Consider the following 55,101-nt stretch of genomic DNA (forward strand, 5'->3'; position numbering starts at 1 on the left):
CAGGCGACGTAGCCGTTCATCGCGAGCACGGAGAGGAACTCGAGGGCGAGATCGCTCCCGACGACGAGGGCGACGACGGCCGCGGCGATCGCGAGGTTCGCGGCCTGCGAGTAGCGACGGGTCGCGGCCGTCCCGAACCGGTTGGGTACGGTCGCGATCCCCTCCTGACGGTCGCCCTCGATGTCCTTGACGTCGAAGATGGCGGCCGCGACGGTGATCATCGCGGTCAGATACACCGCGAACGCGAGGATCTCGAGCGTCCAGAGCCGGCCGTAGTAGTAGCCGACGCCGAGCGGAATGACGCCCCAGGCGAACCCGACGAACAGGTTCTTCACGAGGAAGATCTGCTTGATCCCCCCGACCGAGTAGAGGAGGACGGCGACCAGCGGGAGGAGGAGATAGGCCGCGCCGGGAAGCCCGAGGACGACGGCGACGCCGATGGCGGCGACGTACAGTCCGACGCCCGCGGCGAGCAGCAGTCGGCCGTACCGCTTCGTGAACGAGGCCCGCTCCGGCACGTTCTCCTCGTCCTCCTCGAGGTCGGTGAATCGGTTGACGGTGTAGACGAACAGCGTGGCCGCGAAGACGATGAAGAGGGGGAGCGGCTCGAGCGGGAGGCCCGCGAGGACGAGCGTCGTGACGACGACGCTGGTCGTCGACAGCGAGATGAAGAGATTGCTGTGGACGAAGAGGCGGAGGGCCGACTGGAGCGACGACATCCAGCGTCGGGCCCGGTGCGATGCGATCGAGTTACTCACGGATTCGGCCACGACCGTGGGAAAACGTGGGGTGGTAGACGTTTGAATGCTGTGTTGACCCGGACCGCACGTCTCTCGAGGAGGAGCACTCGTCGCGTCTCGAGGGGACGAACTGCTCTGTGCCGTCCCGGTACCGAACAACCGTACGGATAAGTAGCGGCGCTGACTACTCCCGGTATGGCAGAGATTACGTTGACGACGGCGCAACGGCGGGCGGTGACTGCGCTGGTCAACGAGTATCAGTCGAGCGATGCTCCCGTGCAGGCGAAGACCATCGCGGCGGAGCTCGGCCTCGAGACCGAGAGCGTCCGCCGACAGATGGGACACCTGCGAGAGCTGGATCTGGTCGAGGGGGTCCAGGGACCGAAGGGCGGCTACCGGCCGACCGACGCCGCGTATTCGGCACTCGACCGGCAACCCGACGACGATCCCGAACCGAGCGTCCTGGCCCGCGACTTCGAGCGCACCGACGCGATCGTCGACGAGGTCCGCTTTACGAACGTCCACCATCCGGAGCGCTGTCGCGCACAGCTCCGCTTCCAGCAGTCCGTTCAGACGTTCGACGCGGGAGATGCGATCGCGGTCGGGATCGGCTCCGGAACGGACCTGCTGCTGGCGGGCGTGATCGACGCCGTCCAGCCGACCGACAACGTGCTGATCGTCGACATCGCGCGGCTCGAGACGCCGGCGTCGTAGTCCGACCGAGGCGTCCGGAACCGACGCGCTCCGCCGCTCCGCGACTCCGCGTCCGCCGGTGATTGATCGAATTACAAAATCGGGTACTCGAGGCAGGAATGTGCCGGTGAGTTCGGACGAGTGGAAAGCAGTTTACGCAGGCCAGTTGAATATCTCCAGAAAGGAGTCGTCTGGAAAGACGTTCGACCCGGACGGACGCGCTGGAGTTTCCGGTCATCGATCGATTTTCCGTCGCGAGTGGAAACTAACAGGATTTAAGCAAGGTCGGAACGCCCGTTCGAATGGCTATGAAACTGCACGAGTATCAGGCGAAGCAAGTCTTCGCCGACGCCGGCATCCCGACGCCGGCATCAGAACTCGCCTCCGACGTCGACGGCGCCGTCGCCGCGGCCGAGGAGATCGGGTATCCAGTCGCGATCAAAGCGCAGGTACAGGTCGGCGGCCGCGGCAAGGCCGGCGGGATCAAACTCGTCGAGGACGCGGACGAAGCGCGCGAGGCGGCCGACGAGATTCTGGGGATGGATCTCAAGGGTTACCACGTCGATCGCGTCCTCGTCGAGGAAGCGGTCGATTTCGTCAACGAACTCTACGTGGGGATCACGATGGACCGCGGCGAGGGCAAACCCGTCGCGATGGTCTCGACGAAGGGCGGCGTCAACATCGAGGAGGTCGCCGAGGAGGACCCCGACGCCATCGCGCGCGAACACATCGACCCCTCCTTCGGGATGCACGCCTACCAGGCCCGCAAGGCCGTCTACGACGCGGGGGTCGACCAGAGCGTCGCTCGCGACGTCTCGAACGTTCTCATGACCCTCTACGAACTCTGGGACGCTCGCGACGGCTCCGACGCCGAGATCAACCCGCTGATGGTCACCAGCGACGACGAGGTCATCGCGGCCGACGCCGTGATGAACATCGACGAGGACGCGCTGTTCCGCCAGCCCGAACTCGCCGAGATGGAAGAGGAGGCCGCGGGCGGCGACGAACTCGAGCAGAAGGCCGACGAGTACGACTTCGACTACGTCCGTCTGGACGGTAACGTCGGCATCATCGGCAACGGCGCCGGCCTCGTGATGACGACGCTCGACCTCGTCGACCACTACGGCGGCGAGCCCGCCAACTTCCTGGACGTCGGTGGCGGCGCGAAGGCCGAGCGCATCGCGAACGCGCTCGACATGGTGTTCTCGGACGACAACGTCGACAGCGTCGTCTTCAACATCTTCGGCGGGATCACGCGCGGCGACGAGGTCGCCCGCGGGATCAACGAGGCGCTCGAGCAGTTCGACGAGATCCCCAAGCCGGTCGTCGTGCGACTGGCCGGTACCAACTGGGAGGAAGGCATGGAAATTCTCAACGAGGACCTCGTGACGGTCGAGCAGACCCTCGAGGACGCGGTACAGCGTGCCGTCGAGTACGCTGGGGAGGTGAACGAATAATGAGCGTTCTAGTCGACGACGATACGCGCGTCGTGGTACAGGGCATCACCGGCGGGGAAGGCAAGTTCCACGCCCAGCAGATGATGGAGTACGGCACCAACGTCGTGGCCGGCGCGGTCCCCGGCAAGGGCGGTCAGGAGGTCGAGGGCGTCCCGGTCTACGACACGGTCCACGAGGCCGTCGAGGAGGAGAACGCCGACACCTCGGTTATCTTCGTCCCGCCGGCGTTCGCCGGCGACGCCGTCTTCGAGTCGCTCGACGCCGATCTCGACCTCGCGGTCGCGATCACGGAGGGCATTCCGACCCAGGACATGGCCCGCGTCAACAAGCGACTCTCCGAGACCGACACGCGACTCATCGGCCCGAACTGTCCGGGGCTCATCACCCCCGGCGAGGCCAAACTCGGCATTCTCCCCGGCAACATCTTCGCCGAGGGGAACGTCGGTCTGGTCTCCCGCTCGGGGACACTGACCTACCAGGTCGTCGACAGCCTGACCAACCGCGGTATCGGGCAGACGACCGCCATCGGTATCGGCGGCGACCCGATCATCGGCACCGACTTCGTCGACGCCCTCGAGCTGTTCGAGGACGACCCCGATACCGACGCCATCGTCATGTGCGGTGAGATCGGCGGCGAGGACGAGGAGGAGGCCGCCGCGTTCATCGACGACTACGTCGACACGCCGGTCGCCGGCTTCATCGCCGGCCGCACGGCACCGCCGGGCAAGCGGATGGGCCACGCCGGCGCCATCGTCTCCGGTTCCGGGACCGGTACCGCCGAGAGCAAGATCAGCGCCCTCAACGACGCGGGCGTCCCCGTCGGCGACACGCCCGAGGAAGTCGCCGACCACATCGAAGAGTTCCTCGCGTAACGTCGCGACCGGTTCGGTCTCGGCGCTCGGCCTCGAGTCGCGACTCGAGGACCGTCGGCGTTCGAGTTCCGATCGCCGTTTTTTCGAGCGCTCACGTCGAGTGTCGACCGAGCCGTCACTCCCCCGCTGAGCGACCGCTCGCTCGTCGGGACGCGCAGATCCCGGCAGCACGTCCTTGGGGGAGCCGACCGTCCGTTCGCGCATGCCAGTCCGAATCGTGTGTGACGAGTGCGGAACCGCGCATACGATCCCCGAGCGACCGGACACGGACCGCGGGGGAACGGGCTGTCCCGAGTGTGGGGCCCGCCCGTACACGGTCCGCCGGGAGAATCTCGCGTGGCATCCGGACTGCTAGCGACGGCGCGGTTACGGGCGACGACGATCGAACGAGCGCTCGATGGCCCGGGAGCGATCGACTCGAGAGCGACTCGTACTGAGAACGAAGCGACCAGCGAACGGAGCAACGAGAACGGAACGGACGGTGCCGTCGCGGATCCGACGCGACGCCGTTTCGGGGGCGAGGGAGCCGTGTTACCGGCCGATCGACTCGACCGAACCGGCTAGAACAGGCCGCCGAGCTTCGAGCGAAGCCAGCCGAGCAAACCGCCAGAGCCGTCGTCGTCCGTCGTCGCGGGAACGTCCGCGTTGTCGTCGACCGCGGGCGAGGTCTCCCCGGCGTCCGATTCAGTGGCGTTTGCTTCGTCGTCGGCGTCGGGTCCGGTGGACTCCGTCGGCGTCTCGGCGTCCGCCGATGCCGCGACGTCGTCGGTCGGCGTGGCGTCGCCGTCGTCAGCATCGTCGCCGTCGTCGGCCGAACCAGATGAGCTGGTTTCGTCGCCGAAGAACTCGTCGACGTCCGTCGGCGCGTCCGTCGATTCGGACTCGGAGTCGGCGTCGGAATCGATCGTCGGTTCGGACTCCTCGGACTCCGGTAGCGACGACTCCGAGTCGAGATCGCCCGCCGCGGTATCGGTCTCGGTGGGACCGTCCGCATCGGCCGCCGCAGCCGATTCCTCGTCGGTTTCGTCGTCGTCGCTCGCCGCGTCGTCGGTCTCGATCCAGAGGAACTCCTCGTCTTTCGTCCGATCGGTCAACAGGAGGTCCTCGAGCGCGTCTTCGTCGACGAGCAGCTCGTCGTCGATCGATTCGGCGTCCGGCCCCGGTTCGTCCGCGCTCGCGATGATGTCGTCCGGACTCTCGTCCTCGAGCACGTCGGTGACGTCGTCGGTGTCGGACACGGTTTCCTGCAGCTGGCCGAAGACCGCAGCGGCCGTCTGATCCTCGACGGTCTCGGCCCCGTCCGTGTCGTTCGACGACTCCCCAGCCGTCTCGCCGGTCGCCGCCTCGTCGGCGGCCTCCTCCCCGGGCGATTCCTCCTCGAGGTCACCGAACAGATCATCCGCCCCCCCGACGTCGAGCGCGCCCTCACCCGAATTTGCGTTCATCGTACTATCAGTCATGAACTTCTTCTTCGGGTATACATAATCGCATGACTTTAACTTTCGGAATTTTTTCGCTCCCGTGGAGGGACGCCGAAAGCGTATTAGCGTGACGGCCGTTTCCGGTCAGTTCACGACGGGAAGTTGGCAAATATACAGTTTTATCGGCTCACAACGGACAGTTCAGAAAATCAGACGTCTCGACAGATCACGGAACCAGCACGAAGGCTATCGGTCGCCGTCTCGGGAGTGGACTGTTACCGCGGCTAAAATCGTGCACGACGACGAACTTCACCTCGCGTCCGACTCCGCAGACGCGGCTCTCGCCTCCGAGTCTCGGATCGAACCGGCCCGGCCCTCGAGCGGTGAGGCACGGAGATGCCGCGATCGCTCGGCCGGCCGCGCCGCTCGAGAACGGGGAGTCAATCGTCTTCAGTCAGTCGCTCGTAGGCCTCACGGACCAGTTTGAACGCCGATTTGCTGCCGCTCTCCCGGTCGGGATGGGCGCGTTTGACCTGTCGGTGGAACGCCGTCTTGAGCTCGTCGTCGGTCGCGTCCGCCTCGACGCCGAGCACTTCCCGGGCTTTCGTCTTCCGCATGTCGACGTCCTTGACGATGCCGTTCGCCTCGGCGCGCTCCTTGCAGGTCGGACAGAATCGCTCGGTCCGATCGTCGATGGTCGTCACGCGGAACAGTTCGGCGGCGACCCACTCGTTGCACTGCATACAGAGGGACTCGTCGCCGTCCGTCTCCGCCCCGTCGGGATCGGTGGCCGCGCTCCCCTCGTCGCCCGCGGTCGCCGTGTCGTCGTCGCCGTCCGGCGCCTCCGTCGCACACGACGGACAGCACGCGAGGACGGTTCCGTCCGCCAAGACGACGTCCTCGAGTTCGGTCTCGAGATAGGTTCCGGTACAGCCGTCGCAGGCGGCCCGCCGCTGGTCGAGCGACGAGCACTTCCGTGCGGCCTCGCGTGCGTGTGGCTCACAGCGGGGACAGCACGCGACCCGCTCGCCGTCGGGCATCGTCACCGTCGTCAGGTCCTCGAGCGGCACCGTTCGGCCACACCCCTCGCAGCCGGCCTGACGGTCGTCGGCCACAGCCATTACCGACGCCTTCGTAGTCCTCCTTAATTAGTTTTCTTTTGATATCTTTCCGACAGCTCGGCGCCGAGGTCCGGCGGCAGACCGGGAGAGCAATAGGGACACGGCCTCGAGACACGGGTATGGACACCGCAGTCCGAACGGACGACCGGGCCGAGACGGTCGATCGAGAGACGCTGCTCCTCGGCGCCGGCGACGTGATCGCGGTCGCCGCGCTGCTCGTCTACGGCCAGCTCAGTCACGGCGTGAGCCCGATCGAACAGCCCCTCGAGACCCTCGAGACGATCGCCCCGTTCGCGATCGGCTGGCTCGTCGTCGCGGCGCTGGCCGGCCTCTACAGGCGCTCGGTCTCGGTCTCGATCCCCCGAACCGTGCGCCTGACGACGGTCGTGTGGCTCGGCGCGGCCAACGTCGGCCTGATCCTCCGACAGGGCGCCTTCGGCGACACGGCCGCGTGGCCGTTCCCGCTGGTCATCACGGGCTTCGGACTCCTCCTGCTGGTCGGCTGGCGCGTCGGATACGCGGCGTTCGTCGGCCGAAACGCGTAGTCGACCCGTCGGCGGTCGCTCTCCGTCCTGACATCGGGGCCGCCGCGACCGGGGCGCGCGACGTGCCGGCTTCAATAGCTACTTGAGTCGACCACGCGACCGTCGGGTATGGGCGGACGTGGGCCGAAACGCGAACTCGCGGAGAAGATCGCCGGGGAAATCACGCTGAGCGACGACCCCGGCGCCACGCTGCGGAAGTGGCGCACCGACTTCGATATCTCGCAGACGGATCTCGCCGCCGAGTTGGACGTCTCGTCGTCGGTCATCTCCGACTACGAGAGCGGCCGCCGGGAGAGCCCCGGCATCGGCGTCGTCCGCCGGCTCGTCGACGGGCTGCTCTCGATCGACGAACGGCGGGGCGGCGACCGCATCCGGCAGTACGGGCGGGTCCTCTCGGCGGGCTTCGACAGCGACGTCGTCCACGACCTGCGAGAGTACGCGACCTCGATCCCACTGGCGAAGCTGTACGACGACATCGACGCGACCCGGATCACCACCGGGAGCACCGACCGCATCAGCGGTCACACGGTCATCGACAGCATCCAGGCGATCACGCGCCTCTCGAGCGAGGAGTTCTTCCGGCTCTACGGGCAGAGCACGAACCGCGTGCTGGTGTTCACGGGCGTCTCCCGCGGCGAGTCGCCGCTGGTCGCCCTGCGAGTCGTCAATCCGACGCCCAACGCGGTCGTTCTACACGGGATCGAGGAGGAGGAACTCTGGGATCACGCCGCCGATCTGGCCCGTATCGACGGCTACTCGCTGGCCGTGACGAACGCCGATCTGGACGGGATGCTCGAGTACCTCGTCGGCCTCGAGTGATCGCGTCGGTTCGACGCGCTACGAAGAGAAGGGAGACCGCGGCGGAGACGGGAGACGGCGCTTCTCAGGCGATCTGATCCTCGTACTCGTCGGCGGAGAGCAGTTCGTCGAGTTCGCTCGCGTCGTCGGCGTCGATCTCGAGCATCCAGCCGTCGCCGAAGGGGTCGTCGTTGACCAGTTCCGGCGCGTCGAACAGGTCCTCGTTGACGGCCGTGACCTCGCCGCTGACCGGCGCGTAGAGGTCGGAGACGGCCTTGATGGACTCGACGACGCCGAACTCTTCTTCCTGCGTGAGGGCGTCACCCTCGTCGGGGAGTTCGACGAAGACGACGTCGCCGAGTTCGTCCTGTGCGAAGTCGGTGATACCGACGCGGACGGTGCCGTCGTCCTCGAGTGCCCACTCGTGCGATTCTAAATAGCGTCTGTCGTCGGGAACGTCGAAGCTCATGGTTATACGGTGTCGATGAACGGTGTCGTTTCAACTCTTGCCTTTTTGGACTGGCCGCGGACGACGACCTGCAGGGTCGTCCCCGGTTCCGCGTACTCGACGGGCACGTAGCCCAGTCCGATGGGTTGCTCGAGCGAGGGACTCATCGTGCCGCTGGTGACGGTGCCGATCACGCGGCTGTCGGTGTTCGTGATGTCGTAGCCGTGTCGCGGGACGCCGCGGTCGATCAGCTGGAAGCCGACCAGTTCCTCCTCGACGCCCTCCCGCTCGATCTCGGCGAGGGCGTCCCGACCGACGAACTCGGTCTCGAGGGCGACCGTGAAGCCGATGCCGGCCTCGTAGGGCGTCCGCGGATCGGACTCGCGGTCGAAGTCCTGCCCGGCCAGCAGGAGGCCGGCCTCGATCCGGAGCGTGTCCCGGGCGCCCAGCCCGCAGGGCTGGCAGTCGAACAGCGACCAGACGTGCTCGGCCTCCGACCACGGGACGATCAGTTCGAAGCCGTCCTCGCCGGTGTACCCCGTCCGGGCGATCCAGCAGTCGACGCCGTCGACCGTCGCGTACTGGGCCTCGAACCGATCCAGTTTCGTGATCGACTCCGCGGTCACGTCGTCGACCAGGTCGGCGGCGTCGGGCCCCTGAACGGCGAACATGGCGTACTCGTCGGTCCGGTTGTCGACGGTCGCCTCGAGGTCCCACTCGTTGCGGTAGGTGATCCAGCGCTCGTGGGTCGACTCGTCGGTGCCGGCGTTGGGGACGAAGAGGTAGGTCGGCTCGCCGTCCTCGTCCGCTCGAGCCCCGTCGTCGGTCTCGTTGGGCAGCCGGTAGACGACGGTGTCGTCGATGATGACGCCGTCCTCGTCGGTGATCGTGGCGTACTGCGAGTCGCCGACGTGGAGTCGGGTGACGTCGTTGGTCGTGAGCCGTTGCATCAGTTCGGTCGCGTCCGGTCCGGTGACGTGGATCTGTCCCATGTGGGAGACGTCGAAGATCCCGACGGCCTCGCGGACGGCCGCGTGTTCCGACCGGATCGAATCGAACTCGACCGGCATGTCCCAGCCGCCAAACTCCGTGAACTTCGCGCCACGCTCGTCGTGGAGCCCACGCAACGGCGGCGTCTGAAGCGGCATGCTCGAGTGATTCGCCGGCGGAGTAGTAATGTCTTTTCGTCGCTCGGAGCGGGAGCGGCCACGCTACGCATCCGTTCGGGAGGGACGTTTCCCTCTCGAAAGCGACCCCTCCGGGCAAATTTTAACGACGATCGGTCCCGATTCACACACCGCAATGCTCGAATTGTACCAAGCGGAGGGCTGTCCCTACTGTGCGAACGTTCGAGAGAAGCTGACCGAGCTCGGCGTCTCGTACGTGGTGCACAATCCCCGGTTGCCGGGCGACGAAGGCGGCGACGTGCTCAACGAACGAACCCATCGAGAGCTGACCGAGTTAGGTGGTGAGGATCAGATCCCGTACCTCGTCGATACGGAGCGGGAGGAGGCGCTCTACGAGAGCGACGATATCGTCGAGTATCTGGAAGAACACTACGCCTGAGCGCCGTCACGAGGGGAGTTCGAGCGATCGGCCCTCGCACCGGGTCCGTTCGACGGGCGCCCCGCCGCGAGGCGCCCGGTCGTCTCGAGTCCGAACCGCTCGGCTACCTACCGACCGCGTTCCTCGATCCGCATCGCGTACGAACCGCTGCCGGCGTTCGCGTGGATCTGGATGCGCAGATCCTCGTCGCCCGAGAGTTCGAGGTCGATCGCCTCGCCGGCGCCGTCGCCCGCGGACGACTCGTCGTGGTTCCACCGCGTCGGCGACTCGCCGTCGACGTTCACGTAGAGGTCGAAATCGGCGCCGGCGGGCCCCTCGAGCGAAACCGTCGCCGAACACGGATCGCTCGTGCGGGGCGCGTACACGTACCGATCGCTCTCGCCCCACCAGCCGCCGGAGAGGGAGCCGTCGGCGCTCGCGACGACGGTCTCGTCGCCGCACTGACCGGCGTCGTCCTCGTCGGTTCCGTCGGCGTTCTCGTTCGCGTTCGAATCCGCCTCGACGGCTGCAGCCGCGTCGACCCGGCCCGCACCCTGTGCGGTCGCCTCGAGGCCGAGGTCGGTCGCCGTCGCCAGGAGGTGATCGCGGAGTTCCAGCGGCGAGAGATCTGGATGGGCCGAGAGCGCGAGGCCCGCGACGCCGGCGACGACGGGCGTCGCCATCGACGTCCCCGACATCCGGCCGTAGTCGTCCCAGGGGACGGGAGCGACGAGGCCCGCGCCCGGCGCGGCGAGGTCGATCTCCGGCCCCGCGTTGGAAAACGACGCCAGCGACTCGCCCTCGAGGGCCGAGACGGCGAGGACGTCCTCGTACGCGGCGGGGTAGGCGACGCCGTCGTCGCCCGCGTTACCGGCGGCCCCGACGATCAGGACTCCCCGCTCGAGGGCGTACTCGCAGGCCGCGGCCAGCGTTCGGTAGTCGTTCGAGGCGCCCAGCGAGAGGTTGATCACGTCGGCGCCGGCGTCGACGGCCCACTGAATGCCGTCGGCGATGTCCGAGAGCGATCCCTGCCCGTTCGCGTCGAGAGCGCGGACGGCCAGCAGCGAACAGTCGCTGATCCCGGCCGTGCCGCGGCCGTTGTCGGTCGCGGCGACGGCGATGCCGGCGACGTGCGTCCCGTGCTGTTCGTCGCCGCTGGACGGGTACGGATCGCTGCCGCGTTCGGCGACGTCTTCGCCCACTCGGTCGCCGACGGCGGACTCGAGGTCGGGATGGTCGTACTGAACGCCCTGATCGATAGTTGCGATGCGAACGTCCTCGCTCCCGAGCGTGGTCTCCCAGGCCGTCTCGCAGTTGACCTGCTGGGGGGCGCTCTGGTAGCCGTAGTAGGTGTCGTCGGGCTCGCCGAACGACCGGACGGTCGCGTTCGGTTCGGCGTACTCGACGTGCTCGGCCCGCTCGATCGCCTCGATGAACTGCTCGCGGGCGCGGGCCGGCGCCTCGGAGGGGAAGGAGACGGTCGCGTACCTGATCGTCTCGTTCGCGTGGACGACGTCGGCGGCGCCGGGCACGGCCGCACGCGCCTCGCGGGCGACGTCCGGTGCCGACGCCGAGATACCGACGACGAGTTCGTCCTTCTTTGGCCCCGGTTCGCGTTCCGAGGTCGCGCTGGCCACCCCGCTCGAGCCGAGCAACCCGCCCGCGGCGAGCGTGCCGGCACCGGTCAGGACCGTCCGTCTGTCGTAGCCGTCGTCCGCGTTCTCGTCTGGGCGACCGTTCTGTGGCATGAAGTGACAATCATCAGTTCCTGAAAGTAGTAAACTCTTATCGAACTGTGGAATATTTATTCGAAATCTCATTCGGGGAAGGGTGTCAGAAGAAAATATCGTCGACTAATAAGGGGATAACATGTACAGGCAGCCGATTAGGGGCCCCCGTTCGGCAGCGAACAACTGATCGACCGTTGGCGGCGGGCGGCAACGGGTTCCGCGTGAACGAGACGAGGAGCGGCGACGCGGTCGAGTTCGCTCCCTCACTCACCGGACACGTCAGCGACGGTCGCGCGAGACGGGGTATCGTCGGTCCCACCGGTCGCGTCGCCAGTGGCGGTCTCACTGGCCACGTCGTCTGCGCTGGTCTCACCGGTCACGCCCGCCTCGGCCGCACGGCCGGCGGACGGCATCGTCTCGACGGCCGCCGCGGCGTCGACGCGGCCGGCACCCTGTGCGGTCGCCTCGAGGCCGAGATCGGTGGCCGTCTCCCGGAGGTGATCGCGCAGATCCGCCGGCGAGAGATCGGGATAGGTCGAGAGCGCGAGGCCGGCGACGCCGGCGACGACGGGGGCCGCCATCGACGTCCCCGAGATCCGGTCGTAGCCGTCCCACGGGACCGCCGAGAGGATATCCGTTCCCGGCGCGGCGAGGTCGATCTCCGACCCCGTGTTGGAGAAGTCGGCCAGCGACTCGCCCTCGAGGGCCGAGACGGCGAGGACGTCCTCGTACGCGGCGGGGTAGTCGACGCTATCGGCGCCCGCGTTGCCGGCGGCGGCGATCAGGAGCGCTCCCTGCTCGAGGGCGTACTCGCAGGCCGCCGCCAGCGTCCGGTAGTCGTTCGAGGCGCCGAACGAGACGTTGATGACGTCGGCGCCGGCGTCGGCGGCCCACTGGATCCCGTCGGCGACGTCCGAGAGCGACCCCTCGCCGTTCGCGCCGAGGGCGCGGGCGGCCAGCAGCGAACAGTTACTGATTCCCGCCGTGCCGACCCCGTTGTCCGTCGCGCCGGCGGCGATGCCGGCGACGTGGGTGCCGTGGTGCTCGTCGGCGCTGGCCGGATAGGGGTCGGCGCCGCTCCCGAGGAAGTTCGCGCTCGTCTCGCCCGCCGCGCCCTCGAGGTCGGGGTGATCGTACTGGACGCCCTGATCGACGACGGCGATGGACACGTCCTCGCTCCCGACGGTCGTCTCCCAGGCGGCCTCGCAGCCGACCTGCTGGGGCGCACTCTGTTGGCCGTACTCGCGATCGTTCGGAACGACCGAGGCGTGGAGGGACGCGTTCGGTTCGACGTACGCGACGACGTCCGACGCCGCGATCGCCTCGAGGAACCCGTCCCGGGCCCGCTCCGACACTGACGGGAGCGACACGGTCGCGTACCCGATCGTCTCGTTCGAGTGGCGAACGTCGACGGCGTCGGGAACCGCGGTGTGCGCCGCCGCTGCGACGTCCGACACCGTCGACGAGAGGCCGACGACGAACTCGTCGGTCTCCGACCACGGGCCGCGATCCGACAGCGCGCGGAGGCCATTCGAGCCCAGCAGCCCGCCCAGTGCGAGCGAGCCGCCGGCCAGGAACGTTCGTCGATCGCAGGCGATACCGCTCTCGTCGTCGTCACGGGGACCAATCCGTTTCATCGGACGGAAAGCACAACTAACGGACCGTAGTAAACGCTTCTCGAACGAGCGAGGATTTATTCAGTATCGTATCCGGCTGAGTGTATCAGACATAAATGCGGTATCCAATTAAGTGATGAACCTGTGAAGGTGGCCACTTAGAGCCAGGTCGAGATCCCGGAACAACTCGGTCGACGTTGGATCAATCGACCGACGCGTTTTCCCGCCACTTCCCTCGGTTCCGCCCTCGAGTCGATCCGTCACATCTATCTCGGGCCCGCTGAAACGCCCCGTATATGTTCGACCGCGTTCGCGCCCGTCTCGCCCGCCGCGCAGGCCTGCCACCGGAGACCGAGCCGACGGTGGGGCTGCTGGTCGACGGGCCGAACGTCTTCCGCGACGAGTTCGACGTCGACCTGAACGATCTCCGGGACGCCGCTCGAGACCTCGGTCGCGTCGGCGTCATCCGCCTCTACCTCGACGAACACGCGACGCCGGGGCTCATTCAGGCCGCCGAGGCCCGCGGCTTCGAAGTGATCGTCACCAGCGGCGACGTCGACGTCAAGCTCGCCGTCGACGCGACCGCCCTCTGTAGCGACGGCACGGTCGACCGGCTGGCGATCGCCTCCCGCGATACCGACTTCAAGCCCGTCCTCGAGTACGCGGGCACCGTCGGCGTCGAGACGGTCGCCATCGCGCCGGGCACGTACGGGCGCTCGGACGCCCTGCGGAACGCGGCCGACGAGGCGATCACGCTCGGCGACTGAGGCGATAGACGACCGGCTCAGCGGCTGATACGTTCCGCGAAGGGTTCATACTCGACCCGATTTTAAGAGGACAGCATGTGTTCCTCCGGCCACGACCAACAGACCGCAGTCGACGTCCAGAGCGGTGATCAGAACGCACCGCTCGGACTGGAGAGCGGACTCGACGCCCTGCGCTCGAGCCCGGAGTTTCGCGGTCCGGTCGAGTCCCTCGGCGATCACGACCCCAACGAGCACCTCGCGGTGATCTACGAGGACCAGGAGGAACAATTCGCGGCCGTCGTCCCGTTCATGCGCCAGGGACTCGAGCGCGGCGAGCGCTGTATGTACGTCGTCAACGAACGCACGAGGGACGAGATGGCCGCGGCGATGGAACGGGGCGGGATCGACGTCGACGCGGCCCTCGAGTCGGGTGCGCTCACGTTCCACACGGTGCAGGACACCTATCTCAGGACGGGAACGTTCGATCCCGACGACATGCTCGACTGCTACGCCGAGGCCATCGCGGAGGCGACGGCCGACTACGAGGGCCTGCGCATCAGCGCCGAGACGACCTGGATCTTAGACGAGGGGACGAGCCTCGAGCAGTTCATGGAGTACGAGAGCCGGGTCAACGACCTCTTCTACGGCGAGGACTGCATCGCGCTCTGTCAGTACGATCGAACCGTCATTCCGGCGGAGATCCTCTGTGACATCGTTCGGACCCATCCCCACCTCGTCTACGACGGCGCGGTCTGCCACAACTTCTACTACACCCCGCCGTCGGAGTTCTTCGGCCCCGACCGTCCGGACCGCGAGGTCGATCGGATGCTGGGCACCCTCCACGAGCGAACGACGGCGAAAGTCGAGCGCGACGAGACGATCGAGGCCCTCGAGGAGTCGAACGACCAGCTCCAGCGGTTCGCCTACATCGCCTCCCACGACCTGCAAGAACCGCTGCGGATGGTCTCGAGCTATCTCCAACTCCTCGAGCGCAACTACCGTGACGACCTCGACGCGGACGCGCGGGAGTACGTCGACTTCGCGGTCGGCGGCGCCGATCGCATGCGCGAGATGATCGACGGCCTGCTCGCGTTCTCCCGGATCGACACCGGCGAGACGGCCCTCGAGCCGGTCGACTGCGAGGCCGTCGTCGAGACCGTCGTCACCGACCACCAGGTACAGATCGAGGAGAGCGGGGCGACGGTCGAGGTGGGCTCGCTCCCGACGGTCAGGGGCGATCGGACCCAGCTCGAGCAGCTCTTTTCGAACCTGATCGGAAACGCGATCAAGTATCGCGGCGACGAGCCGCCGCACATCGAGATCGACGCGACCGAGCGCGGGTCCGAGTGGCGACTCTCCGTGGCCGACGACGGCATCGGGATCGATCCCGAGTATCACGACCAGATCTTCGACGTCTTCAACCGGCTCCACGCGATCGGGGAGTTTCCCGGCACCGGAATCGGTCTCGCGCTCTGTCGGAAGATCGCCACCGACCACGGCGGGGAGATCGACGTCGACTCCGAACGCGGCGAGGGAGCGACGTTCGCGGTGACGCTCCCGGCCACGGAGCCGGGCGCGTAGTCGCCGACCCGCTTGCTAGTCACCCCCAATACGCTTAATCGGTCCCGAGTCGTCCATCAGGTATGGATCACAGAACCGGTTCGAGTCCAGTGGGAGATCGTCGCCTACCTGCTCGTCGACTGCGCGAACTCGAGGCGCGACTCGAGGACGCCGAACGGCAGATCGGCCGGCTGGAGAACACGTTGCGAGGAGTCGTTCGGGAGACCAACGACGTCTCCGTCGGCGGTCCGTGTAAGTGCGGAAAGTCGCTCCTGATCGTCCGCCAGCGAACGGTCCACTGTCCGCAGTGTCAGTACCGGCGCGCGATCTAGCGGCGCGGCGCAGCCGGCGGCGGGCGGCCTCGAGTCGGCGCCCGAAGTCGGAGCGTTTTCCCGCCCGGCCCGTCCACTATCGGCTATGATCGACGACGAGACGCCGGTCCTCGATAACCACCTCCACCTCGATCCGGACAACCACCGCGGTATCGACGCCGTCCGCGACTTCGCTCGCCTCGGCGGCACCCACCTCCTCGTCGTGAACAAACCCTCCTGGCACCTCGGCGTCGAGGCCGAGACCGGCGAGGACTTCCGCGCGGTGTTCGAGCGCACCATCGAGATCGTCGACGAGGCCTCGAGCGAACTCGACGGACGGGCCTGGCCCGTGCTGGGCGTCCATCCCGGGCTGATCACGCGGCTGGTCGACGACCGCGGCTTCGCGCCCGAGGAGGCCCGCGACCTGATGCGGGCCGGAATCGACGTCGCCGCGGAGTACGTCGAGTCCGGCGAGGCGCTAGCGCTGAAATCCGGCCGGCCCCACTACGACGTCGACGACGACGTGTGGGCGGCCTCGAACGCGGTCATGCGCCGGGCCTTCCAGCGCGGCGCCGACCTCGACTGCGCCGTGCAGCTGCACGCCGAGGCCAGCGAGGACATGACCGAGGTGGCCGACTGGGCCGAGGAGGCGGGGCTGCCCGCCCGTAAGGTAGTCAAACACTACGCGAGCGGTCGCCTCGAGGGACCGATCCCGAGCGTGATGAGCGAGAAGGATCGCCTCGAGACCGCCGCCGAGCGCGGCGAGCCGTTCCTGATGGAGACCGACTACATCGACGACCCGGACCGTCCCGGCGCCGTCCTCGGGCCGAAGACGGTGCCCCGGCGGGTCCGCTGGCTGCTCGAGAACGGCCACGACGAGGCGGTCCGCATCGCCCACGTTGAGACCCCGGAACGCGTCTACGGAATCGACACGGAAGCGACCCTCGAGCGGACCTAAAGCCGACGTTTCGGTTCAGTAAGCTCGGCGTAGAGTAGAGAAAGGCATTTCAAGCGGCCGGTGTAGGTGTCTGTATGAGCAATCCCCCGACCGAGTTCTACTCGGAGGAACGCTGGCAGAACTGGATCGGCCGCATCAAGGACGAAGACATCGATCCGGAGGACGAAGACTCGGCCCGACTCCTGCTGAATCTGCAGGACGACACGGCGATCGCGATCGCCAAGATCGTCGCCGCCTACGACGACGGGGAACTCGATCAGGAGGAAGCGCTCGAGGAGATCAACGACGTCCGCGAGATCGTCCTCGGCGAGGTCGACATCGAGGACGAGGAGAAACTGATCCTCGTCGACGGCGTCCAGACGAGCCTCGTCTGCGTCTTCTTCGCCGCCGAGGAGTACATCGCGGGCGGCCCCGCGGAGGACGGCAGCGTCGGCGACTACCTCGGCGCCGCGGCCGACGCCGAGGCCGAGGAGGACTTAGACGCCGCGCTGGGCTACGCCGCGCAGGCGGGCACGCTCATCATCGACGGCGAGGAACTCGACATGTCCGTCGCCGAGGACCTCGAGTACGGCCTCGTCACGGAGTGGATCAACGGCCTCGACAGCCTCCAGAGCGCGATGAGCGATCCCGAGGTCGTCGAGGAAGACGACGAGTAACCGCGACGACGCCGTCCAGTTCGCCGTCCGGACCGGCCGCGTGCGCCGCCGCCGCGCGGTCCGCCCGACCGGGGGTCGAACCCGTATCACCGACGGACCGATTCTTCGAGATCGCTCTCGAGGGAACGTCGAACCGACCCGAAGCGGCGGCTTCATCACGACCGTCGGGATTCGGTTGCGGCAACTATTGCGCCACCTCGTCGGGCGGACCGTGACGGAATCGCGCCGCCGTCCCGGCCGTCGTGTGATCACACCGCACGGCAGACCGGACTCGAGACGCCGGTCGTTGCTCGCGTCGAGTGGCCCGAATTCGAACAGTACAGCGCCGATCTGTCGGATCGACGATTCGATTCGCCGAACGCGATCCGTGTCGGAGCGCGAAACCGTCATCGGCGACCGATCGTCGCAGGTTCCGACAGACGTTTCCGCTCCCCCAAAGCGTTTATCCCTCCTAATTATATCTAATTACACTGCATGAGCGAGAACTTCCCCGACTACGTCGACGTCGACTACGAGGACGGCGACGGCGAGGACCCCGAGGACTATCCCCACATTCAGGACAAGATCGAGAAGGCCATCGAGGTCACCCGCGAGGGCTTAGAGGAGTACGAGAACCCGGCCGTGATGTGGACCGGCGGCAAGGACTCCACGCTCACGCTGTACTTCATCAAGGAGGTCGCCGACCGCTTCGACCTCGAGGTACCGCCGGCGGTCTTCATCGACCACTACCAGCACTTCGACGAGATCCACGACTTCGTCGACCACTGGGCCGACGAGTGGGACCTCGAAGTCATCTACGCGCGCAACGAGGACGTCGGCGAGTACGTCGACGAGCACGACCTCGAGCCGGGCGACGACATCGAGATCGACGAGCTCTCCGAGCACAACCAGCACCACGTCGAGAACATCCTCGAGTACGAGGAGGACACGTTCCCGTTCCTGCTCGACACCTACGTCGGCAACCACCTGCTGAAGACGGTCGCGCTCAACGACGCGCTCGAGGAGCACGACATCGACGGCGTCATCTCCGGCGTCCGCTGGGACGAGCAGGAGGCCCGCGCCGACGAGACGTTCTTCTCGCCGCGCCACGACCCGGACATCTACCCGCCCCACGACCGCATCCAGCCCATCCTGCAGTTCGACGAGGCCGCCGTCTGGGACGCCTTCTGGAACTTCGTCGTGCCGGACACCGTCGAGAACTTCCCCGAGGAGGGCCACGTGCCCCAGTCCGACGACGACCTCCCCGAGGGCGTCGAACAGGAGGACATCCCGATCTCGCCGAAGTACTTCGCCGGCTTCCGCTCGCTGGGCAGCGAGGTCAGCACGGAGAAGAGCGACGAGGATCCCGCCTGGCTGCAGGACCTCGAGGGAACGACCGAGCGCGCGGGCCGCGCCCAGGACAAGGAGGACCTGATGGAGCGCCTGCGCGACCTCGGCTACATGTAACGCCGGCCCGACGACCCGCTCCGTTCGGCCGACGGCAGTCGTTCTTTTCGACCGACTCCATCGATACGCGACGCGCCTCGAGCCGCGGCGCCGTCGGTGAGCGACGGAATCGACGTCCTCGGCCGCGGCGGACGGTACCGATCCCGTACTCATTTGTGCGCGCGACTGGTGCCTCCGCACAGCCGTGACTATCTACCGAACGCGAGCGGGACTTCGCCACCAGTTCAGGGACGTCCTCAACTTCTACTACCCGGACTGTCTCGATACGACTGTCGGCGGCTACGTTTGCCAACTCGACGAGCGCGACGGGCACGTCTACGACGCCTGGACGAAACACCTCGTCGCGACGGCGCGGGCCGTCCACAACTTCAGTCTGGGCGTTCTCGCGGACGGCCCCCACTGGTGTGAACACGCCGCCGAACACGGCCTCCGGTTCCTCTCGACCGTCCACTGGGACGCCGACCGCGAGGGGTACGACTGGCTCCTCGAGGGACGGGAGCCGACCGATCGAACGCGGTACTGCTACGGCCACGCCTTCGTCCTCCTCGCCGGCGCTCGAGCGCTACAGGCCGGGATTTCGGGCGCGGAGTCGGAACTCGAGCGGGCGTTCGAGGTCCTCGAGGAGCGGTTCTGGGAGCCCGAGCACGGACTCTACGCCGATCGAGCCTCGCCCGACTGGGACCTCTCGTCGTACCGGGGCCAGAACGCGAACATGCACGCCTGCGAGGCGCTGCTCGCGGCCTACGAGGCCACCGGCGCGGATCGATACCTCGAGCGGGCGTACACGGTCGCCGATCGGTTCACCCGCGAGGTCACCGCGGCGACGGACGGCCTGCTGTGGGAGCACTACACCGAGTCGTGGGAGCCGGACCTGGCGTACAACGAGGACGAGCCGCGCCACCAGTTCCGACCGCCGGGCTACCAGCCCGGCCACCACGCCGAGTGGGCGAAGCTACTAGCGCTGCTGTCCGAGTACCGCGACGAGGACTGGTTGCTCGAGCGGGCGCGCGAACTGTTCGACGCCGCGGTCGACCTCGGCTGGGACGACGAGCACGGCGGGCTCTACTACACGGTCGAGGCCGACGGCGAACCGATCGTTCCCGACAAGTACGGCTGGGTCCATACGGAGGCGATCGGCGCGAGCGGGCTGTTGAGCCGGCTCGACGAGGGCAGCGAGGAGCCCGGGACGGAGTACCTCGAGTGGTACGACCGGCTCTGGAACGACGCGAACGAGCACCTGATCAACCCGCGCTACGGCAACTGGTACGAGCGGCTCGCGCGCGATCACGAGCGCGAGGGGCCGAACCGCGGCCCCGCGGTCGAGCCCGGCTACCACCCGCTGACGAACTGCTGGCTCCTGTTGCGAGCGCTCGAGGCGGACGGATCGACGACGCTCGGTCCTCGAACGGGCGAGAACTGAGGTGCCGTCCCGGCGTCGGTGCTCAACTCGGCTCGATCAGTGGATCGCTCGGTACTGACCGTACATGACGCCGATGCCGAGCATGATCGCGCCGAAGACGATCATCGACGGGGCGACCATCATCAGGACGGTCTCGGTCGTCATCATCGGGGCGGCGATCAGCCCGCCGACGCCGATGGCGATCACGGCGAGAAACGCGACGGCCGTCGTGCGTTCGTTGAACTCCATGTCCGAGGGTTAGGAGAGGGGTCCCTAATCACCTCGGGAATCGGCAGCCCGTTTGCGGCGGTGGAAAAACGAGAGGGACGAAGGTGTTCGGCCGATTCAACGCGACGTCACTCGGTCGGTCGAACGAGGTTCGCCAGCGCGACGACGATCCCGAGGAACCAGCCCAGCGGAATCGAGATGCCGAGCCACATCGCCGCGTAGGCGGCCCCCTCGAGCTGGTAGTTCGAGCGGAGGTACTCGTTGACGCCGCCGACGGTGAGGACGTTGTCGAGCGCCCAGGCGGCGAACTCGTAGCTGGGATCGAGCACGTACGGGTGCAGCGACGGCGTCACGAGGGCGGCGACGACGGGCGGGAGGAACAGCGCGGTCATCGCGAACGGATAGGCGAAGACGACCGTCACCGCTCGACCGCCGACCTTGGTACACGTCGCGGCGAGCGCGGTCGACACCGTCGCGACCGCGCTCGCGGCCGCGACGGCGAGGACCGAATTCATCGGGATGTCGACCTGTTCCATGTACGACATCGCGCCCCAGGCGACCGTCAGGAGACCCCAACCGAGCAGCGCGATGCCCGTGACGCCGACGATGCCGAGACGAGTGCGCGTCGAGTCGAGTTTCGCCGCGTAGTAGCGGGTCGCGAGTCCAATGACAGTCAAGGGGTAGAGGAGCAGTAAGCCGAACAGCCCGAGAATACTCCAACCGTTGTAACCGATCTTCTGGGGGAGCGTTTCCGGCTTCCACTTCCCCATGACGGAGTGGCCGCGGCCACGCTGACGTGGAAAGACGAGCTCCATCCAGGCACCGTGTAACCGCTGTACGTCGGCCTTGACGGCGCCGACGAACCCACCACCGCCACGTTGTCGTGAGCGGGTAGACATACGCGAGCCATAAAGCCGGTGTACCGTAAGCTTTCCTGAATTTCCCGCTCGAGAAACAGGTTGCAATCGACGGCCGCTTTCACCTCGACGGCGGCTAGCGCCGGTGTCGGCCGCTCGAGAGGTATCAGTTCCAGGGCGCGAAGCTGGGATCGACCTGACGGTCCGTCTCGTCGATACTGTCAATTTTGTTGATGTCTTCGCGGTCCAGCTCGAGAGTCAGCGATTCCCAGTTGTCGCGGATGTGGTCCTCGCCGGTCGCCTTCGGAATCGCGGTGACGCCCTTCTCGCGCAGCCAGGCGAGGCTGACCTGAGCTTCACTGACGCCGTGTTTCTCGGCGACCTCCTGAATCTCGGGCTGGGTGAACACCTCGCCGCGAGCGATCGGCGAGTAGGCGACGACCTCGACGCCGGCGTTCTCGCAGGCCTCCCGGAGGTCGGGCTGGGGGAGCAGCGGGTGGAGTTCGACCTGATTGGCCAGGATCGGCGCGTCACAGATATCGACGGCCTCCTGGACCTGCTCGGGGAGGAAGTTGCTGATACCGACGTTCTCGATCAGCCCCTCGTCGTACAGCTCCGAGAACGCCGACAGCGTCCCCTCGGCGTCGTACGTCCCGGTCGGCCAGTGGATGTACAGCATATCGAGATAGTCGACGCCGAGCCGATCGATGCTCTCGCGGGCCGTCTCGAGGACGTCGTCGTGCGCGAGATTGGAGCGCCAGACCTTGGTCGCGAGGAAGATCTCGTCGCGGTCGACGTCGGCCGCCGCGATCCCCTCGCCGACGGCCGCCTCGTTCTCGTAGGCCTGCGCGGTGTCGATGTGGCGATAGCCCGCCTCGAGGGCCGCTCGGACGCTCTCGACGCACTGGTCGGGGTCGTCGTGCTGCCAGGTGCCGAACCCGAGCATCGGCATGCCGTTCGCGGTCGGACACGTTCCGGGTGCGACGGTTTCGGCGTCTTCCGTTCCCATGTGGGGAGCAAGGAACAGAACGCGAAAAGGAGTTGTGTTTGCAGTAGTCCATACCGGAAAGGCGACACGAGAACCGAGGACAGGGACCGCAGTGACGCCGGCGTGCCCGTACTGAAGGTCATCGGTGGAACGCGACGCGAATTCGCACCGATCTCGACGGGAGTAAAACATTTCAGGTATTACACGAAAGAAAGAGCGTGGACAGAGATACGGGTCGCGTCGCCCTGATCGCCCTCCTGTGCTGTCTCGCGGTCGTGCTCGTCGCGGCGACGTTACCATCGATGGTCGAGAACGGCGGGAGCGGTGGCGGGTTCGGCGGTGACGGCGGCAGCGGCGTCAACGAGCGGAGCGACTCCCCAGCGGCCGATTCCGGCTCCGAGCAGGCCCCGGCGTACGACTTCCAGGGGCTGTGCATCGCGGTCCTCGATTCGGAACTCGGCTTCCTCGCGCTCGTTTCGGGCGCGGTCGGAATCGCCGCGCTGGCGACGCGGTCGTACGATACCAAGGTGACGATCATGCTCTCGGTCGCGTTGCTCCCGCTGGTCGTGCTCGTCTTCGTCGTCCTCACCGGCGGCTGCGGGACGCAGACCCTCGACCCGCCGACTCCCCCGGCCGATGTGCAGCCGCCTCCGTCGGAGAACGGCTCGAGCGGTCCGCTCGGCGGCGGCGACGGCGACGGTCCCGTTTCCGGGCCGACCCTGCCCTCGCTGCTCGTGCTGACCGTTCTCCTGGTGACGGTCGTCGGCGCGTTCGCGGCGCTGTTCTACGGCGGCGACGACGAGGGTCGGGAATCGACGGCCTCGGCCGCGGAGCCGGACGACGACGTTCAGCGGAGCGAACTCGGCCGCGCGGCCGGACAGGCCGCCGACCGGATCGAGGCGGGCGACGACTTCGAGAACGACGTCTACCGGGCGTGGCGCGAGATGACGGACCCGCTCGAGGTCGACCGACCCGACTCGAGCACGCCCGGCGAGTTCGCGGCCGCGGCGCGGGACGCGGGGCTGGATCCGTCCCACGTCGACGAGTTGCGGACGATGTTCGAGGACGTCCGCTACGGCGACCGCCCCGTCACGGACGACCGCGAGCGCCGCGCCGTCGAGATACTGCGGCGGATCGAAGCGGTCTACGCCGACGACGACCGCGACCGCGAGAACGGAACCACACGATGACCGAACACCCATGAACAAGTACGCGATAGTCGGCGCCGGACTGGTCCTGCTCGGCCTGGCGTTCGTGGCGGTCCCGGGCCTGACGCCGCCCCTCAGCCTCAGCGAGACGATCGTGTCCGTGATCGGCGCGATCGCGCTCCTCCAGGGGCTTCGAACGGTACGGGACCGCCGACACGCCGACGTCACGCAGGCCGAACTGCCGTCGCCGGAACGGCCGCGGGAGCTGCCGACCCCCGGCGAGGGGATCGACGCGAGGATCGAATCAGGGAACGTGAAGTACGGTCGAGAGGGACGGCAACTCCGCGACCGGCTCGAGCGGGCGGCCGTCGACGCGCTGGTGCTCGAGGAGGGCTTGACCGAGGACGAGGCCCGAGAGGCGCTCGAAACCGGGACCTGGACGGACGATCCGCTGGCGGCGGCGCAGTTCACGAAGTCCGTTCCCGACTGGGCGCCGTGGCGCGTCCGGATTCGAGCGGCGGTGCGTCGCGACTACCCCCGCCGTGCCAGACGTGCCGCGGACGAAATCGCGCGAATAGCAGGGGTGAGCGACGACGAATGACGGGGCGTAACGACGAGGAACGATCGACCGACGGTCGAAGCGAGCGCGCCGACGGTGGCGAGGCCGCCGGTCTCGACGCCGGGTCACCCTCCGAACCTGGTCTCGACGCCGGTACCGATAGTCGGACGGACGCCGACACCGATACCGAGACGGGGTCCAGCGGGAAGGGGTCCAGCGCCGACGTCGATACCGAGCCCGACACCGACGGAGACACCGCACACCCCGCGGAATCGGTCGTCGTCGACTCGAGCGTCCGGGAAACCAATCGCTGGGCCGGCGTCGCCGCCGTCGCCTCGCTGTTCGGCGGCGCCGGCGTCATCGTCACGTCGCCGGCGCTGTTGCTGGCGGCGGTCGTCGGCATCGCGTACGCGGCCTACGCCCGGGTCGGTCGGCCGCCGAACCCGACGCTCTCGATCGACCGCGAACTCGAGGACGGCGACCTCGAGCCGGGCGAGTCCGTTCGCGTGACGGTGCGCGTCCGCAACGACGGGGACGAACTCCTTCCGGACCTCCGCCTCGTCGACGGCGTGCCGGCGGAGCTCGTCGTCACCGACGGCTCCCCGAGACACGGGACCGCGCTCCGGCCGGGCGAGACGGAGACGTTCTCCTACGCGGTGACCGCCCGCCAGGGCGCCCACGCGTTCGAACCGGTGTCCGTCGTCGCGCGAGGGTTCACCGGTGCCGTCGAGCGCGTCCAGCGGATCCGCGCCGACACCGAACTCCGCTGCCCGCCCGCCGAGACGGAGACCGACGTCCCGCTGCGGTCGCTGACGCTGCCGCTGACCGGCCGCGTCGAGACCGACGTCGGCGGCGAGGGCCTCGAGTTCCACTCGACCAGGGAGTACCGCCGCGGCGATCCGCTCTCGCAGATCGACTGGAACCGCCGCGCCCGCGGCCAGGAGCTGACGACGATAACGTTTCGCGAGGAGCGGTCGGCGACGGTGATGCTCGCCGTCGACACGCGCACGGACGCGTACCGTCGACCGGACGAGACGGGACGCCATGCAGTCGATCGCAGCATCGAGGCGGCCGTCGCCGTCTTCGACGCGCTCGACGCGGGCGGAAACAACGTCGGTCTCGCCGGCTTCGGCCCGCACCAGCAGTGGCTGTCGCCGGGATCGGGACCCGACCATCGGGCGAGGGCCCGCCGACTGCTCGCGACCGATCCGGCGTTCGGGCTCTCCCCGCCGGAGTCGTCGAAATCGATGCTGTACGTCCAGCGACAGCGGTTCCGATCGCGGATGCCGTCCGATTCGCAGGTGGTCCTGTTCACGCCGCTCTGTGACGACGACATCGTGCGGACCGCGCAGTTGCTCGAGGCCGACGGCCACCTCGTGACGGTCGTCAGCCCCGATCCGACGGGGCGGGAGACGCCCGGCGAACGGGTCGCGGCGGTCGAACGAACGGTCCGCGTCTCGACGCTCAGAGGGGCGGGCATCAGGGTCGTCGACTGGCCGGCGGACGAGTCGCTGGCGGCGACGCTCGAGCGAAGTCGACGGCGGTGGTCGGCGTGAGCGCCGACGTCGACGCGGTCGATCCCGATCACCGGCCCGCGATCCTGACCGGCGGGCTCTCGCTCGTCGCGCTGCTCTTCGGGGTGGTCTCGAGCGCGCTCTACTCCCCGCTCGTGCTCGCCGGCGGCGCCGCAGCGCTGGCGGTCGTCGGTGCCGGGCTCTGGACGGGCTCCCGTCGGGCCGTCACGATCGGCACCGCCGTCGCGCTCGCGGGGCTGCTCGCGGGCGGCGTTCGGGGCGTCCCGGCGGTGCCGATGCTCGCGAGCGTCACCGCGACCGTGCTGGCCTGGGACGCCGGCCACCACGCGATCGGGATCGGAAATCAGCTCGGACGGGAGGCGGCGACGGCGAGGGCAGAGCTCCCCCACGTCGGCGCCACGGTCGGCGTCGGACTGGTCGCCGCCGTCGGGAGCTACGCGGTCTTCGTCGCCGGTCCCAGCGGGCAGCCGGTCGCGGCCGTGATCGCCATGCTGTTCGGGGCCGTGCTCCTGCTGGCGGCGTTGCAGCGGTGATCGGTTCCGCGGCGAGCGTGACCGACGTCGGTCACGGGCTCCCGAGATCCGTCGGAAGGGACGCGCTACTCGAGCGTCGGGACGGGGACCGAATCGAGCACCTCGTCGACGATCGCCGTCTTCGAGGCGCCGTCGACCGAGGCGTCGGGCGTGAGAACGAGTCGGTGGGCCAACACGGGGCCGGCGACGCGTTTGACGTCGTCGGGCGTCACGTAGTCCCGTCCGGCGACGACGGCGCGGGCCCGCGTCGCCTCGAGCAGGCGCTGGGTGCCCCGCGGCGAGACCCCGGTCTCGACCTGGCTTCGAGTGCGCGTCCCGCGGGCGATATCGGCGACGTAGGACACGAGATCGTCGTCGACCCGGACCGACTCGGGGACCTCCCGGAGCGCGCGGACGCGGTCGCCGTCCAGCACGGGGTCGACGCTCGGACTCCGTTCGGTGCGCCCGAGCCGACGGTGTAACAGCTCCCGTTCGCCGTCCGCGTCGGGATAGCCGATCGACTGTTTCACCAGGAAGCGGTCGACCTGCGCCTCCGGTAGCGGGAAGGTTCCGGCCTGCTCGACGGGGTTCTGCGTCGCGATCACGAAAAACGGCCGCGGCAACTGATGTGTGTCGCCGTCGACGGTGACCTGTCCTTCCGCCATCGCCTCGAGCAGCGCGGCCTGGGTCTTCGGCGGCGCGCGGTTGATCTCGTCGGCCAGCACGACGTTCGCGAAGATCGGTCCGGGACTGAACTCGAAGGAGCCGTCCGACTCGTCGAACACGTGAGTACCGGTCACGTCGGCCGGCAGCAGGTCCGGCGTGAACTGGATCCGGGAGAACGACAGCCCGAGCGCGGACGCCAGACCGTTCGCGGTCAGGGTCTTCCCGGTTCCGGGCACGTCCTCTAAGAGCACGTGACCTCGCGCGAGGACGCCGAGGAGGACGGTCTCGAGGAACTCCCGATCCGCGATGACGCTCTCGCTGACGGCATCGAGGACGGCGTTGCACTCCGCACGCGCGTCGGTAATATCCATGTCCTACCCGTAGCGATACTTACACATAAACGACCGTGGTCGAACGGGGGCGACCGATACTGTTCGGGGGCAGCTTGGTCTGTGTTCCCCGGCTATCACCGCGTGTCCGGACGACGGACTCGAACCGACCGATGCCATCGATCTCCCACCGTTCGACGCTCGAGGGGGTACCGTCCGTGACCGGTGAGACGATCCCGGTCGTCGAAACACCGCGATCCGAACGAGACGGCGGCCCGCGATGACCGGGCGACCGATCGCGGACCGACCGGTCCACGAGGTTCTCGCGGCGCTGGGAAAGCGAGTGCTCCGTCCAGGCGGCCGGGAACTGACTCGGCGGCTCCTCGAGGCGCTGGCCGTCTCGTCGGCCGACGACGTCGTCGAATTCGCGCCCGGCGCCGGAGCGACGGCCCGCCGCGCGCTGGCGTCCGGACCGAACTCGTACACCGGGATCGAACTGGACCGCGAGGCGGCGCGGGCGCTCCGGGACGAGCTGGGCGGGCCCGACTGCGAGATCGTCGTCGGTAACGCGGCCGACACCGACCTCGAGGACGGGACCGCGGACGTCGTCTACGGCGAAGCGATGCTGACGATGCAGCCGAGAGAGGGGAAGGCCGCGGTCGTCCGCGAAGCGAGCCGCCTCCTCGAGCCCGGCGGCGTCTACGGCGTCCACGAACTGGGGCTCGTCCCCGACGGACTGGACGCGGAGACGAAGGCGACGGTTCGGGACGACCTGTCTCGAGCGGCGAAGGTACACGCGCGCCCGCTGACGGAATCGGAGTGGGTGTCGCTGCTCGAGGCCGAAGGGTTCACCGTCCGGTGGCGAGCGACCGCCCCGATGCGCCTCCTCGAGCCGCGGCGAGTGCTTCGCAACGAGGGCGTGGTCCGGGCGCTGCGAATCGCGGGGACGCTCCTCGCGCGGCCCGACCTCCGCGATCGGGTTCGGTCGATGCGACGAGCCGTCGGAAAACATGAGCGGCGGCTGAACGCGGTCGCGCTCGTCGCCGAAAGGACGGAGACGTGATCGAATCCGCGACCCTCGGTCGACTACTCCGCGACTGCGGCCTCGAGGCGCTCCTCGGCCTCGGGGAACATGACGTTGTTCTCCTTGTGGATGTGCAGGTGCATGTCCTCCTCGAGGAGCTGCAGCCGGTCGAGCATGTTGCGATAGCTGGTACACGCGCCCTCCGGGACCGCGTAGCCGTCGGTCAGCGAACGGAGTCGCTCGAGGTGGGCGGCGGCCGCGTCGTGTTCGTCCTCGAGGTGGTCGATCGCCTCGCGGATCCGCGCCTCCTCGTCGGGCGTCAGCGACGCCTCCCCGTCGAGCCGTTCGAGTTCCGGAAAGACGGTCTCCTCCTCGTCGGAGATGTGGTGGGAGACCTCGTCGGCGAGATCGAGAAACACCGATTCAACGTCGTGGAGTTCCGGACGGGCGTCGCCGTGGACGCGGACCACCTTTCGGATCGTCCGCTCGAGCGACGGCAACTCGTCGCGGAGGTAGTCGTGGTGGCGTTCGACGACGTCGTCGACGAGCGACGATATCGAGTTCCAGTCGTTCGTCTCGCCGTCGTTGTCCGATCGGGCCGCCCGAAGTTTCTCGCGGACCGCCGCAACCTCGAGGTCGGCGTCGGCACAGGCCCGCGCGAGCGAGGCGTCGCCGCCGCAGCAGTAGTCGATTCCGACGGACTCGAACACCGGCGCGAACTCGGGGTTCTCCCTGACGAGCGCGCCGAGTCGTCGCTCCGGATCGATTTCGGCGGTCATCGGTCTCGAGAGCCGTCGGTGTGGCGTTCGAACGCGATACCGGTCCGACCGACGCTCCGCCGAGCGCGTCGGGCGTCGCCGCCGTCCGTGTCGTCGTCCGCTAGCCGTTTAGGTGGGCCTAAACTCATACGGTCGGAGAAAGCGACGCCGCGTCGAAGGACCTTCTCCCGAACGTGATCGGGTCGGCCGTCGCGTTCCCGAGCGCGTTCGAGAAACGAGTCGCGATCGAGCGGCGATCGCTACTGATACATCCGCAGCGGCTGAGCCTGCGAACTCTCCTCCTGTGCGACCTGCTGCATCTGCTGGGCGAACTGCTCTCGCTTCTCGCGGATCTCCGCCGCGCGGTCGAGCAGCTCCTGGACCTCGACCTCGACGTCGGCGATCCGGCAGACGCCGTCCTCGAGGAGGACGCTCGCGGACTCGGGATCGGGGAACTGCGGGCTCGACTCGACGACGAGTCCGACGCTGTCGTAGTCGCGCTGTGCGGCCCGGTTGATGAGCGCGCCCGTCGGTCCCGTGACGACCCCGTCCTCGGGCGGCACGTCGATGTCGTGGTCCGCGAGCCGCTCGCCGGCGTCGCCGGTGGCGACGCCGTAGATGTCGGGCTCGTCCTCGCGCTCGGCGGGCAGCCCGCTGAGGTAGAGCGGGAGCGCGTCCTGCGCGACGATCCACTCGGTGAGACACTCGGCGACGGAGCCGACGGTGTCGGCCTTGATCGGGGCGTCGCTGCGCAGCGCGAGGAGGTCGTGCTCCTCGCTGGCGTAGATTCGGACCGGCGGCCGGGCCGTCCGATCGCCGCCGCGGTAGACGCCGACGCGGGGCAGTCCTCCGCAGTCGACGCTGGCGTAGTAGCGCATGTCGAGTTCCTCGACGAGGTGGTCGGTCGCGATCTTCCCGACGAGTCCGAGTCCCGGAAATCCCTCGACGAGGACCGGCTCCTCGAGGTCCATCTCGGGACCCTGCTGACGGATCTGTGCCATACGCGAGACGTCCGTCGGCGCCCCCATAAAATCGAGGGCGGCGGCTACCGGGGCCACGTCCCGTCGATTCGGCCGCGCCCGGCGCTTCGAAACCCACAAACGCGGGGCGCTCGAATCCGCGGGTAATGGAGCCACTCGAGCGGTATCGACCGATTATCGACGATTTCGACGCGTTCCTCGAGGCCTGCGAGCGGCCGCTTGGCAACGCCGCCCGCGTCAACACGATCAAGGCCTCGGTCGAGCGAACGCTCACGGCCCTCGAGGAGGAGGGCCTCGCGTACGAGCAGGCCGACTGGAACTCCCGCGTGCTGCGCCTCGAGACGGGGTCGCCGGGATCGACGTGGACGTCGTTCCACGGCTTTACGCACGGGCAGGAGGAGGTCTCGGCGGTGCCGCCGGTCGTCCTCGATCCCCAGCCCGGCGAGCGGGTCTGGGACAGCTGTGCCGCGCCGGGCGGGAAGGCGACCCAGATCGCGGCGCTAATGGACGACCGCGGGACCGTCGTCGCCAACGACAACAACCTCGGCCGGATTTCGGCGCTGCGGTTCAACGCCGAGCGCCTCGGTGCGACGAGCCTCGCCGTCACGAACGCCGACGCGCGCAACTACTCCCTGAACCGGTTCGACTTCGACGAGTTCGACCGCTCGCTCGTCGACGCGCCCTGTACCTGCGAGGGGACGATCCGGAAGAACCCCGACGCGCTGGACAACTGGTCGGAGGGGGCCATCGCGTCCGTCGCGGGCGTCCAGAAGGGCATTCTCCGGCGGGCGGTTCAGGCCACCCGCGAGGGCGGCACCGTCGTCTACTCGACGTGTACCTTCGCGCCCGAGGAGAACGAGGCGGTCGTCCAGCACGCCCTCGAGGAGGAGGACTGCCGCGTCGTGGACTTCGATATCGACCTCGAGTACTCGCCGGGACTGACCGAGTGGGACGGCGACGAGTACGACTCGTCCCTCGAGCGGGCGGCGCGGATCTACCCCCACCAGAACGACACCGGCGGCTTCTTCGTCGCGAAACTGGAGGTGACCGCCTGATGACGGACGACTCCGACGCGGACGCGGCCGAAATCGAGCGAAACGACGGGCAGCGCTTCGACCGGCTGCCCGCGACGCCGGCCGAGCGGACCGTCGAGGGCCGGGTCAGTCGCGAGGAGGTCGTCGACTACTTCGACGATCGGTTCGGGATGTCGCCCGAGACGTTCGACGACTACACGTTCTGGGAGAAGGGCGCCGGCAAGATCTGGATCTACGGCGGCGAGGCGCCGACGCCCCTCGAGATCGAGGCAATCGGGATGACCTGTCTGCGCACTCGGCAGGAACACTGGAAGCCGACGACGGACTTCGTCCAGCGGTTCGGCGGTCACGCGACTGACTGCGTGATCGAACTCGACCGCGAGGAGGCGCGGGCGTTCGCGACCGGCGAGGATCAGGAACTCGAGCGCTGGGAGGGCGACTGGGGCTACCTGATCGGGGCCCACGAGGTTGCAGGGCAGTTCGAGCCGCTCGGAATCGGCCTCTACGTCCACGGTGAACTGCGCTCGATGGTTCCGAAGGGGCGCCAGCGAGAGCTGTAGCGGACGGGCTCGAGTCGGGGTAGCGACCCCGCGCGGTTCACAGGCTGAAGGGCCATCTAGCTACTAAGTGAGCGGTGCTGGTAGCGCCCGTATGAGCGACGAAGACGCCCCGACGGCGTCCCAGCCCGACACCGGCCTCGCCGAGCGACTCGAGGCCGGCGAACTCGTCCGGTGGCTCTACCTCTACGGCGATCGGCGCCGCCTCTCCGCGATCCTTCTCGCCGCCGTCTTCGGGCTCTCGCTGCTGTTGATCCGGGCCGGGCTGATCACGCCCGCCGCGGCCGACGACGTCACGGCGCTCTCCGGAGCGCTGATCGGCGGCATGCTCCCCTTCATCACGGTCGTCCTCGCGATCAACCAGCTGATCCTCTCCGAGGAGTTCGGCTCGACGGGAGCGTTCTTCGAGCGCTTAGAGGAGACGTCCGAGTACCGCCGTCGGATCGAGGACCACACCGGCTATCGGCCGTCGCCGGCCGAACCGTCGGAGTTCCTCCGCGTTCTGATCGAGGCGAAGCGGAAGACGGCGCTCGGGCTGCAAACTATCTGTCGGGACGGCCCGGACGACGTCCAGTCGCGGGTCGACTCGTTCGTCTCGCAGACCGATCCGCACGATCGGGACGCCATCGAGACGCTCGCCGACGTCAGGTTCGGGTCCTTCGCCGTCATCTCCGTGATCCTCCACTACAACGATCCGTGGCAGCTCCAGATCGTTCGCCAGCTCCGGGAGTACCACCGCGACTCCCTCCCGGAGCCCGCTGACGGGCAACTCGAGCGCCTCGAGGAACTGCTGGGCGACATCCACATCGCTCGGCAGTACTTCAAGAGCGTCTACATGCAACAGGAACTCGCGGACCTCTCGAAGATCCTGCTCTACGTCGGCTTTCCGACGCTGCTCGGCGGCGCGTTCGTCATCATCGCCTACGGGAACCTGCTGGCGCTGGGACTCCACCCCTACGTCTACGTGCTGGTGGTGAGCGCGACGATCACGGCCCTGTTCAGCCCCTTCGCCGTTCTGTTGCTGTACGTGCTCCGGATCGCGACAATCGCCCGGCGCACGGCCGCGGACTTCGGTCCGTTCGTCCTGCAACAGGAGCTCCCCGAGGAGGAGACCGAGACGCTCGAGTTCTCGTGACGCCGGCTGACGTCGCGATCGCTCGCGCAGCGCGTCCGCCGAGAGACGGTATCCGAGTCGTCGGTCGGTCGCAGTCGTCAATCGGTTACGGTCGTCCGGGCGGAGCCGATACGTCGCCAGCAGTTCGCGGTGCAGCCCTGCTTCGAAATCCCTTTCGCGTCTTGTCTCATCAATGATTATCATAGCCCCTGATTACCGTGACGATTGGTAACACATATCTCCGAATATAGTGTCCTCAGGCCCTATATCGAGAGATTAGCAACATACAAGTGTCCGAGGACCGTTTCGATATGAAATGACTGAAAGGAGATATCTAACGCTCTTCGTTCTCCTCGCCATCGCTTGGGGAACCGCCTTCGCGGCGATCGAGGTCGGACTGGCGACGCTGCCGCCGATCCTCTTTGCGGCCTTCCGACTCGACGTCGCGGCACTGCTGTTTGCCGGCGCCATCGTCGGCCTCGGACGCGAGTGGCGACCCCGGACGCGCACCGACTGGATAACGATCGGCGTCGCGGGCGGGCTGATGGTCGGCGCTCATTACGGGCTGTTGTTCATCGGTCAGTCGTACGTCTCGAGCGCCGTCGCCGCGATCGTCCTGAGTCTGACGCCGATCGCGACGCCGCCGCTCGCGCTCGCTCTCCTCCCGCAGGAACGGCTCCGTGCGCCCGCCGTCGTCGGGCTCTTCGTCGGGCTCGCCGGCGTCGTCGTGATCGCGCTTTCGGGCGGCTCGCTCGGCGGACAGGCGATCGGCGTCGGCCTGCTGTTCGGTTCGGCGTTCGCCTTCGCGGTGGGCTCGGTGCTGACCGAACGATTGCAGCGAACGCTGCCGGTACTGTCGTTGCAGACGTGGGCGATGGCTCTCGGCGCGGGGATCCTGCACGGCGTGAGCTACGCTCACCCGGGCGAAACCGTCCCCTCGCTGACGGCGTGGACGACCGCGACGGTCGCCGCGCTCGCGTACCTGGGGATCGTCGCCACTGCGGGCGGGTTTCTCGCGTACTTCCTCCTGCTCGACCGCATCGGCGCGAGCCAGCTCAGTCTCGTCAATTACGCGTCGCCCGTCGTCGCCACTCTCGTCGGCTGGGCGCTGCTGGGCGAATCGATCACGCTCGCGACGATCGGCGGGTTCGGGATGATCGTCCTCGGCTTCGCCCTCTGTCAGCTCCCGTCGCTCTGGCGACTCCTGGCACCGGTCGCCGGCTACAAACCGCGGCGCCGGTCGGCCGCGGGCGATTGCGTCGTCGTCGACGGCAACGTATACGTCCCCGCCGACCGCGATACCGGTCGCGCCCCCCGCGCCGCGCCTACCGCGGACTGACGCGTTCGGGTGCGGAGACGACCGCAGGCGCTCGTCGTTCGGATCGATCGGTTCGGAATGCACTGGTGGGACCGCGGCTCGAGTCGCGGGGGACGCCGTCCGTCCACGGATCCCGTCGGCTACCCGGCGCGCGGTCGGGACGGCGATCGCGAACTGGAGGCGGACCGCGATCGGCCCGCGGACGACCGTCGCGTGCGCACCCTGACGACGAGCGCGGACGAGATGAGGCGGTAATTCGAGTAGATCACTCGCCTCCGACGACCAGACCGTGAGCACGAGGCTGCCGAAGACGCGCTATTACTGTCGAACGCGCGCTGCCGCCTCGCCTGCGAGGAACCGCTGGACCCAGTTATCGAACCCCGCCTTTCGCTCGAGGAAGGCGCCGTGACGGGCGCCGGAGAACATCGCGAGTTGGGAGTCGGGGAGCCCCTCGTGGGTCTCCCGGAGGACCGCCTCGGGGAAGAACGGGTCGTCGGTGCCGCCGATGACCAGCGTTCGGGGCTCGATTTCCCCGAGGCGGTCGGCCCCGTCGTAGTCGTGGACCGCGTCGAAGGAGATCGACACGTCTCGCGGATCGGCGGGATTCGGCGGCTTGACGCGTCCGATCGCCCGAGAGAGCAGCGGGACGGCCCGCCGCCGGGCGCCCGTGAACATCTCCTCGTAGAGGCGGGCCCGGATCTCGGTCCACTCCCCCTCGAGGGCGAGGCGGTGGAGTTCGCGGGCGATCGGCCGACCGCTCCCCGCGAGCCGACAGCCCGAGACGCCGAGGACGAGGCGGTCGACCAGTTCGGGCCGCTCGCGGGCGAGCTCCTGGGCGATCAGCCCGCCCATCGAGAGCCCCAGCACGGACGCGGCGCCGACGCGGTCCGCGAGGACGTCCTCGTAGTCGCGGGCCATCGCGGCGATCGACTGGCGGTCCTCGAGTCCGCGCGGCCGACTGACCAGGTAGACGGTGTAGTCGCCGAGAAAGCGACGGAAGGTGGCAGCGGTCGTCACCGCGTCGGTGCGGCCGTACTCCCCGTCGAACATCGCGTCGCCGATCCCGGGGATCACGAGCAGCGGCTCCGGGCCGTGGCCGACGCGGACGTACGGGTACCGGCCGTCGAACTGTCCGGTGTCGAATCGTTGCGTCAGTGTGGCTCCCATTCGAATCCTCTCGAGTCGAGGGTCACCGTCGACGTGTAAAACGGTTGGACGCGCTCGTGCCGTGACGACGCGAGTCGCCCTCACAACCGTTCGCCGCGGAGCGGAACCGACTCGCCAGTAGGTAGTGGTACGGTCCGTCAGGCGGTATTGGATCACATGCCGGGCTCCGCACGCGTGCAAACGCCAACCGCTCAGTTCCTCGCCCCGTCACGATCCGGAACCCTGTTCGGTACAGACAGCGCGGTTATCCACCGAGATCGAACACGTGTTCGCGACTGGCCCCACAACTCGGGCAGACGTGACGATACACGACCCGCCGGCCGTCCGTATGGCTCGTCCAGTTCCCCTCCTCGTCCACGTAGCCACACTCCGAGCATCTCTTCTCGGTGTTCTCGTAGCGCTTTCGTATCCATTCGAAATCTGACCGCCCACCAGTGCGCCGTGGTACCATACATCAATGTTGTCCTGACGAGCAGATAAATCTGTGGCGCTCTCGAGGGTCTCTCTCGGATACCGAAACCGCGCTACGACTGTTAGGGAGACAGGTCCGGCAGTCCGGCCTCGATCTCCTCGCGTCGGTCCTCGAGCCACTCGGGGAGAACGAGCCGGTCGCCGAGTTCCTCGAGTTCCTCGTCGACCGTGTACCCCGGCGATTTGGTGGCGTACTCGAAGAGGACGGTGCCGTACTCGCGGGCGTAGACCGAGTTGAACCACTTGCGGTCGATGATCTCGGTCGGTCGCAGCCCCCGGTCGATCAGGAACTGGCGCCAGTCCTCCTGTTCGTCCTCGGCGACCTGAAACGCGACGTGATGGACGGTCCCCGCGCCGGGAACCCCGCGGCGCGCCTGCGGGTCCTCCGCGATGTCGACGACGAAGCCGAGATCGCCGTCGGCCGTGTAGCGCTTGCGCGTCCCGTCGCGGTCGGTCTGGCGGTAGCCCATCTCTTTGAGCAGGTCGCCGGTCGGATCGGCGCTCGTCAGCGAGAGCGTCACGCCGAAGAAGCCGCGGATCGCGTGGGCGTGGGGAACGGGGCTCTCCGGGAGGTTCGCCGGCGGCGCGTCCGTTCGAGCGACCAGTTCCAGCGGCAGGCCGTCGGGGTCGGTAAACGGGAGGACGGTGTCGCCGAACCGCTCGCGCGGCTCGTCCGGGTCGGCGCCGGCGTCCGCGAGTCGATCGCGCCAGTAGTCGATCGCGCCGTCGGGGACGAGAAACGACACCGCGCTGGCCTGGCCCGCGCCGACCTGCCCGGAGCGGGCGTCGGTGTAGGGGAAGAAGGTCATGCTCGTCCCCGGCGTCCCCTCGTGATCGGCGTAGAAGAGGTGATAGACCGAGACGTCGTCCTGATTGACGCTTCGCTTGACGAGCCGCAACCCGAGCGTCTCCGTGTAGAACTCGTAGTTTCGCTGGGGATCGCTCGCGATGGCGGTGACGTGGTGGAGGCCGGGAGTTGCCGTCGGCATGACCGATCGTACGACGGCGGGCGGGATAACGCTGGGGCTGACGCTCGGCAGTCGGACGTCGGCGGTCGACTCTCGCAGAAGGGGTTACGCGGACGCGGGCGGCAGCGTCGCCTCGTCGAACCAGAACGCTTCGACGGCCCGACCGAGTTCGGTGAACTCGTCGGGGTCGCTCGGCTTGGTGAGATACGCGTTCGCACAGAGCTCGTAGCTCCGAGCGATGTCCTCGGTCGCCTCCGAGCTCGTGAGGACGAGCACCGGCGGCGCGCTCACGTCCGGATCGGTCTTGATCGCCTCGAGGACGTCGAACCCGCTCGTTCGGGGCAGATTCAGGTCCAGGAGGACCAGACTCAGCTCGGCGGCATCGACGCCCGCCCGTTGGTCGCGGAGGAACTCGAGGGCCGTGTCACCGTCGTGAGCCGTGTGAAACGTCGTCTCGACGCCGGCCTCCCGGAACGCCTCCTCGACTAGCCGAACGTCACCGGGATTGTCTTCGACGAGCAGGATCTCTATCGGCTCGGTATCACGGTGGGTAGTCACGAGGATGCACGTTTCTTCGTTGACACCACACCCCGATAAGGCTACGTACTAAAGAAATTGGATCGAACAGTTCTCGGCGAGCGATACGTGTGAATACACCCCTGGCGATACTGGCCGACTGAACGGTATATAACTAAAGATGATGGCAGTGACGTCCTCTCGAAATTCTAGAACGCCTCGAGTCGGGTATCTGAGCTGTAAGCACGAAAATGACTCTGGAGCCGTCCCGTTGGACGCTCGAGGCTTCCGTTCGCCGCTCGTATCGCCGCCGAGACGGGCCGACGCCGGCTACCGCTCGACGAGCGTCCCGCCGGCCAGTCCCTCCCACTCGACGCGGTAGCCGAGTTCCGAGAGGACCGCGCTCGAGTCGCTGAACCCGGCCGCTTCGAGGACCTCCTCGGCCTCGGCCAGCGCCATTCCGGCCTCGATATCGGCCGCCAGCGACTCGAGGACGGCCGGTCGAGCGAGCGTCCGCCCCACCCGCTCGTGGTCGGGAAACGCGACGTCGGCCAGCGCGTCCTCGCTGACGCCCCGTCGAGCGGCGAGGTCCTCGAGGGCGATCACGTCCTCGTCGGGGCGCAGTTCGTCCGGCAGCGCGGCGGCGCTCTCGGCGACGAGTTGACGCTCGTACTCCCGGAGGACGCCGGCGACGTCCTTCAGCCGCACGTTCCCGGAGTAGGGGATCGCCCGGAAGTCGCGGGCCGCGATCTCCTCGCCGACGCCCAGCGACTCGTCGACGGCGACGATCAGTTCGACATCCTCGAGGTCCGACAGCTGCGCGAGTTTCTTCTCGACGTACTCGGGCGTCCAGAACCCCATGATCTCGAAGTAGACGCGGAACTCGCCGTGGCCTCCCTCGGACGAGTCCGACGAGTCCCCGCGGGCACTGCCCGCGGGACGATAGTCGAACGCGAAGTCGGGGATCATCACCCGCGTTCCCGTCGCGAGGGGCGCGGGTTCGCGCACGAGGTCCCACTCGAGGTCCAGGTTCGAGAAGCGCGCGGCGAAATCGGCCTCGACGCCGCTGTCGAAGGACACCTCGGCGACCGGGTCGGCGTCGGGGACGCGGACGGGATCCGCCTGCGAGAGCCGGAGGGTCCGTTCCGTCCCGCGGTCGTCGATCGTCGCCTCGAGACGCCACTCGTCGGCTTTCGCGACCGTCCGGAGGAGGCGGGCGAACCGGGTGCCGTACCGGCGGGTCGCCCGGAAGAGGTGGGTCGGCCCGGTGACGATCACCTCGCGCTCGGCGATGCCGTGATCGGTCACATCACCGCTGTCTTCGCCCTCGAGTCGCCGGATCTCGTACATCAATCGCAGCCGCTTGACCGCCGAGATCAGCGCCTTCGGATCGCTCGAGCGGACGCGAACTTCGGTGGCGTCGAAGAGCGCGGTCTGTGCCAGCGAGAGGTTGTACTGGGCCACCAACTCGTCCGGCTCCCACTGCGACGCCAGTTCGGTGAGGACCTGCCGCTCCTCGAGGTCGGCGTACAGCGCCCCCGCGACGTCGTCGGCCGAGACGCCCAGCGACTCGCCGGCGCGAACGAGGGCCGTCGCGCGCTCGTCCTCGCTCACGACGCCGACCGCCTCGGCGGCCTCGAAAGCGGCCCGACGAGCGCGTTCGGGATCGATCTCGGCGTCGGTCTCGAACGTCGCGTCGCGCTCGAGCAGCGCCGACAGCCCCCTGACGAGCTTGAAGTCCTCGGCGTCGGCCTCCAGTTCCGTCAGGGCGGCCTCGAGTTCCGCGCGGGATTCGCCGACGTGGCCCTGATACGTACCGATGACGCGGGCGGCGAGCGGACGGTGCTCCCGGTCGGCGAACTGGAGGTGGTAGCCGCCGCCGGCCCGCGAGACGCGGAGCAGGTCCTTGGTCAGCATGCGGTCGATATCGGCGCGGCGCGGCAAAAAGTGGTCCGCTCCCGAATCGGCCGACGGAACGACGGGGCCGTTCAGGCATCGAGATTACGGCGCGCCGGGTCCAAGGGCCGGTATGGACGACGAGCTGCGAATCGCCTACGAGACCCACGACGGGGTCCGGGAGCTGATCGACTGTCTCCACCACGCGCTCGAGTCGATCAGCCTGAATTTCGATCGGTGGGGCGAGCAGTACGCGAAGGGACCGGGGATGTACATCGCGGTGGTCACGGGACCGTCGGTCGCGGACTTCGCGGATCCGATGGGGCGGAACACGTGGCCGACGGACCGCTGTCGCGACGTCTGTCTGGATCTCGAGAGCTTCTACGAGACGGCCCGCGAGGTCGCGATGACGCGGGACGGTGCGCTCGTCGTCAGCGTCGACGGCGTCGTGCAGGAACAGATGGTCCGCTTTACCGATCTGCTGCCCGCGGAACTCGAGACCCTCGACGAACAGGAGGACGAGTACGAGGGGTGGATGGGGTCCCGGCACATGAGCGCGCTGGACACCTCGCGACGGACGAACGTGATCTCGACGCTGACGCTGAGCGAGGAGACCGGTCGCGTGACGATCTTCGAGGGCGGGTCGTTCGAGACCACCAAACGGACGGAACTCGGTGGCGAGTGGAACCCGGAAGCGTACTCGTGATTACGGTTCCTGTCCGGGCGCCTCGCCGCTCTCACAGTCCGTGATGTACGACTGTGCCTGCGGATGGTCCGGATACAGATCGAGAACGGTCTCCATCTTCGCCGTCGCCGTCTCGCAGTCGCCGCGCCAGTAGGCCTCGAGGCCCGCTTCGTAGGCGGACTGCATCTCGCCCGCGGTGTTTTCGATGCCCAGTTCGGTCAGGAATCCCGTCGCGATCTCGATCGGGAGGCCGAACTGGATGTCCTGGATCTGGGCATCGTTGGGACTGAACGTCGCGACGCCGACGACCTCGCCGTCGCTGTTATACATCGGGCCGCCGCTGTTACCACCGTTGATCGCCGCGTCCGTCTGGATCGAGTTGATTCCGGTATTGAGTTCGCGCCGCGCACTGACGATACCGGTCGTCATCGTGGGCTCGAGCGTAGTGTTCGTGGAATCGAAGAACTCGCTGATACCGATATCCGGATAGCCGATGACGTATAGGTTTTCGCCGGTGCCGAGGTCGTTCGCGCTACCGAGCGTCACCGTGGGGAGGTTCTCCCCGTCGATGTCCAGTACCGCGATATCGCGGCCCATCGACGGCTCTCCGTCGTCCTCCTTGTAGACGGTCCCCGCGGTCTCGACCTCGGCGGACCAGCTCTCGACCTCGAGGTCGTCGTCGGTCGTCGCCTTCCCGTTGAGGACGTGCACCGACTCGGAGACGTCTCGGAGGGTCCCGTGCTCCTCGTAGTAGCTCATGATCTCCTCGTACAGTATCCGACTCGTCTCCTCCACCTGCTCGTCGGTCAAGTTTCCACTCGACGAGAACTCCTCTCGAATCGCTTCGCTCTGCTTCACCGCGAACCGCTCGTACGCCGTTTCCGTCGAGTTCTGATGGGCTCCGACGACGTGTGCGTTCGTGACGACGGTACCGTCAGGCGAGACGATAAAGCCCGATCCCACTGCGCCGGTCTGGACGTCTTCGCGTTTCGTGGTCGCGTTCCGCTCGGTGACGGCGAGCAGGCTTTTGGCTGCCTCGACGGGTCCTCGCTGGTCCTCTTCCGTCTCCGTCCGTTCGTACGCGGCCTTGCGTTCCCCGTCCTGATACAACTCGAGGATCGGTGACGATCGACCGCTCCCGATTTGGTACTGGTACTCCTGTGAGGTTCCCGACTCGTATTCGAGGTAGAGGGAGTTGTTCCGCGTGGCGTATCCGCCACTGTACTGGTAATCCGCCCCGTTCACGACGAACTCCCGGGTGTACGAAAAGTAGAGTTGCTCATCCGTCGTTTCCCAGACACCGAGTAGATTCGGATCGACGACGTCGATCCACTGAGCCGACGGCCACGTCATCGTCCCCTCGACGACGTGGCGGACGTTCGTTATCGCGGCCTTGTCCCGCTGGATGATCTGACTCTCGACGTTCGGTGGGTCCGGCGTCTCCGCGGGTTCGTCGTCGGTTTCGGTCTCGGATTCGGTTCGCGTCGGCTCTTCGTCGCTTTCGTTCCCGTTGGTATCTGCTCCGTTGCCAGTCTCGTCGTCGGTCTGCTCGGCACAGCCGGCGAGGCCGACGCTGCCGGCCACTGGAACGGTTCGGAGCAGCCGCCGTCGAGTAATATCGCCCTCAGAATCCATTCGATGCAGAGATACTCTGCCTTATCGGTAAGTATCCTGTGGCCGATCCGACGTCACTGCCTCGAGCGGAATTCCGCGCACCGACGGTCAGTCGTCCCGTTTCGCTCGGAACGTCGTCCCATCAGTCGAGATCGGTACTGCCTCGGTACGGGTCTCGTGATCACCTCGTCGAACTCGTTTCACTCCGAGTCGATCGCGTCCTCGCCGAGCCGCTCGCCGCAGTTCGGACAGCGGTCGTAGCGGAGGTCGCGGCTCGCTCGATGGACCGCTTCCATCGCGTTCCGGATCCGTTCGTCGGCGTCCAGTTCCGTCTGGTGAGAGAGGGAGGCCCCTTCGACTTCGATCAGGAACCGCGCGATCTCCGTCGCCTCGTAGGCGATGTCGTCTATCTCGTCGGCCGTGAAGAAATCGGCGTAGGCGCCGTAGAGGAACGTCGCGCCCGCTTCGCGAACCTTCTCCTCGAAGGATCGCCGCGTCTGATAGACGGACTGGCGCGTGTACCGGTCGTCCATGAAGGGAACGAGGTCGGGGAGGTTCTCACCGAGAGTCGTCATCTCGACGCCCGTCCCGGTCCGAAAGTCGGCACAGAGGCGAGCGATCGCCCATTCGCGGGCCGTGAAGGCCACTCGATCGCGAAGGAACTCGTTGACGCGGTCGTAGTCGGCGCCCTCGAGTCGCTCGAACCGATCGGTATCGGTCGCACTGCTCGTCGCGGATGAATGCGTGTCTTCGGGCATGGTTGTTTTCTGCGGTTGCCCGCGTCACGTACACGGGTTCGACGACGATAACGCTGTCCGTCGGGCACCGTATCGGCCGATGCGTTCCATCGTTTCGGGGCCGAGCGACCGATAATTCCCGGCGTCGAAATGCCGCTTCTTTCGGTTCGCTCGCCTCGAGACCGCCAGTTTCACTTTCACTGTGGTACGCGAGTCCTTTTTACCGGCCATCCCCTCCCCGACACATGGTCCTCACGAAAACGAGCACGGGACTCGCAGTCACGGGAGCAGCGACGAGAGCGGGGTCGCGATCGGATCGCGATCGGAACGAGGTGATCGCCGGTGTCGCGTAGTTCGTCCGACGAGATCGCGGCCGACCCGAACCACTCCCGCGCGGAGAACGGCCCGACCCTCGAGCGAGTGACGTTCCGGGCCACTGACGACCAACTCGCGGCCCTCGAGTCCCTCGTCGACGACGGCGTCTACCACTCCCGGAGCGAAGCGCTCCGGGCCGGCGTGCAACAGCTCCTCGAGCGACACCGGGACGCCGGAACCGACGGAGAGAGCCGGTAGGGTTCGTTCTCGAGAGGGCGGCTTTCGGATGCGGCGGGTGTCGGGTGGGGGTTCAGACGGCGAGGGGTGCAGTCGACGGGCGGTTCGGTATCGCCTCGACGGGCCCTATTCGGCCGTCGCACGGACGGACCGCTCGCGCTCGGCGGCCGAAACGTACGCGTCGTAGCCGCCGAAGCTCGTCACGACGGTCCCCGTGACGACGTCGTTCCACAGCGGCAGTCCCTCGAGGCCGAGAGCGAACGGGGCGAGGAGGAGCCAGAGCCCGAGGAGCGCGACGACCGTCGCACCGGTCGCGCTCGGCGGCCGTCGATCGTCGGTCCCGAGATGGGTGTAGCCGACGGCGAGCAGCACCAGTGTGCCGACGATGACGTCGTTCCAGCGACTGACCGGCGGCGCGCCGAAGACGAACGGGGCCGCGATCAGCCAGCAGCCGAGTATCCCGCTCCCGCCGGCGGTCAGTTTCGTCGTCGCGTACATGATCCGGGCTCGTGACTCGATGGGCGACGGTCAGCGCTCGCACTTATCGCGTCGGCGCGCGCGGTCGGTCCGCTCAGGCCGACGCCATGTCTCGGCAGGTCTCCGCGCAGTCCCGGAGGGCGTCCGCACAGACCTGACAGTGTTCGGCGTCGTGGCGTTCGCACTCCTCGGCGCACTCTTCACAGGCGCCGGCGCAGGCTTCGGCGAGTTGCGCGCTGTAGTTCGAGTCGCGAGCCATGAACCGCGCGTGCATCGTCGTCAGGTCGGCGACGTCTCGGCAGAGCCGGAGACACTCGGCCATCTCCTCGCCCTCGCCGGCGCACTCGTCGGCACACCACTCGCACGCCTGAGCGGCTTCGAAGCAGTTGTCGATACAGTCCTGCATCTCCTCGTTCTCGCTGATGTGGTCGATCTGAGTCAGTGCCATTGCGATCGAACGGTCGTCGGCGACCGGCTTTGTTATCCACCGGCCACGAGGAACCGACCGAACGGTGAGGGGCGATACGCGCGGCCGGAACCGCGGAATGTCCGATCGGTGAGGGGCGGTTCACGGACCATTACCGCGGGTGTGACGGCGGGTTCGTCGGCGGATCACTGCCGACTGCGACCGATCTCGTTCCCAGCCGTGACCGATCTCGTTCCGCGTCGGAGCGGCATCCGATCCGGTCGCCGCACCGATGAAATACCATGCCGCAATTTAACGACCGCCGGAACTGAAGCCCGCGGTGTGACTCACTCCGTCGTCCACCTCCTCGGCGTCCCGTTCGCGATCATCGCCGGCACCGGAGCCGGGGTGTTCGCGCTCCTGTCGTGGGGGATCTTTCGGGACTCGCCCTTCGGCACGGCGATCGCGCTCCTCTCGGTCGGGATGGTCGCGCTGACGATGTACCACACGATGTTGCTCGTCGTCGAGCCGGCGTCGCCGGTTCTGGACGTTCTCCGAAGCGCGGCGAACACGATCGTCGCGATCTTCATCGGCCTGCTGATACTCCGACACCGGCAGCTCCGCCGCGATCGATCGGGAGGTGGGGTCGCGTGAACGGACTGAGCCCCTTCGTCGGCTACAACCTGGCGATCGGCGTCGTCGTCGCCCTCGAGCTCCTGTATCTCCTCTCGCTCGAGGAGTCGGTGACGGCCTACCGTCGGTTCGTGCTCGTCACCGTCGCCGGGCTAGTGCTGGCCGTGATCGGCGGGCCGATCGTCGAGCTGGTCGCGCCGCAGCTCGTCCACTGGGTTCACGGCACAGCGGCGTTGCTGGTCATCTTCGGCCTCTACGATCCCGTGACGAACGACGTGCGGACGACGGAGTGGGAGCGCGTGCTGTTGACCGAGCCGTCGCGGATCCGGCGACCGGCCGAGTGGATGACGCCGATGGACGACGAGGTCCTCGGCGCGCTCCACGGCACGGATCTCGTACTGACGCCGGCGGTCGTCGCCTTCAACACCGGGTTCAGCCGGAAGGAAGTGAACCGCCGCCTGATCGAACTCGCGGATCACGGGTTCGTCGAAAAGGTCGAACGGGGGAAGTACCGACTGACGCGACGCGGAGAGCAGTACCTCCGAGGACAGCTCTCGGCGACCTCGTCGTCGGACGCCGAAACGGGCGTTCGGGGATGAGCCGCTCGGCGAGTTCGACGTTCCGACGGCTCGCACCTGATCGGCCGCGATTACTCGCGAAATTTCGAGAGCGTCCGGGCCCCGCGTGCGAGCGAGGCGGCGGGATCCGACGGCTCGTCGTGCTCGTAGAGCAGCCACTCGGCGCCGGCGTCGCGGGCCGCCGCCGCGCAGGCGTCGACGTCGACCTCGCCGTCGCCCAGTTCGACCGGCCGGCCCTCGGCCACGTCCTTGAGGTGGACCAGCGGAGCTCGTCCCTCGAGTCGCTCGAGTAACGCGGTCGGATCGCGGCCGGCCGCGGCCGCCCAGCCGACGTCGAGCTCGATCAGCAGGGAGGCATCGGTCTCGTCGATCAGGAGGTCGAACGCGCTCCGGTCGTCGCCCTCGAGCGGGACGAACTCGTGGTCGTGGTTGTGATACCCCAGCGCGAGCCCGCGCTCCGCGAGTCGATCGGCCAGTTCCGAGAGCCGGGCCGCAGTCTCTCGGACGGCCGCCGCGCTCTCGAAGTGACCGTCGCCGAGATACGGGACGACGACCCGATCGCAGTCGAGAGCCGCGCAGGTTTCGGCCACGCCGTCGAGGTCGTCCTCGAGCGCGTCGATTCCGACGTGGGCGCCGGCGACCTCGAGGTCGACGTCCTCGAGGACGGCGGCGACTTCCCGCGGAGCGGTTTCACCGAAGCCGGCGAGTTCGACGCCGTCGAACTCGGTCTCGGCGACGCGGCGGAGCAGCGTCGGGAGTTCGTCCTCGAGGCCTCGTAGCGTGTACAGCTGGATCCCGGTTCGGACCATGTCAGCGAGCTATCGCGCCGCGGGGGAAAGACCGTCGCATTTCGGCGTCGCTGACGCGACCGTGCGCCGTCGACGCCGACGAGTCACCGGTCTCGACGCCGTCCCGCGATCCGTTCCTCGCCGGTGTCCTCGGCGACGACCTCGTAGAGGAGCGCGCGACCGCCGTCGGCTTTCGGACGGAGGATCCGGCCGAGTCGCTGGGTGAACTCCCGCTCGCTGCCGCTGCCCGAGAGCACCACCGCGACCGACGCGTCGGGCACGTCGACCCCCTCGTCCAAGACGTTCGAGGTCGCGATTCGGGTGTACGTCCCCTCGCGGAAGCGCTCCAGGATCTCCCGTCGCTCCGCCGTGCCCGTCTGATGGGTGATCGTCGGAATCAGAAACCGCTCGCTGACGTCGTACGCGAGGTCGTTGTGGGCCGTGAAGACGATCGTCCGCTCGCCGCGGTGGTCGTCGAGGATCCCCTCGAGGGCCTCGAGCTTCGCCTCGCTGCCGAACATGATCTCTCGCGCGCGCTGGCGAGCGAGCAGGGCCTCGCGGGCCTCCGGGTCCGATCCCGACCGCTTGACCAGTTCCTGGTAGTCGGAGCCGCTCTGCATTTGAATTCCCGAGCGCGCGAGGTAGTCGGTGAACACCTCTTGATTGCGCTCGTATGCCTCGCGCTCCTCGGGAGTGAGTTCGACCGCGAGGCGCTTGATATCGTAGTTCGCCAGGTGGTCGCCCGCTAATTCGTCGGCCCCGACGCGGTGGACGAGCGGACCGACGATCCCCTCGATCACGTCGTGGGCACCGTCGGGACGTTCGAACGTCGCCGTGAGTCCGAGTCGGGCGGGCGCCGCGAGCAGGCGCGCGATCTCGCGGTAGCCCTCGCCGCCGAGGTGGTGGACCTCGTCGAAGACGACCAGCCCGAACCGGTCGCCGACCGAGTCGGCTTTGAGGTACGCCGAGTCGTACGTCGAGACCGTGATCGGCTCGAGGCGCTGCTCGCCGCCGCCGAAGCGTCCGATCGGGCACTGAAACTCCCGCTCGAGTTCCCGCTGCCACTGCTCGAGCAGGTCGATCGTCGGGACGACGACGAGCGTCGGGGTCGAGAGCCGCTCGATCGCCTTCAGCGCGATGACCGTCTTGCCGCTGCCCGTCGGGAGTTCGAGGACGCCCGCGGGCGCGCTGGAGAGCGAGTTCCGGTCGGAGTCGACGGCGGCGTCCGCCCAGCGGTCGGTCTCGAACCACGCCGACAGCGCCTCGCGTTGGTACTCGCGGAGTTCGTACGCCGAGCGGAGGTCGGTCGGGGACTCGAGTGCGAGCACCCGATCGTCGATCCGGTCGGGATTCGCGGTCGCGTCCGCCAGCGCCGCCCGGAGATCGGCGTAGCGAAACGCGGGGACGCGCCGTCCGTCAGTGCGCGGATCGGCCGCGAGATCGGGAACCGACTCGCGAACGGCGGCGAGAGGGGCTCCCTCGAGGCCGTCGATCCGGACGGTGCCGTCCTCGTACCGGAGCGCGATCGACGTCGAATCCGTACGGTCGTCCTGGGGCCGCGTCACGGTCTCCACTCGCGGCCGGACGACCAAATACTGTCGGACCGGCGACGGTCGGCCGGCGACCACCGTACCTCAACCCTTTTATTACCGCTGTTCGTTGACAGCCACATGAGCGAAGACGAGGACACGGACGCTACCGCCCGGGGTGTCCCGTCCGAGGACAACTCCGGCGACGCCGATTCGTCCGACAGCGCATCGACGACGGACGCCGACGAATCGACCGTCGAGGCCGACGCGCCGGCGACGGACTCGTCGGCCGGCGGCGAGGACTCGGAGGGGCACGCGGGCGACGAATCGAGCGCGGACGCGACCGACGGGACGGCGTCGCGACCCGAAACGAGCGACGACGTCCAGCAACTCCTCGATCGGGTCACTGAGTACGACGACGAACTCGCGCACAAGGTCAACGCCATCGTCGAGGAGGCCCGCGACCTGAACGGGACCGTCTCCGACCAGCGCGAGGAACTCGAGGACCTGACCGAGCGCGTCGAGGAACAGGCCGCCACGATCGAGGAACTCCAGGACGAGCTCGAGGCCAGAGAGGAGCGACTCGAGGAGACCGAGGACGAGGTCGAGGACTTAAAGAGCCGACTGAAGCGCAAACAGGCGGACTTCCAGAACTACAAGAAACGCGCCAAGAAGCGCCAGGACCAGATCAAAGAGCGCGCGACCGAGGACCTCGTCGAGCGACTGCTCGGCGTCCGGGACAACCTGAAACGCGCCCTCGAGGAGGACAGCGACGATGCCGACAGCCTGCGCGAGGGCGTCGAGATGACCCTCAGGGAGTTCGACCGCATCCTCGAGGACGAGAACGTCTCCGAGATCGACCCCGAGCCCGGGACCGAGACCGACCCGCAGCGCCACGAGGTCATGATGCGCGTCGACAGCGCCCAGCCCGAAGGCACCGTCGCCGACGTCTACACGCCCGGCTACGAGATGGGCGACAAGGTCATCCAGAACGCGCAGGTGACCGTCTCCAACGGCGAACTCGAGGGCGAGGACGGCGCCGGCGACGAGGCCGACGGGACGGACGCGACGGACGAGAGCGACGAGGATGCGGACGCCGGATCGACGGCCGATACCGACGGGGACCAGTCGGACGAGTCGACCGACGAGAACGAGGGCGCGATCGAACTCGGCGGCGAGGTCGCAGACGAGGACGACCGGACCGGATCCGACGACGAAGCGACCGCCGACTCGGAGTGAGGTCGTCGATTGGATAGCGATCCAACAATTTTCCCGCTGATTTCGCGTCGATTACCGGTCGATTTCCGGCCGCGGTACGTATTCACATCCTTCCGACTGAGGCCTCGAGAGCGGCGTTCACAGCTGATACGGGATATTTTATTCGGCCCCCGATTTTCCCTAGTAACCTTTAAAACAAAGTGCGCACAATAGCCCTCCACGATGGCGAGCAACAAAATTCTCGGAATCGACCTCGGGACGACGAACAGCGCGTTCGCGGTGATGGAAGGCGGCGATCCGGAGATCATCGTCAACTCCGAAGGCGAACGGACGACGCCCTCCGTCGTCGCCTTTACCGACGACGAGGAGCGCCTCGTCGGGAAACCCGCGAAGAACCAGGCCGTTCAGAACCCCGAAAAGACGATTCAGTCAATCAAGCGTCACATCGGCGAGGAGGACTATACCGTCGAGATCGAGGACGAGGAGTACACGCCCGAACAGATCTCGGCGATGATCCTCCAGAAGATCAAGCGCGACGCCGAGGACTACCTCGGCGACGAGATCGAGAAGGCCGTCATCACGGTCCCGGCGTACTTCTCGGACCGACAGCGCCAGGCGACCAAGGACGCCGGCGAGATCGCCGGCTTCGAGGTCGAGCGCATCATCAACGAGCCGACGGCCGCGTCGATGGCCTACGGCCTCGACGACGACTCCGACCAGACCGTCCTCGTCTACGACCTCGGGGGCGGGACGTTCGACGTCTCTATCCTCGATCTCGGCGGCGGCGTCTACGAGGTCGTCGCGACCAACGGTGACAACGACCTCGGTGGCGACGACTGGGACGAGGCGATCATCGACTGGCTCGCCGACGAGTTCGAGGAGGAACACGGCATCGACCTCCGCGACGATCGACAGGCCCTCCAGCGGCTCAAGGACGCCGCCGAGGAGGCCAAGATCGAACTCTCCTCGCGCAAGGAGACCGAGATCAACCTGCCGTTCATCACGGCGACCGACGACGGCCCGATCCACCTCGAGGAATCCCTGACGCGGGCCAAGTTCGAGTCGCTCACCAGCGACCTCATCGACCGCACCGTCGAGCCCACCGAGCAGGCCCTCGAGGACGCGGGCTACGAGAAGGACGACATCGACGAGGTGCTGCTGGTCGGCGGCTCCACGCGAATGCCCCAGGTCGAGGAGAAAGTCGAGGAGCTGACGGGCAAGGAGCCCCAGAAGAACGTCAACCCCGACGAGGCCGTCGCGCTGGGCGCGGCGATTCAGGGCGGCGTCCTCGGCGGCGAGGTCGACGACATCGTCCTGCTGGACGTCACGCCCCTCAGCCTCGGTATCGAGGTCAAGGGCGGTCTCTTCGAACGCCTCATCGAGAAGAACACGACGATTCCGACCGAGGAGTCGAAGATCTTCACGACCGCGGCGGACAACCAGACCTCGGTGCAGGTTCGGGTCTTCCAGGGCGAGCGCGAACTGGCCGAGAAGAACGAACTGCTCGGTGAGTTCCACCTGACCGGCATCCCACCGGCGCCCGCCGGAACGCCCCAGATCGAGGTCACGTTCTCCATCGACGAGAACGGGATCGTCAACGTCTCCGCCGAGGACAAGGGCAGCGGCGAGAGCGAGGAGATCACCATCGAGGGCGGTGCCGGCCTCTCCGACGCGGAGATCGAGAAGATGCAGGAGGAAGCCGAGAAACACGCCGAGGAGGACAAGCAGAAGCGCGAGCGCATCGAGGCTCGCAACACCGCCGAGGCGACGATCCAGCGCGCCGAGACCCTCCTCGAGGAGAACGACGAGGAGGTCGACGACGACCTCCGCGCCGACATCGAGGCCGCGATCGAGGATCTCGAGGAGACGATCGACGACGGCGACGCCGACGCCGAGGACATCGAGGCCGCGACCGAGGACCTGAGCAAGGAGCTCCAGGAGATCGGCAAGCAGATCTACCAGGAGGCCGGCGCCGCGGGCGCTGGCGGCGCTGGTGGTGCGGCCGGTGGCGCCGCGGGCGGCGCTGCGGGCGCCGGCCCCGGCGGCATGGGCGGCGGTCCGAACCCCGGTCCCGACGCCGGCGCTGCTGCCGGCGGCGAGGACGAGGAGTACGTCGACGCCGACTTCGAAGACGTCGACGACGAGGACGAGGACTGAAAGGACGAGTTCGAGTCGTCGGCTCGGAAGACGAACGAAGTGAGTCTTCCGTAGTTTCGAAAAGTGAGCGAAGCGAACTTTTCGAAGTAGACGACGAGTAAGTCGTCGTCTGCAGCCCGTCAGACGTAGTCTGACGACGTCGACGACGAGGCCGAAGACGACGAGTAACGAGTGGAGCCTGCTTCACTGTTTTTCGTCGCGCTGTTCGTTCCAGATCGATCGACCGTCAGAATCGGGGTTGTGGGCCGTGTTGCAACGTCGGTCTGCGGTACAGTCCGGGTAGTGGTTAGAGCCACCCATCCGCTTCCGTGACGTCGATGCCGTGCCGTCTGAAAAGCTGCTTCCCGGTCTCGTACGCGGACTCGGTCCCGGCATAGAGGCGGGACGGAAGCATGACGTAGCGACGCTTTCGCTCGTCGTCGGCGTTGTACCGAACGACGAACCGGGGCCGCGTTAGGATCGTATTCCCTTCCCTAGCGATCACGGAGTCGATAGCATCGATCGGAATCTCCTGATCGTCAGTGAAGTTGTACTTCCGCGCACGGTACTTCGCTACGGTGAATCCGCCCAGTAGTAACAGTACGAACGCGGTACCAGCCCACGGAACGGCCGCCCCTAGCCAGACCAACCCGCCGATGAGGACGAGATAGAGGACAATAATGCCGAGCCGCCGCCGCAGGCTCCCCCGTTTTAGTATCCCCTCGTACATCGTGCGCAAGTTCCGCCTAGACTGGTGTGTCAGCCGAACAGTGTCACTATCAACGAGGCATCGACCAGTTTTCGTCCGAAACGAGTCGGCGTCCTCAGTTCTCGTGATAGACATGTGCAACCCTCTTAGGTGTATTTTCGAGTTGAAGGATATAAATAATTTCTAATATTAACGGTATGGAAGATCGAGACGTAGCACACAGTCGAATACTCGAGTCTCAGTTTCGGAAGCTAACCGTGTGCGGTACGTATCCGTCACCCTCGGAAAACGAAGGTGGGATGAATGATGGTACGTGAGTCTTCTATCGCTTTTGAGTTACCGTAGCGGTCGAGGTACAAGCGCTGCACCCGCGAGCGACCGGAAGCGCGGCGCTACGCGCCGCGGAAAGACGAACGGACGAAGCCCGTGAGTCAGGGAGCGAGCGGCCTTTTTAGCGTAGATTTTTGCGCCAGCGCGGGACCGAAGGTCCCGCGGGCCGTGCGAACGGGCGCGAAGCGTCCGTGAGCAGACGAGCGGTGAGTGAACGAAGTGAACGAACCCGAGGCGGAAAAAGGTACTTCTGGAACGTTCGTTTCAAGTGTCTCAATCGAGTATCGGTTTGACAACGAATGAGCGAGGACTTCTACGACGTACTCGGTGTGGACCAGGACGCGTCCGCCGAGGAGATCAAACAGGCCTACCGGCAGAAGGCCACCGAATATCATCCGGACGTGAGCGACGACCCCGACGCCGAGGAGAAATTCAAGAAGATCCAGAAGGCGAAGAAGGTCCTCACCGACGAGGAAAAGCGAAGCGCGTACGACCGCATGGGCCACGACCGCTACGAGCAGGCCGAGAAACACGGCTTCGACGCCAGCGAGGGCGGCGCCGGTGCCGGCGGAATGGGCGGCGGCCCGTTCGGCGGCATGGGCGGCGGTGGCGGGATGGGCGGCGGCGGGCTCGGCGACATCTTCGAGCAGGTCTTCGGCGGCGGTGGCGGCGGCCGCGGGCGCCGGCGACCGCGCAAGGGTCGGGACCTGCGGACCGAACTCGAGATCGACCTCGAGGAGGCCTACGAGGGCGCCCAGAAGCAGTTCACCGTCGAGCGGCCCGAGGAGTGCGACGTCTGCGAGGGCGAGGGCCACCCGCCGGAGGCGGACTCCCAGACCTGTCCGGAGTGTCAGGGCCGCGGCCAGGTGACGCAGGTCCAGCAGACGCCGCTGGGACGGGTCCAGCAGACGACCGCCTGTCCGCGCTGTGAGGGCGACGGGACGCTGTACTCCGAGACCTGCGACGAGTGTCGCGGCGAGGGCTACGTGCGCAACGAGGCCACCCTGACCGTCGAGGTCCCGGCGGGCATCCAGGAGGGTCAGACGCTCCGGATGGAACGCGAGGGCGCGCCCAGCCCCGAGGGCGGCCGGCGCGGCGACCTCCTGATCGACGTCTCGGTCCGCGACCACGAGGAGTTCGAGCGCGAGGGCGACGACCTCCGGTATCGGCTCCCCATCTCGTTCCCGCAGGCCACCTTCGGCGACACCGTCGAGATCCCGACGCTGGACGGGACCGTCGAACTCGACGTTCCGGACGGAACCCAGAGCGGCGAGACCTTCCGCCTCGAGGGGAAGGGGATGCCTCGCCTGCGCGGCCGCGGGAACGGCGACCTCTACGTGCAGGTGCAGGTCGTCACCCCCGAGAGCTTAAACGAGGAACAGCGCGAGGCCCTCGAGGCGTTCGCCGAGGCCGGCGGCGACGAGATCGAAGTCAAGGAAGGGTTCTTCGAGAAGATCAAGCGGGCGTTTTAGGTCGGCAATCTGATCCTCGCTTCCCGACGGCACTGCGCCGAATCGTTTCGAATCACTGACGTCGTCGTCCGGTGTTCCCGTCGACGCGTCTCCGCCGGGACCGGTCTTGCGTGCAGTACGACTCGTGGTAACTCTCTAACCCGTGGTATCGGATAGTTGTGTGACAGGTTCATCTCCCCACGGAGCGTAGTTCAGACGGGTTTCCACCGTCGTCGGCGGACTCGAGACCGAGCCCGACCGACGACGAGAAATCCACAGGAGGGAACTCATGGTATCGAACGAAACGCAAGCGGAAATCGAAGAGTATCTCGGGACGGTTCCGAGCTGGATCGACGCGCTCCCGGAGCCGGCCGCCGACCACAGCTGGGGGATCGTCCGCGACCTCCAGCTCGAAGAGACCGAACTCGAGGGGCGAGAGAAGGCGCTGGTCGCCCTCGGCGCGGCGGCGGCGATGCAGTGTCCGTACTGCGTGCACTTCCACAGGGAGGAGGCGAAACTCGAGGACGTGACCGACGACGAACTGTCCGAAGCGATCGGCGTCGCCAGCGGCGTGCGATACTTCTCGACGGTACTCCACGGCGCGGAGATCGACCAGGAGTCGTTCGTCTCCGAGACCGAGGAGATCGTCGACCACGTCAGGGATCAGCGGGCCGCGGCGCCGAGCGACGACTGAACGACCGGGACACCGGTCTCGCGGTATTTCTTCCGAACGCCGTCGGTGCGATCGACTGGAGCGACTCGCCTCCGTCCTATGCGTGGTACGGAAACACCCAACACAGCTATGCCGACTGTCGTCGAACGAACACGTGGGGATACCCATGTCACACAAAATCCTGCTGCTCGCGGGCGACTTCGTCGAAGACTACGAGGTAATGGTCCCGTTCCAGGCGCTCCAGATGGTCGGCCACGAGGTCCACGCCGTCTGTCCCGAGAAGGAGGCCGGCGACGCCTGTCCGACGGCGATCCACGACTTCGAGGGCGACCAGACCTATACCGAGAAGCCGGGCCACAATTTCGAGCTAAATCACGACTTCGACGCCGTCGATCCCGCCGAGTACGACGCCCTCGTCGTCCCCGGCGGCCGCGCGCCCGAGTACCTCCGGACCTACGACGAGGTCCTCGAGATCACCCGCCACTTCTTCGAGGAAGACAAACCCGTCGCGGCGCTCTGTCACGGCGTCCAGATCCTCGCGGCCGCGGACGTCCTCGAGGGCCGAACCTGTACCGGCTATCCGGCGCTCGAGGCCGACGTGACGATTGCCGGCGGCGAGTGGGAAGACGGCGTCACGCGCGACGGCACCCTCGTGACGGGACAGGCGTGGCCGGACCACCCCGAGTGGCTCGCGGCGTTCCTCGACGTGCTCGGCACCGAGATCGATCACGCGGACGCCGCGCCGGCCGCCGCGGACGACTGACGGAGCATCCGCGTCGCGGTCGCCGACTGCAGCATCGTCCACCGTCGTACGACGGCCGTTGACGGCCCCTCGCCGACTCGAGTCGGCGCGCTTTTTTCGCCACGCTTCCCAGCCTCGAGTATGAACGCTGGGACGGTCGACGACCTACTGACTCGCGAACTCCGGGACGATCGCACGGCCTTGGTCGACGCGACGGACCGGGAGTTCGACCACCACTGGCTGTGTACGACCGCGTGGAAGGCCGGGAACTTCCTGCGACACGCGGGCGTTCGCGAGGGCGTCACCGTCGGCGTCGTCGGGGAGACGCCGCTCTCGCTGCTGGCCTTCTTCGGGACGACGCTGCTCGAGGGGACGACGCGGTTCGATCCGCCCGCGGACCTCGCCGACGCCGAGGAGTTCCGGGCGCTCGTGGCGCCGGTTCGGGACCTCGAGTCCGACGCCTACGACCTCCCGCGCGGCGCCCAGCGCGTCGGCTACGGGGCGAAACCCGACGAGCCGGACATCCACCACTTCGACGCCGGCGTCTGGAGCGAGAACCCCGCGTTCCCGCCGCTGGATATCGACCCCGAAACCGCGCTGCTGACCGACGGCGATCGGACGGTGAGTCACGGCGAGGTCCTCGAGGGCGCCGCTGGCGTGGTCGAGGAGTACGGACTCGAGGCAGGGGATCGGGTGGTCGTTCGTGCGCCGCTGGCGGATCCTCGGACCGTCGCGGCGGGCGTTCTCGCGCCGCTGCTGGCTGAGGGGGCCGTCGTGCTCACCGGCGAGACCGAGGAGACGGCGGTCGAACGCGGCGCGTACGCCGTCTCGAGTAATAGGGACGACTCGAACGGAGTTCCCGAACCGAACCGAATCGACGTGAGCGACGTGTCGCTCTGACTCGATTTCGATCTGACTCGGCGGCTCGAGCGATCACTTCTGTTTCGTCAGATTTCGTGACGACTGGGACTACCCTGCTATCGTGGCAACTGGGAGATGCCACATCCTTCCCAGCCGACTCACTCACTTCGTTCGCTCGTCCACTGGAAGACGCTTCGCGTCTTCGAAGCATTCGCTCGTGATACTCGCGAAGACCTCGCGCAGTTTCGTCGCGGGCCTTCGCTATCGCTCAGACCCGCGACAGCGCGCGCCACCG

The 55,101-nt window shown here is 67.4% G+C and carries 58 protein-coding genes (1 of these 58 running past the window's edge); 33 read left to right on the forward strand and 25 right to left on the reverse strand.

All coding sequences use genetic code 11. The features are described from left to right. Window positions 1-719, reverse strand: partial view of a UbiA family prenyltransferase gene (locus WD430_RS16105; RefSeq protein WP_339103438.1) — the 5' portion only. The gene continues 115 nt to the left of window position 1, outside the view; the window shows 719 of its 834 coding nt (coding positions 1-719); the start codon lies at window positions 717-719; its stop codon lies beyond the left edge, outside the window. Between the two features lie 216 nt (window positions 720-935). On the opposite strand from WD430_RS16105, the gene WD430_RS16110 reads away from it, so the two are divergent. From WD430_RS16110 to WD430_RS16125, 4 genes are all read left to right on the forward strand, one after another. Continuing rightward, on the forward strand, window positions 936-1,454 hold the full coding sequence (locus WD430_RS16110) for an Rrf2 family transcriptional regulator (protein WP_339103439.1): 519 nt from the start codon (window positions 936-938) through the stop codon (window positions 1,452-1,454). A gap of 287 nt (window positions 1,455-1,741) precedes the next feature. Beyond that, on the forward strand, window positions 1,742-2,890 hold the full coding sequence (gene sucC, locus WD430_RS16115) for an ADP-forming succinate--CoA ligase subunit beta (RefSeq protein ID WP_339103440.1): 1,149 nt from the start codon (window positions 1,742-1,744) through the stop codon (window positions 2,888-2,890). Further along, the gene (sucD, locus tag WD430_RS16120; RefSeq protein ID WP_339103441.1) at window positions 2,890-3,762 is read left to right on the forward strand and encodes a succinate--CoA ligase subunit alpha; all 873 of its coding nucleotides are present in this window, start codon (window positions 2,890-2,892) and stop codon (window positions 3,760-3,762) included. The genes sucC and sucD overlap by 1 nt, the downstream gene beginning before the upstream one ends. 202 nt (window positions 3,763-3,964) lie before the next feature. Continuing rightward, window positions 3,965-4,117: a hypothetical protein gene (locus WD430_RS16125; protein ID WP_339103442.1), complete on the forward strand. Its 153-nt coding sequence runs from the start codon at window positions 3,965-3,967 to the stop codon at window positions 4,115-4,117. Window positions 4,118-4,322: 205 nt separating this feature from the next. Here the strand turns inward: WD430_RS16125 and WD430_RS16130 are convergent, their stop codons facing one another. Further along, the gene (locus WD430_RS16130; protein ID WP_339103443.1) at window positions 4,323-5,222 is read right to left on the reverse strand and encodes a hypothetical protein; all 900 of its coding nucleotides are present in this window, start codon (window positions 5,220-5,222) and stop codon (window positions 4,323-4,325) included. A gap of 401 nt (window positions 5,223-5,623) precedes the next feature. Then, window positions 5,624-6,304 (reverse strand): J domain-containing protein, encoded by a 681-nt coding sequence (locus WD430_RS16135; protein WP_339103444.1) that lies wholly within the window; start codon window positions 6,302-6,304, stop codon window positions 5,624-5,626. 119 nt (window positions 6,305-6,423) lie between these two features. Between WD430_RS16135 and WD430_RS16140 the strand changes: the two genes are divergently transcribed. Together WD430_RS16140 and WD430_RS16145 are read left to right on the forward strand one after the other, a co-directional pair. Next, entirely contained in the window at window positions 6,424-6,849 is a 426-nt protein-coding gene (locus tag WD430_RS16140) for a DUF3054 domain-containing protein (RefSeq protein WP_339103445.1), read from the forward strand. A 108-nt stretch (window positions 6,850-6,957) separates the two neighbouring features. Beyond that, on the forward strand, window positions 6,958-7,668 hold the full coding sequence (locus WD430_RS16145) for a helix-turn-helix domain-containing protein (RefSeq protein WP_339103446.1): 711 nt from the start codon (window positions 6,958-6,960) through the stop codon (window positions 7,666-7,668). A gap of 64 nt (window positions 7,669-7,732) precedes the next feature. Here WD430_RS16145 and gcvH read toward each other — a convergent pair whose 3' ends face one another. Continuing rightward, on the reverse strand, window positions 7,733-8,116 hold the full coding sequence (gene gcvH, locus WD430_RS16150; RefSeq protein WP_339103447.1) for a glycine cleavage system protein GcvH: 384 nt from the start codon (window positions 8,114-8,116) through the stop codon (window positions 7,733-7,735). A 2-nt stretch (window positions 8,117-8,118) separates the two neighbouring features. Next, a complete protein-coding gene (gcvT, locus tag WD430_RS16155; RefSeq protein WP_339103448.1) occupies window positions 8,119-9,243 on the reverse strand; it encodes a glycine cleavage system aminomethyltransferase GcvT in 1,125 nt (374 codons plus the stop codon). Between the two features lie 154 nt (window positions 9,244-9,397). Here gcvT and WD430_RS16160 point away from each other — a divergent pair, with 154 nt between their 5' ends. Next, window positions 9,398-9,661, forward strand: coding sequence for a glutathione S-transferase N-terminal domain-containing protein (locus WD430_RS16160; protein ID WP_339103449.1), 264 nt, complete (start codon window positions 9,398-9,400; stop codon window positions 9,659-9,661). A gap of 107 nt (window positions 9,662-9,768) precedes the next feature. Here WD430_RS16160 and WD430_RS16165 read toward each other — a convergent pair whose 3' ends face one another. Then, on the reverse strand, window positions 9,769-11,388 hold the full coding sequence (locus WD430_RS16165; protein WP_339103450.1) for a S8 family serine peptidase: 1,620 nt from the start codon (window positions 11,386-11,388) through the stop codon (window positions 9,769-9,771). Between the two features lie 245 nt (window positions 11,389-11,633). Further along, the gene (locus WD430_RS16170) at window positions 11,634-13,007 is read right to left on the reverse strand and encodes a S8 family serine peptidase (RefSeq protein WP_339103451.1); all 1,374 of its coding nucleotides are present in this window, start codon (window positions 13,005-13,007) and stop codon (window positions 11,634-11,636) included. A gap of 275 nt (window positions 13,008-13,282) precedes the next feature. Here WD430_RS16170 and WD430_RS16175 point away from each other — a divergent pair, with 275 nt between their 5' ends. The 7 genes from WD430_RS16175 (at window position 13,283) to WD430_RS16205 (ending at window position 20,083) form a co-directional block, all read left to right on the forward strand. Beyond that, window positions 13,283-13,753 (forward strand): NYN domain-containing protein, encoded by a 471-nt coding sequence (locus tag WD430_RS16175; protein ID WP_339103452.1) that lies wholly within the window; start codon window positions 13,283-13,285, stop codon window positions 13,751-13,753. A 75-nt stretch (window positions 13,754-13,828) separates the two neighbouring features. Further along, a complete protein-coding gene (locus tag WD430_RS16180; RefSeq protein WP_339103453.1) occupies window positions 13,829-15,313 on the forward strand; it encodes an MEDS domain-containing protein in 1,485 nt (494 codons plus the stop codon). Window positions 15,314-15,402: 89 nt separating this feature from the next. Further along, window positions 15,403-15,624: a hypothetical protein gene (locus WD430_RS16185; protein ID WP_339103454.1), complete on the forward strand. Its 222-nt coding sequence runs from the start codon at window positions 15,403-15,405 to the stop codon at window positions 15,622-15,624. An 85-nt stretch (window positions 15,625-15,709) separates the two neighbouring features. Further along, window positions 15,710-16,561 carry a TatD family hydrolase gene (locus WD430_RS16190; protein WP_339103455.1) on the forward strand — a complete coding sequence of 284 codons (852 nt, stop codon included), beginning with the start codon at window positions 15,710-15,712 and terminating at the stop codon, window positions 16,559-16,561. A gap of 74 nt (window positions 16,562-16,635) precedes the next feature. Continuing rightward, on the forward strand, window positions 16,636-17,217 hold the full coding sequence (locus WD430_RS16195; RefSeq protein WP_339103456.1) for a DUF2150 family protein: 582 nt from the start codon (window positions 16,636-16,638) through the stop codon (window positions 17,215-17,217). Window positions 17,218-17,691: 474 nt separating this feature from the next. Next, window positions 17,692-18,663 (forward strand): phosphoadenosine phosphosulfate reductase family protein, encoded by a 972-nt coding sequence (locus tag WD430_RS16200; RefSeq protein ID WP_339103457.1) that lies wholly within the window; start codon window positions 17,692-17,694, stop codon window positions 18,661-18,663. Between the two features lie 184 nt (window positions 18,664-18,847). Beyond that, the gene (locus WD430_RS16205; protein ID WP_339103458.1) at window positions 18,848-20,083 is read left to right on the forward strand and encodes an AGE family epimerase/isomerase; all 1,236 of its coding nucleotides are present in this window, start codon (window positions 18,848-18,850) and stop codon (window positions 20,081-20,083) included. 36 nt (window positions 20,084-20,119) lie between these two features. Here the strand turns inward: WD430_RS16205 and WD430_RS16210 are convergent, their stop codons facing one another. From WD430_RS16210 to WD430_RS16220, 3 genes are all read right to left on the reverse strand, one after another. After that, entirely contained in the window at window positions 20,120-20,311 is a 192-nt protein-coding gene (locus WD430_RS16210; protein ID WP_339103459.1) for a hypothetical protein, read from the reverse strand. A 107-nt stretch (window positions 20,312-20,418) separates the two neighbouring features. Beyond that, window positions 20,419-21,189 carry a hypothetical protein gene (locus WD430_RS16215; RefSeq protein WP_339103460.1) on the reverse strand — a complete coding sequence of 257 codons (771 nt, stop codon included), beginning with the start codon at window positions 21,187-21,189 and terminating at the stop codon, window positions 20,419-20,421. Between the two features lie 124 nt (window positions 21,190-21,313). Next, complete coding sequence (locus WD430_RS16220; RefSeq protein ID WP_339103461.1) at window positions 21,314-22,156, reverse strand: aldo/keto reductase; 843 nt, start codon at window positions 22,154-22,156, stop codon at window positions 21,314-21,316. A gap of 197 nt (window positions 22,157-22,353) precedes the next feature. Between WD430_RS16220 and WD430_RS16225 the strand changes: the two genes are divergently transcribed. From WD430_RS16225 to WD430_RS16240, 4 genes are read left to right on the forward strand one after another with little or no spacing between them, the layout of a single operon-like run. Next, window positions 22,354-23,325 carry a DUF4129 domain-containing protein gene (locus WD430_RS16225; RefSeq protein ID WP_339103462.1) on the forward strand — a complete coding sequence of 324 codons (972 nt, stop codon included), beginning with the start codon at window positions 22,354-22,356 and terminating at the stop codon, window positions 23,323-23,325. A 10-nt stretch (window positions 23,326-23,335) separates the two neighbouring features. Next, window positions 23,336-23,884 carry a hypothetical protein gene (locus WD430_RS16230; protein ID WP_339103463.1) on the forward strand — a complete coding sequence of 183 codons (549 nt, stop codon included), beginning with the start codon at window positions 23,336-23,338 and terminating at the stop codon, window positions 23,882-23,884. Next, on the forward strand, window positions 23,881-25,398 hold the full coding sequence (locus WD430_RS16235; protein ID WP_339103464.1) for a DUF58 domain-containing protein: 1,518 nt from the start codon (window positions 23,881-23,883) through the stop codon (window positions 25,396-25,398). Before WD430_RS16230 ends, WD430_RS16235 begins: the two co-directional genes overlap by 4 nt. Next, window positions 25,395-25,910 carry a hypothetical protein gene (locus WD430_RS16240; RefSeq protein ID WP_339103465.1) on the forward strand — a complete coding sequence of 172 codons (516 nt, stop codon included), beginning with the start codon at window positions 25,395-25,397 and terminating at the stop codon, window positions 25,908-25,910. Before WD430_RS16235 ends, WD430_RS16240 begins: the two co-directional genes overlap by 4 nt. A 65-nt stretch (window positions 25,911-25,975) precedes the next feature. Here the strand turns inward: WD430_RS16240 and WD430_RS16245 are convergent, their stop codons facing one another. Continuing rightward, on the reverse strand, window positions 25,976-26,926 hold the full coding sequence (locus WD430_RS16245) for a MoxR family ATPase (RefSeq protein ID WP_339103466.1): 951 nt from the start codon (window positions 26,924-26,926) through the stop codon (window positions 25,976-25,978). Between the two features lie 238 nt (window positions 26,927-27,164). Here WD430_RS16245 and WD430_RS16250 point away from each other — a divergent pair, with 238 nt between their 5' ends. Further along, window positions 27,165-27,947 (forward strand): class I SAM-dependent methyltransferase, encoded by a 783-nt coding sequence (locus WD430_RS16250; RefSeq protein ID WP_339103467.1) that lies wholly within the window; start codon window positions 27,165-27,167, stop codon window positions 27,945-27,947. Window positions 27,948-27,970: 23 nt separating this feature from the next. Here WD430_RS16250 and ric read toward each other — a convergent pair whose 3' ends face one another. Both ric and WD430_RS16260 read right to left on the reverse strand, forming a co-directional pair. Next, entirely contained in the window at window positions 27,971-28,687 is a 717-nt protein-coding gene (gene ric / locus WD430_RS16255) for an iron-sulfur cluster repair di-iron protein (protein WP_339103468.1), read from the reverse strand. Between the two features lie 239 nt (window positions 28,688-28,926). Then, complete coding sequence (locus WD430_RS16260) at window positions 28,927-29,667, reverse strand: PAC2 family protein (RefSeq protein WP_339103469.1); 741 nt, start codon at window positions 29,665-29,667, stop codon at window positions 28,927-28,929. A gap of 125 nt (window positions 29,668-29,792) precedes the next feature. On the opposite strand from WD430_RS16260, the gene WD430_RS16265 reads away from it, so the two are divergent. The 4 genes from WD430_RS16265 to WD430_RS16280 all read left to right on the forward strand — a co-directional run bounded on the left by WD430_RS16265 (window position 29,793) and on the right by WD430_RS16280 (window position 33,690). Beyond that, window positions 29,793-30,701 carry an RsmB/NOP family class I SAM-dependent RNA methyltransferase gene (locus WD430_RS16265; RefSeq protein ID WP_339103470.1) on the forward strand — a complete coding sequence of 303 codons (909 nt, stop codon included), beginning with the start codon at window positions 29,793-29,795 and terminating at the stop codon, window positions 30,699-30,701. After that, window positions 30,701-31,240, forward strand: a complete 540-nt coding sequence (locus WD430_RS16270) for a hypothetical protein (protein WP_339103471.1) — start codon at window positions 30,701-30,703, stop codon at window positions 31,238-31,240. The genes WD430_RS16265 and WD430_RS16270 overlap by 1 nt, the downstream gene beginning before the upstream one ends. A 91-nt stretch (window positions 31,241-31,331) precedes the next feature. Further along, the gene (locus WD430_RS16275) at window positions 31,332-32,372 is read left to right on the forward strand and encodes a hypothetical protein (protein WP_339103472.1); all 1,041 of its coding nucleotides are present in this window, start codon (window positions 31,332-31,334) and stop codon (window positions 32,370-32,372) included. 295 nt (window positions 32,373-32,667) lie between these two features. Next, window positions 32,668-33,690, forward strand: a complete 1,023-nt coding sequence (locus WD430_RS16280) for a DMT family transporter (RefSeq protein WP_339103473.1) — start codon at window positions 32,668-32,670, stop codon at window positions 33,688-33,690. A gap of 297 nt (window positions 33,691-33,987) precedes the next feature. Here the strand turns inward: WD430_RS16280 and WD430_RS16285 are convergent, their stop codons facing one another. From WD430_RS16285 to WD430_RS16305, 5 genes are all read right to left on the reverse strand, one after another. Next, complete coding sequence (locus WD430_RS16285) at window positions 33,988-34,836, reverse strand: alpha/beta hydrolase (protein WP_339103474.1); 849 nt, start codon at window positions 34,834-34,836, stop codon at window positions 33,988-33,990. Between the two features lie 244 nt (window positions 34,837-35,080). Beyond that, window positions 35,081-35,287, reverse strand: coding sequence for an HVO_0649 family zinc finger protein (locus WD430_RS16290; RefSeq protein ID WP_339103475.1), 207 nt, complete (start codon window positions 35,285-35,287; stop codon window positions 35,081-35,083). 82 nt (window positions 35,288-35,369) lie between these two features. Further along, window positions 35,370-36,296 (reverse strand): VOC family protein, encoded by a 927-nt coding sequence (locus tag WD430_RS16295; RefSeq protein ID WP_339103476.1) that lies wholly within the window; start codon window positions 36,294-36,296, stop codon window positions 35,370-35,372. A gap of 84 nt (window positions 36,297-36,380) precedes the next feature. Beyond that, window positions 36,381-36,833 (reverse strand): response regulator, encoded by a 453-nt coding sequence (locus WD430_RS16300; RefSeq protein WP_339103477.1) that lies wholly within the window; start codon window positions 36,831-36,833, stop codon window positions 36,381-36,383. A gap of 288 nt (window positions 36,834-37,121) precedes the next feature. Further along, window positions 37,122-38,708: a DUF790 family protein gene (locus tag WD430_RS16305; protein ID WP_339103478.1), complete on the reverse strand. Its 1,587-nt coding sequence runs from the start codon at window positions 38,706-38,708 to the stop codon at window positions 37,122-37,124. 112 nt (window positions 38,709-38,820) lie between these two features. Here WD430_RS16305 and WD430_RS16310 point away from each other — a divergent pair, with 112 nt between their 5' ends. After that, a complete protein-coding gene (locus tag WD430_RS16310) occupies window positions 38,821-39,393 on the forward strand; it encodes a diadenylate cyclase (protein ID WP_339103479.1) in 573 nt (190 codons plus the stop codon). On the opposite strand, the gene WD430_RS16315 is transcribed toward WD430_RS16310, so the two are convergent. Both WD430_RS16315 and WD430_RS16320 read right to left on the reverse strand, forming a co-directional pair. Beyond that, window positions 39,394-41,007: a trypsin-like peptidase domain-containing protein gene (locus WD430_RS16315; protein ID WP_339103480.1), complete on the reverse strand. Its 1,614-nt coding sequence runs from the start codon at window positions 41,005-41,007 to the stop codon at window positions 39,394-39,396. Between the two features lie 179 nt (window positions 41,008-41,186). After that, the gene (locus WD430_RS16320) at window positions 41,187-41,744 is read right to left on the reverse strand and encodes a DUF5806 family protein (protein ID WP_339103481.1); all 558 of its coding nucleotides are present in this window, start codon (window positions 41,742-41,744) and stop codon (window positions 41,187-41,189) included. Window positions 41,745-42,065: 321 nt separating this feature from the next. On the opposite strand from WD430_RS16320, the gene WD430_RS16325 reads away from it, so the two are divergent. After that, the gene (locus WD430_RS16325) at window positions 42,066-42,296 is read left to right on the forward strand and encodes a ribbon-helix-helix domain-containing protein (RefSeq protein ID WP_339103482.1); all 231 of its coding nucleotides are present in this window, start codon (window positions 42,066-42,068) and stop codon (window positions 42,294-42,296) included. 105 nt (window positions 42,297-42,401) lie between these two features. Here WD430_RS16325 and WD430_RS16330 read toward each other — a convergent pair whose 3' ends face one another. Further along, entirely contained in the window at window positions 42,402-42,773 is a 372-nt protein-coding gene (locus WD430_RS16330) for a hypothetical protein (protein ID WP_339103483.1), read from the reverse strand. 73 nt (window positions 42,774-42,846) lie between these two features. Beyond that, window positions 42,847-43,200, reverse strand: a complete 354-nt coding sequence (locus WD430_RS16335) for a four-helix bundle copper-binding protein (RefSeq protein WP_339103484.1) — start codon at window positions 43,198-43,200, stop codon at window positions 42,847-42,849. 300 nt (window positions 43,201-43,500) lie between these two features. On the opposite strand from WD430_RS16335, the gene WD430_RS16340 reads away from it, so the two are divergent. Further along, entirely contained in the window at window positions 43,501-43,812 is a 312-nt protein-coding gene (locus WD430_RS16340; protein WP_339103485.1) for a hypothetical protein, read from the forward strand. Then, window positions 43,809-44,390: an ArsR family transcriptional regulator gene (locus WD430_RS16345; protein ID WP_339103486.1), complete on the forward strand. Its 582-nt coding sequence runs from the start codon at window positions 43,809-43,811 to the stop codon at window positions 44,388-44,390. Before WD430_RS16340 ends, WD430_RS16345 begins: the two co-directional genes overlap by 4 nt. Window positions 44,391-44,440: 50 nt before the next feature. Here the strand turns inward: WD430_RS16345 and WD430_RS16350 are convergent, their stop codons facing one another. After that, window positions 44,441-45,178 (reverse strand): sugar phosphate isomerase/epimerase, encoded by a 738-nt coding sequence (locus WD430_RS16350; protein ID WP_339103487.1) that lies wholly within the window; start codon window positions 45,176-45,178, stop codon window positions 44,441-44,443. Window positions 45,179-45,261: 83 nt separating this feature from the next. Continuing rightward, complete coding sequence (locus tag WD430_RS16355; RefSeq protein WP_407067126.1) at window positions 45,262-46,722, reverse strand: DEAD/DEAH box helicase family protein; 1,461 nt, start codon at window positions 46,720-46,722, stop codon at window positions 45,262-45,264. Between the two features lie 105 nt (window positions 46,723-46,827). Between WD430_RS16355 and grpE the strand changes: the two genes are divergently transcribed. Together grpE and dnaK are read left to right on the forward strand one after the other, a co-directional pair. After that, window positions 46,828-47,925 carry a nucleotide exchange factor GrpE gene (grpE, locus tag WD430_RS16360; protein ID WP_339103489.1) on the forward strand — a complete coding sequence of 366 codons (1,098 nt, stop codon included), beginning with the start codon at window positions 46,828-46,830 and terminating at the stop codon, window positions 47,923-47,925. A gap of 201 nt (window positions 47,926-48,126) precedes the next feature. Further along, window positions 48,127-50,061: a molecular chaperone DnaK gene (dnaK, locus tag WD430_RS16365; protein ID WP_339103490.1), complete on the forward strand. Its 1,935-nt coding sequence runs from the start codon at window positions 48,127-48,129 to the stop codon at window positions 50,059-50,061. Between the two features lie 286 nt (window positions 50,062-50,347). Here dnaK and WD430_RS16370 read toward each other — a convergent pair whose 3' ends face one another. Next, the gene (locus tag WD430_RS16370; protein WP_339103491.1) at window positions 50,348-50,770 is read right to left on the reverse strand and encodes a hypothetical protein; all 423 of its coding nucleotides are present in this window, start codon (window positions 50,768-50,770) and stop codon (window positions 50,348-50,350) included. A gap of 608 nt (window positions 50,771-51,378) precedes the next feature. On the opposite strand from WD430_RS16370, the gene dnaJ reads away from it, so the two are divergent. The 4 genes from dnaJ to WD430_RS16390 all read left to right on the forward strand — a co-directional run bounded on the left by dnaJ (window position 51,379) and on the right by WD430_RS16390 (window position 54,845). After that, window positions 51,379-52,551, forward strand: a complete 1,173-nt coding sequence (gene dnaJ, locus WD430_RS16375) for a molecular chaperone DnaJ (protein WP_339103492.1) — start codon at window positions 51,379-51,381, stop codon at window positions 52,549-52,551. Between the two features lie 268 nt (window positions 52,552-52,819). Beyond that, entirely contained in the window at window positions 52,820-53,224 is a 405-nt protein-coding gene (locus tag WD430_RS16380; protein ID WP_339103493.1) for a carboxymuconolactone decarboxylase family protein, read from the forward strand. Between the two features lie 145 nt (window positions 53,225-53,369). After that, window positions 53,370-53,966: a DJ-1/PfpI family protein gene (locus tag WD430_RS16385; RefSeq protein WP_339103494.1), complete on the forward strand. Its 597-nt coding sequence runs from the start codon at window positions 53,370-53,372 to the stop codon at window positions 53,964-53,966. Between the two features lie 120 nt (window positions 53,967-54,086). Beyond that, on the forward strand, window positions 54,087-54,845 hold the full coding sequence (locus WD430_RS16390) for a hypothetical protein (protein ID WP_339103495.1): 759 nt from the start codon (window positions 54,087-54,089) through the stop codon (window positions 54,843-54,845). The last annotated feature ends 256 nt before the right edge of the window (window positions 54,846-55,101 follow it).

Source organism: Haloterrigena sp. KLK7 (genome assembly GCF_037914945.1).
GTDB classification, from domain to species: domain Archaea; phylum Halobacteriota; class Halobacteria; order Halobacteriales; family Natrialbaceae; genus Haloterrigena; species Haloterrigena salinisoli.

What these genes read in the sequence shown, in the direction of transcription:
- grpE (WP_339103489.1), top strand. Translation starts at nt 46,828, where the DNA reads ATGAGCGAAGACGAGGACACGGACGCTACCGCCCGGGGTGTCCCGTCC.
- WD430_RS16160 (WP_339103449.1), top strand. Translation starts at nt 9,398, where the DNA reads ATGCTCGAATTGTACCAAGCGGAGGGCTGTCCCTACTGTGCGAACGTT.
- dnaK (WP_339103490.1), top strand. Translation starts at nt 48,127, where the DNA reads ATGGCGAGCAACAAAATTCTCGGAATCGACCTCGGGACGACGAACAGC.
- WD430_RS16210 (WP_339103459.1), bottom strand. Translation starts at nt 20,311, where the DNA reads ATGGAGTTCAACGAACGCACGACGGCCGTCGCGTTTCTCGCCGTGATC.
- WD430_RS16190 (WP_339103455.1), top strand. Translation starts at nt 15,710, where the DNA reads ATGATCGACGACGAGACGCCGGTCCTCGATAACCACCTCCACCTCGAT.
- WD430_RS16350 (WP_339103487.1), bottom strand. Translation starts at nt 45,178, where the DNA reads ATGGTCCGAACCGGGATCCAGCTGTACACGCTACGAGGCCTCGAGGAC.
- gcvT (WP_339103448.1), bottom strand. Translation starts at nt 9,243, where the DNA reads ATGCCGCTTCAGACGCCGCCGTTGCGTGGGCTCCACGACGAGCGTGGC.
- WD430_RS16250 (WP_339103467.1), top strand. Translation starts at nt 27,165, where the DNA reads ATGACCGGGCGACCGATCGCGGACCGACCGGTCCACGAGGTTCTCGCG.
- WD430_RS16310 (WP_339103479.1), top strand. Translation starts at nt 38,821, where the DNA reads ATGGACGACGAGCTGCGAATCGCCTACGAGACCCACGACGGGGTCCGG.
- WD430_RS16135 (WP_339103444.1), bottom strand. Translation starts at nt 6,304, where the DNA reads ATGGCTGTGGCCGACGACCGTCAGGCCGGCTGCGAGGGGTGTGGCCGA.
- WD430_RS16195 (WP_339103456.1), top strand. Translation starts at nt 16,636, where the DNA reads ATGAGCAATCCCCCGACCGAGTTCTACTCGGAGGAACGCTGGCAGAAC.
- WD430_RS16305 (WP_339103478.1), bottom strand. Translation starts at nt 38,708, where the DNA reads ATGCTGACCAAGGACCTGCTCCGCGTCTCGCGGGCCGGCGGCGGCTAC.
- WD430_RS16125 (WP_339103442.1), top strand. Translation starts at nt 3,965, where the DNA reads ATGCCAGTCCGAATCGTGTGTGACGAGTGCGGAACCGCGCATACGATC.
- sucD (WP_339103441.1), top strand. Translation starts at nt 2,890, where the DNA reads ATGAGCGTTCTAGTCGACGACGATACGCGCGTCGTGGTACAGGGCATC.
- WD430_RS16245 (WP_339103466.1), bottom strand. Translation starts at nt 26,926, where the DNA reads ATGGATATTACCGACGCGCGTGCGGAGTGCAACGCCGTCCTCGATGCC.
- WD430_RS16220 (WP_339103461.1), bottom strand. Translation starts at nt 22,156, where the DNA reads ATGGGAACGGAAGACGCCGAAACCGTCGCACCCGGAACGTGTCCGACC.
- WD430_RS16175 (WP_339103452.1), top strand. Translation starts at nt 13,283, where the DNA reads ATGTTCGACCGCGTTCGCGCCCGTCTCGCCCGCCGCGCAGGCCTGCCA.
- WD430_RS16380 (WP_339103493.1), top strand. Translation starts at nt 52,820, where the DNA reads ATGGTATCGAACGAAACGCAAGCGGAAATCGAAGAGTATCTCGGGACG.
- ric (WP_339103468.1), bottom strand. Translation starts at nt 28,687, where the DNA reads ATGACCGCCGAAATCGATCCGGAGCGACGACTCGGCGCGCTCGTCAGG.
- WD430_RS16320 (WP_339103481.1), bottom strand. Translation starts at nt 41,744, where the DNA reads ATGCCCGAAGACACGCATTCATCCGCGACGAGCAGTGCGACCGATACC.
- WD430_RS16170 (WP_339103451.1), bottom strand. Translation starts at nt 13,007, where the DNA reads ATGAAACGGATTGGTCCCCGTGACGACGACGAGAGCGGTATCGCCTGC.
- WD430_RS16335 (WP_339103484.1), bottom strand. Translation starts at nt 43,200, where the DNA reads ATGGCACTGACTCAGATCGACCACATCAGCGAGAACGAGGAGATGCAG.
- WD430_RS16265 (WP_339103470.1), top strand. Translation starts at nt 29,793, where the DNA reads ATGGAGCCACTCGAGCGGTATCGACCGATTATCGACGATTTCGACGCG.
- WD430_RS16110 (WP_339103439.1), top strand. Translation starts at nt 936, where the DNA reads ATGGCAGAGATTACGTTGACGACGGCGCAACGGCGGGCGGTGACTGCG.
- WD430_RS16270 (WP_339103471.1), top strand. Translation starts at nt 30,701, where the DNA reads ATGACGGACGACTCCGACGCGGACGCGGCCGAAATCGAGCGAAACGAC.
- WD430_RS16215 (WP_339103460.1), bottom strand. Translation starts at nt 21,189, where the DNA reads ATGTCTACCCGCTCACGACAACGTGGCGGTGGTGGGTTCGTCGGCGCC.
- WD430_RS16230 (WP_339103463.1), top strand. Translation starts at nt 23,336, where the DNA reads ATGAACAAGTACGCGATAGTCGGCGCCGGACTGGTCCTGCTCGGCCTG.
- WD430_RS16290 (WP_339103475.1), bottom strand. Translation starts at nt 35,287, where the DNA reads ATGGTACCACGGCGCACTGGTGGGCGGTCAGATTTCGAATGGATACGA.
- WD430_RS16385 (WP_339103494.1), top strand. Translation starts at nt 53,370, where the DNA reads ATGTCACACAAAATCCTGCTGCTCGCGGGCGACTTCGTCGAAGACTAC.
- WD430_RS16275 (WP_339103472.1), top strand. Translation starts at nt 31,332, where the DNA reads ATGAGCGACGAAGACGCCCCGACGGCGTCCCAGCCCGACACCGGCCTC.
- WD430_RS16130 (WP_339103443.1), bottom strand. Translation starts at nt 5,222, where the DNA reads ATGACTGATAGTACGATGAACGCAAATTCGGGTGAGGGCGCGCTCGAC.
- WD430_RS16180 (WP_339103453.1), top strand. Translation starts at nt 13,829, where the DNA reads ATGTGTTCCTCCGGCCACGACCAACAGACCGCAGTCGACGTCCAGAGC.
- WD430_RS16370 (WP_339103491.1), bottom strand. Translation starts at nt 50,770, where the DNA reads ATGTACGAGGGGATACTAAAACGGGGGAGCCTGCGGCGGCGGCTCGGC.
- WD430_RS16260 (WP_339103469.1), bottom strand. Translation starts at nt 29,667, where the DNA reads ATGGCACAGATCCGTCAGCAGGGTCCCGAGATGGACCTCGAGGAGCCG.
- WD430_RS16145 (WP_339103446.1), top strand. Translation starts at nt 6,958, where the DNA reads ATGGGCGGACGTGGGCCGAAACGCGAACTCGCGGAGAAGATCGCCGGG.
- WD430_RS16235 (WP_339103464.1), top strand. Translation starts at nt 23,881, where the DNA reads ATGACGGGGCGTAACGACGAGGAACGATCGACCGACGGTCGAAGCGAG.
- sucC (WP_339103440.1), top strand. Translation starts at nt 1,742, where the DNA reads ATGAAACTGCACGAGTATCAGGCGAAGCAAGTCTTCGCCGACGCCGGC.
- WD430_RS16330 (WP_339103483.1), bottom strand. Translation starts at nt 42,773, where the DNA reads ATGTACGCGACGACGAAACTGACCGCCGGCGGGAGCGGGATACTCGGC.
- gcvH (WP_339103447.1), bottom strand. Translation starts at nt 8,116, where the DNA reads ATGAGCTTCGACGTTCCCGACGACAGACGCTATTTAGAATCGCACGAG.
- WD430_RS16200 (WP_339103457.1), top strand. Translation starts at nt 17,692, where the DNA reads ATGAGCGAGAACTTCCCCGACTACGTCGACGTCGACTACGAGGACGGC.
- WD430_RS16315 (WP_339103480.1), bottom strand. Translation starts at nt 41,007, where the DNA reads ATGGATTCTGAGGGCGATATTACTCGACGGCGGCTGCTCCGAACCGTT.
- WD430_RS16295 (WP_339103476.1), bottom strand. Translation starts at nt 36,296, where the DNA reads ATGCCGACGGCAACTCCCGGCCTCCACCACGTCACCGCCATCGCGAGC.
- WD430_RS16390 (WP_339103495.1), top strand. Translation starts at nt 54,087, where the DNA reads ATGAACGCTGGGACGGTCGACGACCTACTGACTCGCGAACTCCGGGAC.
- dnaJ (WP_339103492.1), top strand. Translation starts at nt 51,379, where the DNA reads ATGAGCGAGGACTTCTACGACGTACTCGGTGTGGACCAGGACGCGTCC.
- WD430_RS16285 (WP_339103474.1), bottom strand. Translation starts at nt 34,836, where the DNA reads ATGGGAGCCACACTGACGCAACGATTCGACACCGGACAGTTCGACGGC.
- WD430_RS16165 (WP_339103450.1), bottom strand. Translation starts at nt 11,388, where the DNA reads ATGCCACAGAACGGTCGCCCAGACGAGAACGCGGACGACGGCTACGAC.
- WD430_RS16280 (WP_339103473.1), top strand. Translation starts at nt 32,668, where the DNA reads ATGACTGAAAGGAGATATCTAACGCTCTTCGTTCTCCTCGCCATCGCT.
- WD430_RS16140 (WP_339103445.1), top strand. Translation starts at nt 6,424, where the DNA reads ATGGACACCGCAGTCCGAACGGACGACCGGGCCGAGACGGTCGATCGA.